At 63.5% G+C, this 57,148-nt stretch carries 49 protein-coding genes and 8 pseudogenes; 32 read left to right on the forward strand and 25 right to left on the reverse strand.

Annotated features, from left to right (window positions below; genetic code table 11):
• A partial coding sequence (locus E3T40_RS08625; protein ID WP_134543147.1) for an IS3 family transposase occupies positions 1 to 424 on the forward strand: 424 nt, incomplete at its 5' end.
• A 242-nt stretch (positions 425 to 666) separates the two neighbouring features.
• On the opposite strand, the gene E3T40_RS08630 is transcribed toward E3T40_RS08625, so the two are convergent.
• The 3 genes from E3T40_RS08630 to E3T40_RS08640 all read right to left on the reverse strand — a co-directional run bounded on the left by E3T40_RS08630 (position 667) and on the right by E3T40_RS08640 (position 2,337).
• Complete coding sequence (locus E3T40_RS08630; protein WP_104193593.1) at positions 667 to 1,488, reverse strand: cytochrome c oxidase assembly protein; 822 nt, start codon at positions 1,486 to 1,488, stop codon at positions 667 to 669.
• Positions 1,488 to 2,054, reverse strand: coding sequence for a DUF2243 domain-containing protein (locus E3T40_RS08635; RefSeq protein WP_134543148.1), 567 nt, complete (start codon positions 2,052 to 2,054; stop codon positions 1,488 to 1,490). Before E3T40_RS08635 ends, E3T40_RS08630 begins: the two co-directional genes overlap by 1 nt.
• A gap of 100 nt (positions 2,055 to 2,154) precedes the next feature.
• A complete protein-coding gene (locus tag E3T40_RS08640) occupies positions 2,155 to 2,337 on the reverse strand; it encodes a hypothetical protein (protein ID WP_134543149.1) in 183 nt (60 codons plus the stop codon).
• A gap of 112 nt (positions 2,338 to 2,449) precedes the next feature.
• Between E3T40_RS08640 and E3T40_RS08645 the strand changes: the two genes are divergently transcribed.
• The 4 genes from E3T40_RS08645 (at position 2,450) to E3T40_RS08660 (ending at position 6,453) form a co-directional block, all read left to right on the forward strand.
• A complete protein-coding gene (locus E3T40_RS08645) occupies positions 2,450 to 3,661 on the forward strand; it encodes an IS4 family transposase (protein WP_134543150.1) in 1,212 nt (403 codons plus the stop codon).
• Positions 3,662 to 4,682: 1,021 nt separating this feature from the next.
• Entirely contained in the window at positions 4,683 to 5,198 is a 516-nt protein-coding gene (locus tag E3T40_RS17565; RefSeq protein WP_370287906.1) for a multicopper oxidase family protein, read from the forward strand.
• A gap of 18 nt (positions 5,199 to 5,216) precedes the next feature.
• The gene (locus tag E3T40_RS17570) at positions 5,217 to 5,957 is read left to right on the forward strand and encodes a multicopper oxidase family protein (protein ID WP_370287903.1); all 741 of its coding nucleotides are present in this window, start codon (positions 5,217 to 5,219) and stop codon (positions 5,955 to 5,957) included.
• Positions 5,958 to 6,030: 73 nt separating this feature from the next.
• The gene (locus E3T40_RS08660) at positions 6,031 to 6,453 is read left to right on the forward strand and encodes a DUF302 domain-containing protein (RefSeq protein ID WP_104171056.1); all 423 of its coding nucleotides are present in this window, start codon (positions 6,031 to 6,033) and stop codon (positions 6,451 to 6,453) included.
• 198 nt (positions 6,454 to 6,651) lie between these two features.
• Here E3T40_RS08660 and E3T40_RS08665 read toward each other — a convergent pair.
• A pseudogene (locus E3T40_RS08665) lies at positions 6,652 to 6,798 on the reverse strand (IS256 family transposase); the annotation flags it as partial.
• Between the two features lie 639 nt (positions 6,799 to 7,437).
• Between E3T40_RS08665 and E3T40_RS08675 the strand changes: the two are divergent.
• The gene (locus E3T40_RS08675; RefSeq protein WP_134543151.1) at positions 7,438 to 8,076 is read left to right on the forward strand and encodes a hypothetical protein; all 639 of its coding nucleotides are present in this window, start codon (positions 7,438 to 7,440) and stop codon (positions 8,074 to 8,076) included.
• Between the two features lie 68 nt (positions 8,077 to 8,144).
• Here E3T40_RS08675 and E3T40_RS08680 read toward each other — a convergent pair whose 3' ends face one another.
• A complete protein-coding gene (locus tag E3T40_RS08680) occupies positions 8,145 to 8,642 on the reverse strand; it encodes a GNAT family N-acetyltransferase (RefSeq protein ID WP_255453812.1) in 498 nt (165 codons plus the stop codon).
• A 266-nt stretch (positions 8,643 to 8,908) separates the two neighbouring features.
• A complete protein-coding gene (locus E3T40_RS08685) occupies positions 8,909 to 9,139 on the reverse strand; it encodes a PLD nuclease N-terminal domain-containing protein (RefSeq protein ID WP_104171058.1) in 231 nt (76 codons plus the stop codon).
• Positions 9,140 to 9,699: 560 nt separating this feature from the next.
• On the opposite strand from E3T40_RS08685, the pseudogene E3T40_RS08690 reads away from it, so the two are divergent.
• The 5 genes and pseudogenes from E3T40_RS08690 to E3T40_RS08710 form a co-directional block, all read left to right on the forward strand.
• A pseudogene (locus E3T40_RS08690) lies at positions 9,700 to 10,095 on the forward strand (recombinase family protein); the annotation flags it as partial.
• A gap of 470 nt (positions 10,096 to 10,565) precedes the next feature.
• Positions 10,566 to 10,781, forward strand: coding sequence for a DUF2945 domain-containing protein (locus E3T40_RS08695; RefSeq protein WP_104194386.1), 216 nt, complete (start codon positions 10,566 to 10,568; stop codon positions 10,779 to 10,781).
• A gap of 20 nt (positions 10,782 to 10,801) precedes the next feature.
• A complete protein-coding gene (locus E3T40_RS08700) occupies positions 10,802 to 11,434 on the forward strand; it encodes an IS3 family transposase (RefSeq protein ID WP_134543152.1) in 633 nt (210 codons plus the stop codon).
• Between the two features lie 449 nt (positions 11,435 to 11,883).
• The gene (locus E3T40_RS08705) at positions 11,884 to 12,627 is read left to right on the forward strand and encodes a GPP34 family phosphoprotein (RefSeq protein WP_134543153.1); all 744 of its coding nucleotides are present in this window, start codon (positions 11,884 to 11,886) and stop codon (positions 12,625 to 12,627) included.
• A complete protein-coding gene (locus E3T40_RS08710; protein ID WP_134543154.1) occupies positions 12,557 to 13,210 on the forward strand; it encodes a MazG-like family protein in 654 nt (217 codons plus the stop codon). The genes E3T40_RS08705 and E3T40_RS08710 overlap by 71 nt, the downstream gene beginning before the upstream one ends.
• Positions 13,211 to 13,273: 63 nt before the next feature.
• On the opposite strand, the gene E3T40_RS08715 is transcribed toward E3T40_RS08710, so the two are convergent.
• Complete coding sequence (locus tag E3T40_RS08715; protein ID WP_134543155.1) at positions 13,274 to 13,702, reverse strand: TetR/AcrR family transcriptional regulator C-terminal domain-containing protein; 429 nt, start codon at positions 13,700 to 13,702, stop codon at positions 13,274 to 13,276.
• Between E3T40_RS08715 and E3T40_RS08720 the strand changes: the two are divergent.
• Positions 13,686 to 14,019, forward strand: a pseudogene (locus E3T40_RS08720) (transposase); the annotation flags it as partial. The gene E3T40_RS08715 and the pseudogene E3T40_RS08720 sit on opposite strands and share 17 nt — an antisense overlap.
• Before the next feature lie 117 nt (positions 14,020 to 14,136).
• On the opposite strand, the pseudogene E3T40_RS08725 reads toward E3T40_RS08720, so the two are convergent.
• The 5 genes and pseudogenes from E3T40_RS08725 to E3T40_RS08745 all read right to left on the reverse strand — a co-directional run.
• A pseudogene (locus E3T40_RS08725) lies at positions 14,137 to 14,722 on the reverse strand (transposase domain-containing protein); the annotation flags it as partial.
• An 11-nt stretch (positions 14,723 to 14,733) separates the two neighbouring features.
• Positions 14,734 to 15,912 (reverse strand): glycoside hydrolase family 1 protein, encoded by a 1,179-nt coding sequence (locus E3T40_RS08730; RefSeq protein ID WP_104171064.1) that lies wholly within the window; start codon positions 15,910 to 15,912, stop codon positions 14,734 to 14,736.
• Between the two features lie 11 nt (positions 15,913 to 15,923).
• Positions 15,924 to 16,745, reverse strand: a complete 822-nt coding sequence (locus E3T40_RS08735; RefSeq protein WP_198411515.1) for a carbohydrate ABC transporter permease — start codon at positions 16,743 to 16,745, stop codon at positions 15,924 to 15,926.
• A gap of 2 nt (positions 16,746 to 16,747) precedes the next feature.
• On the reverse strand, positions 16,748 to 17,608 hold the full coding sequence (locus E3T40_RS08740) for a carbohydrate ABC transporter permease (protein ID WP_241981720.1): 861 nt from the start codon (positions 17,606 to 17,608) through the stop codon (positions 16,748 to 16,750).
• Positions 17,609 to 17,709: 101 nt separating this feature from the next.
• Positions 17,710 to 18,978 carry a sugar ABC transporter substrate-binding protein gene (locus E3T40_RS08745; protein ID WP_233194031.1) on the reverse strand — a complete coding sequence of 423 codons (1,269 nt, stop codon included), beginning with the start codon at positions 18,976 to 18,978 and terminating at the stop codon, positions 17,710 to 17,712.
• A 131-nt stretch (positions 18,979 to 19,109) separates the two neighbouring features.
• Between E3T40_RS08745 and E3T40_RS08750 the strand changes: the two genes are divergently transcribed.
• A complete protein-coding gene (locus E3T40_RS08750; protein WP_104194392.1) occupies positions 19,110 to 19,709 on the forward strand; it encodes a TetR/AcrR family transcriptional regulator in 600 nt (199 codons plus the stop codon).
• A gap of 197 nt (positions 19,710 to 19,906) precedes the next feature.
• Here the strand turns inward: E3T40_RS08750 and E3T40_RS08755 are convergent, their stop codons facing one another.
• Both E3T40_RS08755 and E3T40_RS17575 read right to left on the reverse strand, forming a co-directional pair.
• Positions 19,907 to 20,755: a transposase gene (locus E3T40_RS08755; protein ID WP_369828351.1), complete on the reverse strand. Its 849-nt coding sequence runs from the start codon at positions 20,753 to 20,755 to the stop codon at positions 19,907 to 19,909.
• A 63-nt stretch (positions 20,756 to 20,818) separates the two neighbouring features.
• Positions 20,819 to 20,923 (reverse strand): annotated as a pseudogene (locus E3T40_RS17575) (hypothetical protein); the annotation flags it as partial.
• 43 nt (positions 20,924 to 20,966) lie between these two features.
• Here E3T40_RS17575 and E3T40_RS17580 point away from each other — a divergent pair.
• Positions 20,967 to 21,548: a hypothetical protein gene (locus E3T40_RS17580; protein WP_134543157.1), complete on the forward strand. Its 582-nt coding sequence runs from the start codon at positions 20,967 to 20,969 to the stop codon at positions 21,546 to 21,548.
• A 98-nt stretch (positions 21,549 to 21,646) separates the two neighbouring features.
• Here the strand turns inward: E3T40_RS17580 and E3T40_RS08765 are convergent, their stop codons facing one another.
• Complete coding sequence (locus E3T40_RS08765; protein ID WP_104194394.1) at positions 21,647 to 22,495, reverse strand: alpha/beta fold hydrolase; 849 nt, start codon at positions 22,493 to 22,495, stop codon at positions 21,647 to 21,649.
• A 419-nt stretch (positions 22,496 to 22,914) separates the two neighbouring features.
• Between E3T40_RS08765 and E3T40_RS08770 the strand changes: the two genes are divergently transcribed.
• The 5 genes from E3T40_RS08770 to E3T40_RS08790 are packed head-to-tail and all read left to right on the forward strand — an operon-like array spanning position 22,915 to position 31,011.
• Complete coding sequence (locus E3T40_RS08770; protein ID WP_134543158.1) at positions 22,915 to 26,643, forward strand: nitrate reductase subunit alpha; 3,729 nt, start codon at positions 22,915 to 22,917, stop codon at positions 26,641 to 26,643.
• A complete protein-coding gene (gene narH, locus E3T40_RS08775; protein WP_104171072.1) occupies positions 26,643 to 28,364 on the forward strand; it encodes a nitrate reductase subunit beta in 1,722 nt (573 codons plus the stop codon). The genes E3T40_RS08770 and narH overlap by 1 nt, the downstream gene beginning before the upstream one ends.
• Complete coding sequence (gene narJ / locus E3T40_RS08780; RefSeq protein WP_370287905.1) at positions 28,361 to 29,008, forward strand: nitrate reductase molybdenum cofactor assembly chaperone; 648 nt, start codon at positions 28,361 to 28,363, stop codon at positions 29,006 to 29,008. Before narH ends, narJ begins: the two co-directional genes overlap by 4 nt.
• Complete coding sequence (gene narI, locus E3T40_RS08785) at positions 29,008 to 29,763, forward strand: respiratory nitrate reductase subunit gamma (protein ID WP_134543191.1); 756 nt, start codon at positions 29,008 to 29,010, stop codon at positions 29,761 to 29,763. Before narJ ends, narI begins: the two co-directional genes overlap by 1 nt.
• 27 nt (positions 29,764 to 29,790) lie before the next feature.
• Positions 29,791 to 31,011, forward strand: coding sequence for an MFS transporter (locus E3T40_RS08790; RefSeq protein WP_104194421.1), 1,221 nt, complete (start codon positions 29,791 to 29,793; stop codon positions 31,009 to 31,011).
• Between the two features lie 834 nt (positions 31,012 to 31,845).
• On the opposite strand, the gene E3T40_RS08795 is transcribed toward E3T40_RS08790, so the two are convergent.
• Positions 31,846 to 32,106 (reverse strand): transposase, encoded by a 261-nt coding sequence (locus tag E3T40_RS08795; protein ID WP_134543159.1) that lies wholly within the window; start codon positions 32,104 to 32,106, stop codon positions 31,846 to 31,848.
• A 198-nt stretch (positions 32,107 to 32,304) separates the two neighbouring features.
• Between E3T40_RS08795 and E3T40_RS08800 the strand changes: the two genes are divergently transcribed.
• The 10 genes and pseudogenes from E3T40_RS08800 to E3T40_RS08845 all read left to right on the forward strand — a co-directional run bounded on the left by E3T40_RS08800 (position 32,305) and on the right by E3T40_RS08845 (position 43,768).
• The gene (locus E3T40_RS08800; protein WP_104194397.1) at positions 32,305 to 33,075 is read left to right on the forward strand and encodes a hypothetical protein; all 771 of its coding nucleotides are present in this window, start codon (positions 32,305 to 32,307) and stop codon (positions 33,073 to 33,075) included.
• Between the two features lie 260 nt (positions 33,076 to 33,335).
• Positions 33,336 to 33,806: a class F sortase gene (locus E3T40_RS08805; protein WP_198411965.1), complete on the forward strand. Its 471-nt coding sequence runs from the start codon at positions 33,336 to 33,338 to the stop codon at positions 33,804 to 33,806.
• A 208-nt stretch (positions 33,807 to 34,014) separates the two neighbouring features.
• Entirely contained in the window at positions 34,015 to 34,425 is a 411-nt protein-coding gene (locus E3T40_RS08810; protein WP_134543161.1) for a hypothetical protein, read from the forward strand.
• A gap of 344 nt (positions 34,426 to 34,769) precedes the next feature.
• Positions 34,770 to 35,639, forward strand: a pseudogene (locus E3T40_RS17045) (magnesium transporter CorA family protein).
• A 122-nt stretch (positions 35,640 to 35,761) separates the two neighbouring features.
• Positions 35,762 to 36,769: pseudogene (locus E3T40_RS08820) on the forward strand (magnesium and cobalt transport protein CorA); the annotation flags it as partial.
• Between the two features lie 188 nt (positions 36,770 to 36,957).
• Positions 36,958 to 38,919 carry an amino acid transporter gene (locus tag E3T40_RS08825; protein ID WP_369828352.1) on the forward strand — a complete coding sequence of 654 codons (1,962 nt, stop codon included), beginning with the start codon at positions 36,958 to 36,960 and terminating at the stop codon, positions 38,917 to 38,919.
• A 152-nt stretch (positions 38,920 to 39,071) separates the two neighbouring features.
• Positions 39,072 to 39,392, forward strand: a pseudogene (locus E3T40_RS08830) (hypothetical protein); the annotation flags it as partial.
• 1,188 nt (positions 39,393 to 40,580) lie between these two features.
• Positions 40,581 to 40,775 (forward strand): three-helix bundle dimerization domain-containing protein, encoded by a 195-nt coding sequence (locus tag E3T40_RS08835; protein WP_134343049.1) that lies wholly within the window; start codon positions 40,581 to 40,583, stop codon positions 40,773 to 40,775.
• 858 nt (positions 40,776 to 41,633) lie between these two features.
• Positions 41,634 to 42,035: a VOC family protein gene (locus E3T40_RS08840; RefSeq protein ID WP_104101863.1), complete on the forward strand. Its 402-nt coding sequence runs from the start codon at positions 41,634 to 41,636 to the stop codon at positions 42,033 to 42,035.
• Between the two features lie 845 nt (positions 42,036 to 42,880).
• Positions 42,881 to 43,768, forward strand: a complete 888-nt coding sequence (locus tag E3T40_RS08845; protein ID WP_134543162.1) for a hypothetical protein — start codon at positions 42,881 to 42,883, stop codon at positions 43,766 to 43,768.
• Positions 43,769 to 44,137: 369 nt separating this feature from the next.
• Here E3T40_RS08845 and E3T40_RS17585 read toward each other — a convergent pair whose 3' ends face one another.
• The gene (locus E3T40_RS17585) at positions 44,138 to 44,353 is read right to left on the reverse strand and encodes a hypothetical protein (RefSeq protein WP_134543163.1); all 216 of its coding nucleotides are present in this window, start codon (positions 44,351 to 44,353) and stop codon (positions 44,138 to 44,140) included.
• 44 nt (positions 44,354 to 44,397) lie between these two features.
• Complete coding sequence (locus E3T40_RS08855; protein WP_134543164.1) at positions 44,398 to 45,063, reverse strand: hypothetical protein; 666 nt, start codon at positions 45,061 to 45,063, stop codon at positions 44,398 to 44,400.
• A 229-nt stretch (positions 45,064 to 45,292) separates the two neighbouring features.
• Between E3T40_RS08855 and E3T40_RS08860 the strand changes: the two genes are divergently transcribed.
• Entirely contained in the window at positions 45,293 to 45,982 is a 690-nt protein-coding gene (locus tag E3T40_RS08860) for a phosphoribosyltransferase (RefSeq protein ID WP_104194403.1), read from the forward strand.
• A gap of 58 nt (positions 45,983 to 46,040) precedes the next feature.
• Positions 46,041 to 47,816, forward strand: a complete 1,776-nt coding sequence (locus tag E3T40_RS08865; protein WP_233194034.1) for a bifunctional 3'-5' exonuclease/DNA polymerase — start codon at positions 46,041 to 46,043, stop codon at positions 47,814 to 47,816.
• A gap of 51 nt (positions 47,817 to 47,867) precedes the next feature.
• Here E3T40_RS08865 and E3T40_RS08870 read toward each other — a convergent pair whose 3' ends face one another.
• Complete coding sequence (locus E3T40_RS08870) at positions 47,868 to 48,452, reverse strand: PadR family transcriptional regulator (RefSeq protein ID WP_166786609.1); 585 nt, start codon at positions 48,450 to 48,452, stop codon at positions 47,868 to 47,870.
• Between the two features lie 231 nt (positions 48,453 to 48,683).
• On the opposite strand from E3T40_RS08870, the gene E3T40_RS08875 reads away from it, so the two are divergent.
• Entirely contained in the window at positions 48,684 to 49,205 is a 522-nt protein-coding gene (locus E3T40_RS08875; protein WP_104194405.1) for a DUF3145 domain-containing protein, read from the forward strand.
• A 93-nt stretch (positions 49,206 to 49,298) separates the two neighbouring features.
• On the opposite strand, the gene E3T40_RS08880 is transcribed toward E3T40_RS08875, so the two are convergent.
• The 6 genes from E3T40_RS08880 to aceE form a co-directional block, all read right to left on the reverse strand.
• Positions 49,299 to 50,534, reverse strand: coding sequence for a beta-ketoacyl synthase (locus E3T40_RS08880; protein ID WP_104101886.1), 1,236 nt, complete (start codon positions 50,532 to 50,534; stop codon positions 49,299 to 49,301).
• A 90-nt stretch (positions 50,535 to 50,624) separates the two neighbouring features.
• Positions 50,625 to 50,873 (reverse strand): acyl carrier protein, encoded by a 249-nt coding sequence (locus E3T40_RS08885; protein WP_104171086.1) that lies wholly within the window; start codon positions 50,871 to 50,873, stop codon positions 50,625 to 50,627.
• A gap of 64 nt (positions 50,874 to 50,937) precedes the next feature.
• Positions 50,938 to 51,942 (reverse strand): beta-ketoacyl-ACP synthase III, encoded by a 1,005-nt coding sequence (locus E3T40_RS08890; RefSeq protein WP_104171087.1) that lies wholly within the window; start codon positions 51,940 to 51,942, stop codon positions 50,938 to 50,940.
• A 12-nt stretch (positions 51,943 to 51,954) separates the two neighbouring features.
• Complete coding sequence (locus E3T40_RS08895; RefSeq protein ID WP_104171088.1) at positions 51,955 to 52,881, reverse strand: ACP S-malonyltransferase; 927 nt, start codon at positions 52,879 to 52,881, stop codon at positions 51,955 to 51,957.
• Positions 52,882 to 52,986: 105 nt separating this feature from the next.
• Positions 52,987 to 54,192: a CdaR family transcriptional regulator gene (locus tag E3T40_RS08900; RefSeq protein WP_104101895.1), complete on the reverse strand. Its 1,206-nt coding sequence runs from the start codon at positions 54,190 to 54,192 to the stop codon at positions 52,987 to 52,989.
• 8 nt (positions 54,193 to 54,200) lie between these two features.
• Positions 54,201 to 56,927 (reverse strand): pyruvate dehydrogenase (acetyl-transferring), homodimeric type, encoded by a 2,727-nt coding sequence (gene aceE / locus E3T40_RS08905; RefSeq protein ID WP_104194406.1) that lies wholly within the window; start codon positions 56,925 to 56,927, stop codon positions 54,201 to 54,203.
• Positions 56,928 to 57,148 lie beyond the last annotated feature (221 nt).

Here is a 57,148-nt window from a genome sequence, read left to right on the forward strand (position 1 = left end):
CGTGATCGGCTGGGTCATCGCCGATCACATGCGCACCGACCTCATCCAGGACGCCCTGGTCATGGCCATGGCTCTCCGCGGTAAGCGGCCCGAGCAGGTAATCTTCCACTCCGATCGCGGCACCCAATACGCGTCGGAGCAGATCACCGAGTTCGCTGCCGCACATGGCATTACCCGGTCGATGGGACACACCGGAATTTGCTGGGACAACGCCATGGCCGAGAGCTTCTTCGCGACCTTGAAAACAGAGTTTTACTACCGTCGTATCTGGCCCACCCGGGCGCGCGCGATCCGCGGCGTCGCGGCGTGGATCGAGGACCGCTACAACCGCCGCCGGCGGCATTCCTCGATCGGGCATGTCACCCCGGTGGACTTCGAGATGCAATACTCGTCACAGGCCGCAGAGATCCAACTTGCCGCTTAACCCGTGTCCACTCTCCGGGGTCAAGGCCATGGTGATGGGTCCGCTGTTGCTGTCCACTGCAGCACGCCGGCCGCATCTTGCCCACCCTCTACGGGTCAAACAATCGGAAGCGTCCAACGAAAGATGGTGTCGGCCGATCGTTGCGCGGCCTGGCTCCATCCGGAAGATGTGAGCGACTACGGCCGCCGGTTGTAGGAAAGTCCCAGACCAGACAACGACGCGCAGACGACGGGGAGTTCCGTTTAACTGACAGTGCTCGGTTGCGCCTGATTGCGATGTGCGAGTTGGCGCCGGTGCTGTGGCCGCCAGGTGGAGACGAGGGCGAATGCGAGGAGAAGTTCTGCGAGGTCTCCTCCGTAGTACATGAGTTCTCCGGCCTGCCGGAACTCGGACGCGGACGCGGGGACCTGGACGAACAGCCCGGCGTAGAGGAGTTGGGAGATGATCGCGTGGCCGGCGATCGCGACGCCCAATATCACCAGCCGGGCGGGCACGGACGGTCGTCGGGGCGCGGGATCCGGGCCCGAGATGACCCAGGCGAACAGGTAGCCGGCCGCGAGGAAGTGCAGGTGCACGAGGTGGTGAAGGACAGGGGCGTTAGACGCGGCGGTGAAGAGAGGGGTGAAGTACAGCACGGCCAGACCTCCGAGATTGAGGGCCAATGCGGTGACGGGGTGGGCGATGAGGTGCATGGGCCGGGCTCGGAGAATGCGTCCAATGAGCTTGCTTTGACGTCGGGGTACGGACCGGAGCAGAAGGGTTATGGGTGCGCCAAGGACCAGCCCGATGGGCGCGTACATCCCGATGAGCAGGTGCTGGTACATGTGAGTGGGAAGCCCGCCGAGAGGAAATGGAGAGGTCTGCGGGGATAAGCCCAGGGCGAGGAGAGTGCAGCCGGTGAGGAATCTTGCGGTCCGCCAGCTGCTCCACCCGCGTGGTTCCTTACCGCGGTTATGAGCGAGAAGAACGTATCCGAGCGCTACTGCGGCGATGAGGATCAGCGGAACCGCCGTCCCCAAGGCGGTGGCGGCGTGGCCGGCGTGAGCCTCGTGCGTGTCGGACATCACCTCAAGGAGTGCGTTCGATCATTGTGGTCGGTCAGATCGATGGGGCGCCCGATGCGCTGCAACAGCCATCCGCCGATTACGAGTAACGCGCCGAGGACAAGGAAGAGGATATCGGCCAGGGTTTGGAACTCCCCGCTGATCACGTGATGGACCCCCAGGATGTGGTGGTCCACGATGCCTTCAGCCAGGTTGAATATTCCCCACCCGACCAGGATCCAGCCCCAGAGCACGCGTGAGGCCCAGACGCGGCCGCGGGATCCGGTGACGCGAGAGTAAAGCATTCCCAGCCCGATCAGTACCGCGAGCCAAGTGACCGTATGGAACAACCCGTCCCAAAGCGTGTTCATTTGCAGACCGGGGACCGTATCCGCTGGGTAGGACCCGATATCAATGTTCGCGGTCGCGGCGCTGGTGAGCATGTGGTGCCACTGCAGGATCTGATGCAGCAGGATCCCATCGACGAATCCACCCAACCCGATACCGAGGATGGTGCCAGGTAGACCGATCCCGCGGGGCTGTGCGCGGGTTTCCGCCACATTCACGCCTGAAGCGTTGACCACCATATCTCCATTCGGTTGATACAACACCAGAATGGCACCGCGCGGTGCGGTCGTCCAGTTCCCTGCTCACTTGGTAGTCGCCCTTGCGGGATTGAGGTCTCGCTCAAAGCTGACGTCCCTGAGCTTTCACGGCAGCCCGACGAGTGCTCGTCAGGAAGGAGACAGTGAGTAAGACGAGGGCGAAGAGACCTGCGGTGATGATTCCTAGGAAGTTCAGGTCAACGGTGAGAACGGAAATAAGGGGTGCCAGGATGTTGCTGTGCAGCTCGGCGAGCACGGACAACATCCCTAGCCCGCCGATGACGAAGCCTCAATCCGCCGCTCATTCAAGGCGGACCGGTGGATTGAGGCTAGGCGCAATACCGTTCAGTTAAGCGTTCTCGTGTTACGTTGTGGCTATGGCGCGTACAGGGTGGGTAAAGCCGGTCTCTGATCGCCGGTTGTCGGATTTGGTGTCGGTTGGTTTGTTGACCCGGGTGTTTCCTGCGGCTGTCATCGACGAGGTGGTTCAGGCCGCGGGCCGGACTGAGCAGCGGAACCGGGCGTTGCCGGCGCGGGTGATGGCGTATTTCTCGATCGGGATGGGTTTGTATGCCGAAGCGTCGTACGAGGATGTGTTTGCTCAGCTGACGGATGGTTTGTCGTGGTCATCGGGCTGGTCCGAGGCGTACGCGCCGCCGTCGAAGTCGGCCATTTTTCAGGCGCGTCGGCGGTTGGGGTTTGAGCCGGTGCGAGACCTGTTTGCCCGGGTGGCGCGGCCGTTGGCAGGGCCTGACACGCCGGGGTCGTGGTTGGCGGGGCGGCGTTTGATGTCTATCGACGGCACAATCTTGGATCTGGCGGACAGCGTGGTGAATGCGGAGTTCTTTGGCCGGCCGCCGGTCAGCCGGGGGGAGCAATCTGCTTTCCCGCAGGCGCGCCTGGTGGCGTTGGCGGAGTGCGGAACGCATGCCGTTCTGGACGCGGTGATGGGACCGTGCACGATGTCGGAGATTGAACTCTCCCGCGAGCTCGCAGGCCGTTTCACGCCGGGCATGCTGGTCCTGGCCGACCGGGGCGTCTACGGCTTCCGGTTGTGGGCTCAGGCAGCAGCGACGGGCGCTGACCTGCTTTGGCGGGTCAAGACGAACCTTCGTCCGAGGCATCTGGAGACCCTCGCTGACGGCTCTTGGCTGGCGACGATCATCCCGACCTCTGGCCCTGGGCGGCAATCGACACCACCGTTGACCGTGCGGGTCGTGGACTTCACGATCGACGATGGACGCGACAACCCTGACGCCTACCGGCTGCTGACCACGATCCTTGATCCGGGCGAAGCCTCAGCGGAAGAACTCGCGACCGTGTATTCCGAACGGTGGGAGATCGAGTCCGTGTTCGACGAGCTGAAAACTCACCAACGCGGGCCGCGCATGGTGATGCGGTCCAAATCCCCCGACCTGGTCAAGCAGGAAATCTGGGGGCACCTCTGTTGCCAGTACGCGATCCGCACGCTCATGGTTGAGGCCGCCCAACACGCTCGCCGTGACCCCGACCGGGTCTCTTTCGTTGCCGCACTCCGCATCGCCCGCCGCTCTGTCGCTCAGGGCGCTTTTTCCCCCTCCGCAGCCTGACCACGCCAAAGCGGTCTGGCGCCACGCCATCCTCGCCCTCGTCCGGCGCCTGAACCCCGCGCGACGACGGCGATCACACCCTCGCGTCATCAAACGCAAGTCTCGAAGTGGCCCGCCAAACGCTTCCACCACACGCACTGGCCACAACCCCTCCACGAGCCAGAAATCACCACTCAAACACTTAACTGAACGGTATTGAGGCTTAGCGCGTCCCCAAGTGGATCCTGGAAAGCAGCGACCTATCGCCAGAGCGTCATCACTTGGCAGGCGCGCGTCCCCCGATCGAGGTCAAGATAGTGACGAGCATGGCACTAGCAATGGTCTTCCGATTCCACCCGGTCGTCATAGCCTCAAGCTATATCCCGCAACCCCTGGGCCTAGTTCGAAGCCGTCAAAGCCTCGCGTTTGGGCCCTTTTTGTCGCGTGAGTTTCAGCGGGTTGCACCGGTGTGTGAGGTACGTGCCGTTCCACGTGCCAACGCCGTGTACGATCTACCAGTTAAGACTATATACCTCTAGGGGTATAACGGCATTACGGATTAGTAAACGGAAGGAACTCAGATGATGTGGGGTAACGGAAGTATGGGATGGTCCTGGGGATTCGGACTGCTAGCTATTGCAGGCGTCGCCGTGCTCATTTACGTCATTGTTCGTTTACTGTCGAACAAATCCGGAAGCGATGACACACGATCCGCTCCGAGGCAAGCTGATTCGATCAGTGCTAGGCAAATTCTTGAGGAGCGTTTCGCTCGGGGGGAGCTCACTGCGGAGCAGTTGCGTGATCAGCTACGGGTGCTCGAGGAGGACCGGTAGTGCCCGATCTCAGTCGCCGTAGCGCCCTGATCCTCGGCGGGGTGGGGATCGCAGGCACGGCTGTAGGCGGAACGGGTTTCTTCGTCAATCAACGGATCTCATCAACTACGTCACCGGCATCACCGTCCGGGAGCGACCTCGTGGAGCCCCCGGAGCTACGAAGCGTCAATGGCACTCTCACCGTTGACCTCGAGTCTTCACCCCAACAGGTGACCCTCGCTGGCCGTGACGTGCGTGCGCCCAGTTACAATGGTGGCGTGCCCGGCCCCACACTGCGCGTTCGAGCGGGAGATACCCTCAGCGTGAGCCTTCGCAATGGTCTGGCAGACCCAAGCAACCTGCACGTGCACGGCCTCCGCGTCTCGTCCGAGAACGACAGCGACAACATGTTCGTCACCGTCGCAGCCGGCGACTCCTTTGATTACCAGTACGACCTGCCCGCCAATCACCCGCCGGGCGTGTGGTATCACCCGCACCACCACGGTTTCGTGGCCGATCAGGTATTCGGCGGACTCTACGGCGCCATCATCGTCGAAGACCCCGACCCCATCCCTGCCAGCCGGGAACGCGTCCTCGTCGTCTCCGACATCACCCTCGATTCCACAGGAACAATTCCAGCGGCCACAGCGATGGAGAAAATGTCCGGACGCGAGGGAGACCTCGTCCTGGTCAACGGACAACTCACCCCCAGCATGACTGCCCGCCCTGGCGAACGGGAACGATAGCGCATCATCAATGCCTGTGTGTCCCGCTACCTGCGGCTGCGCCTCGACGGGCAGCAGATGTCCCTTCTCGGAATCGACTCCGGACGTTTCGAAGCCGCGCACGAAGTCAACGAGGTCGTGCTGGCCCCGGGGAACCGGGCCGACCTTCTCGTCACCGGCACAATCGGCACCTCCGTACTGCGTGCCCACACCTACGACCGAGGTAGATCCGGCGGAATGATGATGGGCGGCGTAGGCTCCACTGCCGCCGCCGACATCGCGCTGGCCACATTTATCGTGGCCGGTGACGTTGTCGCCACAGTCGCCGCCATACCCGGTCAGCCCGTTCCGCGTGACCTACGCACAGCTACCGGAACCGCCCGACGCGAGCTAATCTTCGCGATGGGAATGGGCGGAAATATGGGCGGCGGAATGGGCGGGGACACAGGCAGCGGCATGGGCGGAGGAATGGATGGCGGCATGATGTCAGCCACGATCAACGGCCGCGCATTCGATGCCACCCGGGTCGACACGACCGTGCAATTCGACAGCGTGGAGGACTGGTTGCTGACAAATACCAGCCCGCTCGATCACCCCGTGCACCTGCACGTGTGGCCGATGCAGATCATCGAACAGTCAGGCCAGCCCGTCAAAACCATCATGTGGCAGGACGTCGTGAACATCCCGGCACTCAGCACCGTGCGTGTACGCATCGCGTTTGACGACTTCAGCGGACGTACCGTGTACCACTGCCACATCCTCGACCACGAAGACAGTTGAATGATGGGAGTCATCACCGCAAACTGACACCAGCTGCAACCATCAGTTCAAGAAAATGGATCAGGAGAAACCAATGAACTACGCACACACCATCACCGTCTCGCTGCCCTACGAGGAATCCGTCTCCAGAGTGCGGGAAGAACTCGCCAACCAGGGATTCGGCGTTCTTACCGAAATCGACGTCCATGCGACCTTCGAAACGAAACTCGGCGCGGAAAGCGCACAGTCACTCGGCGACTACCTGATCCTGGGCGCCTGCAACCCGGCCCTCGCCGAACAAGCACTCAACGCAGAGCCCGACATGGGATTGCTGCTTCCGTGCAACGTCGTCATCCGACGCAGCCCATCAGCGAATACCACCACGGTGCAAGCCATCAACGCACAAACCATGGTCCAGTTGAGCAATTCCCCAGGGATACAGAACGTTGCTGATCAAGCCGATGAACGTCTTCTCGCCGCGCTAGCAGCTCTCCAAGAAGAAAACAGCAGCAAGTAACATGCGATCCGCTCCGCTGAAGCACGGTCAGGACTTTGTCGCTGAATCTGTGAACAGCAACGCTCAGCGGCGCTATTTTCCTGGGTTTATCTGGGAAGAGGGTCATCAAGAACCCAAGCGTGCCCATCACGTTCTTCCTGATCTGTGACAGGCTGAAAAAACTGCCGGGGACCTACTCGTTCATCTCTTGGAGCCCGTGGTCAGGACGGACATCCACAACCTGACGCCCTCACCGCTCGTGCCAGCCCACAGCCCCAGAACGTCTTTCTCCCCGGCCAGCGTCACGCCGTTGGCCGGGGAGAAAGGTCGGGTGGCAATCTGCCCGTCGCGGGTCTTCACCACGATGGGCCGGGAAACGTGGCGACGAGCACGCCGATGGCGGGATGGTGTTCACGGTGATGGCGGCATTGGCCGATACGGAACTGGTCATCAAACGTGAACGCATCGTGGAGAGTGTCAGCAAGCGCTGTCCAGCGAGGAAGGATCTCGGCGGGTGCCGACGTCGATTCGCTGAGAGTTAAATACCCGACGCCGGCGAATCTGCCACCCCGGTCGCGAGAGATCTGAGTATGTCCCGCGCCATGCCTTACAGGAGAAATATGAAGATTACCCCGGTTTCCTCGCACCAGCCAGAGCCCGCCTCATCGATCGATTCGGTCGCCGCCTTGTCCTCCTCCTGCTCAGCAGCGTTTTCGGGTTGAGCTTGGTCGCACTCGCACTGCTCACGAGCTCGGGCGCACCAGTCTGGTTATGCGTGACCGTGGCCGGCCTCCTCGGCGCGTTCGCTCCACCGCTGGGCCCGACAATGCAGGTCGCCTGGGCATCGCTGACCCCGATGCCAGGCCACCTGAAAAAGGCTTTGAGTCTGGATGCAGTCTGCTCTACCTTGTCGGCCCCGCCTTGTCCGGCTTGCTCTTAATCATCATCCAGCCAAGTACCGCCCTACTCATCCCTGCCGCACTGATTCTGGTCGGGACAGCTCTGATGATGTCTTCTCCCGCGATGGCCGCGACCCCGGTCGACGCGTCAAGCAGGAACGTAGCCAGCGCTGCGCCCCTGCTCACAGAACCTCGATTCATCGCGCTGCTCCTGCCTGTGCTGGCAGTCGGCCTTGTGGTCGGCACCATTTACGTTGCGGTCCCGACCATGATTGCCACCCTCGGTAATGTCGCAGCCGTGGGGGTTGTTCTCGCCCTGTTCGCGGCCGACAGCGCCGTCGGAGGCCTTGCCTATGGCGCTCTTCACATCACGGTGTCCTCGCAGCGCCAACTCGTGATCCTGGCGATATTGTTCATCACGGCCTCAGCCGGTGCTGGCCTCGCGACGTCGACAATCTCCCTGGGACTGGTTATCTCGGCCGCTGGCCTCTTCCTTTCCCCGATCATGATCGTGGCGTATTTTACGGCCAGCGATTTTGGTGGGACGACCCGCCAGACCGAGTCAACAACGTGGGTGAACACCGCTCACAACGTCGGTGCAGCGGCTGGGAGCGCGCTCAGCGGCTTCCTCGTCGAGAGCTGGAAAGTGAGTTCAACCTTCCTCACCACAGCCGGGGCAGCCGCAGTCTTCGTCGCTCTCAGCGCCGGCATCTCCGCGAGACCCTGGCGACGACCCTCCGCCTAATTGACTGATTGCAGGAAGGTCTTTTGGAACGACGGCAGCTCCTCGCCGTCACCGTCGTGACGGATTGTCTAGTTTCGTCGGCCAGGTGTCACACCGAAGAACGGCAGGCAGGGCGAGAGGCCAGCCATCGTCACCTTGAGACGCGGCCTCCCGTCCCACGCCTCACGTGTCAGACGCAGTCGGTCGGAGGTGACTGCTCGGCCATCGAGTACATCTCTGGAGATGCCATCGTGCTTGTAGCCAAGCTTTCGCGAGACACCTTGTGACGCTGGATTGTCTTGGACAACCTCGGACAAGGCAGCGTCGGCTTCGAGGCCGTCGAAGGCGAGGTGCAATAGGGCGGACCGTGCCTCGGTCCCCAGGCCTTTCCCGTGATGTTCGACGCCGAGCCAGGATTCTGTCTTGACTTCGCGAAGGATTGAGAACTCACGCCCTCTGAGAGCAACCATGCCGATGGGTTGCTGCTCGTGGAAAACAGCGAGTTCCAGGGTCCACGCGTCCGTGCTCCAATCGCCTCGGCGGCTCCAATGCTGCTTCATGACGTGCACTGTGCGTTCGGTGGTAATAGTCCGTCCACGGCGTCAGGTAGGGGCGCTCACCGCGCTGATGGACGCCCCCGGCGGCGACCAACGCGACTTCGGTCAACTCCTCATCGGTGGGTAGGTGAAGCTCGAGTCGATCCGTGTTCAGGTGCAAGCCGACGAAGGGCCAGTGATCAATGAGCATGACAACAGTCTGGCTACTTCGCACACCATCGCCAGCGCGGCTCGCTGGGGCTGATGCACTGTGCCACCGGGGAACCCCTTCCGCGAAGGGAAATGAAGGTCGAGGTCTATCGAACCTGGCGTGTGAGTCGAAGGCCGAATGGGTGTGGCCCGGCGAAATACCAAACGAGCGCGCCGAGTAGAGGCGCGAATACGACGGCGATCATCCAGAGGACTTTCTCCACCTCGGACAGGTCGCGGGTTCGCGCGATCTGGACGATGGCGTACGCGATCGCAGCGCCGTAGAGGACTGCGACGACGGATGCGAGAGCGATTGCAAGTGCGGCTGGATTGTCCATGACGGTTCCGTTCGTTTGGCTACTTCAAGATAGGGCCCCAGTGAAGATGCGTCTACGGAACCCTTCGCGCGGTGCTTCCCTCCCACTACCTTCCGTGGCCAGCGCCTCCCTGACCTTTTGTGGATTCGTTTGCTTCAAGAATCGCGCTCTTGCGCCGTCCCCAGCGGATGAAGAGCGCCAGAGCCACGATGATCCCAACCAAAAGGAAAACCTGAACGACCACCCAAAAGTTCCACCAAGACAAAGAACCGAATTCCATTTCGACCGCCCCTCGACTCGCGGGCATCCGATTGCGCTATCTAGCGCGAGCTTACGACTCGGTGGCTGTCCAGGGCAACGCGCTGCCGATTGCAAGCCAGGGGAAGCGTCTCGAGCAAAAGGCCAGGGTGCTACCCGCGCAAGGACCCCTTGTGGCTTGATTTCGTAAACCGATAGGTTTGCCTCAATCAGGGGAGAAAAGTGGCCGACAAGTGGGCGTTTGTGTGGTTAATCGCAGTGTCGGCCACGGTATTCACCCTGATGGGCTGTTCACCTGCCGAGGGCTTCTCCGACCTGCGTAGAACGCTGTGCTCGTGCACTCCATGGATCGCCTTGCCCGTAACCTCGACGACCTCCGCTCGATCGTGCGCCGGCTCACCGCGAAGAAGGTCCGAGCCGAGTTCGTGAAAGAGCAAATCTCCTTCACCGGTGACGACAACGCGATGGCGAACCTGCTCCATAACGTCATGGGAGCCTTTGCTGAGTTCGAGCGGTCCCTGATCCGTGAACGTCAGCGCGAGGGTATTGCCCTGGCTAAGAAGCGTGGCGTGTACCGCGGCCGCACCCCCTCATTGGACGCGGCCCGCGCCGCGGAGCTGCGTGAGAAGGCCGCCGCCGGCGTGCCGAAAGCTGCTCTCGCTCGACACTTTGGGATCAGCCGCGAAACCGTCTACGCCTATCTCCGCGCCGAGGTCTGAAAGATTCTCCGCTGAGGCAGGCGCCATGCCTGCAACTGGGGGAGTGGGACGAGTTCGCGGCACCTCGTTTCCTGGCGCGGAACAGGCGCCAGGGCCAAACGCTGCGCAGGGCGCGCTGTGGCAACGACATCGAGCGAGGGCCCTGGATAGAGGAATGGCTCAGCACTGGCCGGTTCTCCACCTACGTCGTCCTCCTCTGAAAGCATAGGAGTAGGGCCTTTCTTGAAGCTGGTGTGTGGTCGAAGACCATCAGTTTCGAGAAAGGCCCGCTTCTATGTGCGGAAGCGACCCGGAGTGGGGAATTTCAGTGAGCAGGACTGGAGAATTTCAGCGAGCGCCGTCACGAGCGCGTGGCAAATCAAGCGTGGAAAACGAATTGCGCGGGCACGATCATTCCTTAGAACAGACAGGAACATGACACTCAGCCCACCCCTCTAGCCCAGGTCCGTCTCCGTCCGTATGCTTCAAGGATGACAGACTTCAGCACAGGCGACCGGGTGAGTTGGGCGACGTCTCAGGGGCGAACTCAGGGGGAGGTAATCGAGAAGAAGACGAGCGATTTTGACTTCGCGGGCAAAACGTTCCACGCCTCGAAAGATGACCCTGCGTTTATCGTGAAATCTGAGAAAACGGATGCCGAAGCCGCGCATAAGGCCAGTGCCCTTCGCAAGCTGTCGCCACGTTAGGGGCAACTGAGCGCGCGACCGTGGCCAGCACCATGCGCCGCCTCGGGTTGGTGGGCATCAGCCCCAAACGCTGGCGCACCACCACGGTCAGCCAAACCGAGGACGCCTACCCGGTCGACGTCATCAAACGGCAGTGGGACACCGGGGCCCTGAACCAGGTCTGGCTGGGCGACATTACTTATCTGAGGACCTGGGAAGGGTGGCTCTATTTGGCCACCGTGATCGACGCGCACTCGCGCCGCGCGATCGGCTGGGCCATCGCCGACCGCACCGACCTCATCAAGACCGCCCTGGTCATGGCCATGGCGCTCCGCGGTGAGCGGCCCGAGCAGGTAATCTTCCACTCCGATCGTGTCACCCCGTCAGCGCAGATCACCGCGTTCGCGAAACAGCACCGCATCACCCGGTTGATGGGCTACACCGGGGTCTGCTGGGATAACGCGATGGCGGAAAGTTTCTTCGCCACGCTCAAGACCGAGTTTTACCATCGACGCGTCTGGCCCAGCAAAAACAAAGCATCCAAAGAGGTCGGCGCCTGGATCGAAGACCGCTACAACCGCCGCCGCCGGCACACATCCCTCAGCCAGGTCAGCCCCGTCGACTTCGAACTGCAATACTCAAACCAAAACGCGGTCTTCGCTGAAGCCGCATAACCCCGTGTCCACTAACCGGGGGCAAGGCCACAAGGCGCTCGCTCAGCGAACCGGACCGGCGATCCGCTCGTCGTGACAAAAACTCCACCGGCTCAGCCGGTCGCTGGAGAACCTCATCGATCTATCGAACTCCCTCCAGGAGTTCGGAGACACGTGCCCCACGATCCACCGGCGCCGGGCCAAACCATGAGCCTCGGCCGTCCGCTGGAGAAAGAGTCAGCAGCTCATCGACCTTGAGCAGCGACATTCCCGCTGGGGACTATTCACCGATTCGGCAAATCGGGAGATCGACAAGATCGGCGACTTCGGACAGGCGACGGCGAGGGTCGTAGCCGATGTCGCATCGGACGTCGGAAATGCCGTCTCTGATGGCGCCGAAGCAGTAGGCGACTTCGTCGAGGATGCGTGGCCATGGTGACCTTGCCCCGTCGGCCTGAAAGAATAGGACCATGACAGACGCCACCACGTCGGTGCCGAGCATCGCCGAAGACATCCAGCTGATGCTCCAGCAGAGGCCGGGACAGCTCGAACCCGACCAGATCATGCCGGGCGCCGGCGCTTTGATCGAACTCGCGCTCGAAGGACGCATCCTGACAGACCCGAAGGACGGATTTCGAACCGAGCCCGCTGACAACGCCCGCCTCGTGGTCGTCGACGACTCGCCGACCGGGTCCGCCATGTTGGATGCCCTTGCAGTGGTATCTGCTCGGCGACGACCCCCGTTCACCTACAAGGTGCTTCAGCCGGTGACTGTCGCCGTGGTGCCCCACCTCTATGTGGCACTGGTCGAGCGCGGGGTCGTACGCGAAACCGGCGGCTATCCGACCGGACGTGATCGACTCGAGATCGCCGACGAGTCTGTGTTCCTCGAGCGCAAGTCCGTTCTGGCGCGGGCGCGGACCCTGCCAGCAACGGTGTCGGATCCCCGAATCGGGCGGTCATCGACCTGCTGCGTAACAACGGCACGTACCGTGGAGAGACGGGTCTGCTGTCGATCATCGCCGGGGACTGGTACCCGCCAGCGACGAGGGACGTCATCTCGTCGATACTTCGCGGCGTCCGCCATATGTCCACATCGCAATGAGTGCGTGACCGTACGACTTTCCACGGGAGAGGATGAACATGACCGATACCGAAACGATGACCCCCGCGTCTTCGTTACCCGCGACGCCGGCGTCCCCGAATGTGGATGACATCGGTTTCTGGTGCACGAGCTGCAGTATCTGTTCAGCACCTCGCCGGGAGACAGCGCGGATCGGCAAGGGCTTCGGTGTTCTCGGGGTCGGTGTGGGCGTTCTCAACATGGCTACCGGCGTCAACGGGATGTTGGACGGCGACGTCAGCTCAGACGACAGGTGGGCTCTCGCCGATGGTGTCGCGGGAACGATCACGAGCATCGGTTCGTTCGCCCCTCCGCCCGCGGGACAGGTATTTGCAGGTGTCGGCGCGGCCTATACCGCCGGACGCTGGGGTCGGATCGCGAACGTCAATGAAGAGGGCGGCGACGTCATCAAAGCCATGATCGGGAGCATCGGCGCGAACCCACGGAAGGGTGCCACCCACACCCGCGCTGACATCGTCGACGAGCTGCTCATCGACGATGTGGCGGCCCTCGGTGCGTCCCAATATCCCGGCGGGTTCCAGTCTCTAGGACCATGCCCCATGTTGCCCCACGTCAATTCGCCCAAGCGCCCATCCATACGGGCGCACGTCTGTCTTGCAGCCGGGAGACCAGTCCGACAGACCCCCGAACAAGTGTGTGAGTCGCAAAGCTAAGCGGCGGTATCGCGTTGGCGCATTGTGGCCGGTAGTGCGTGTTCCCAGTCTTCCTCGTCAGTCTCAGCGCAGATCGTCGAGACCGGTATCGCTGGCGTAGGCGGTGAGAAATACGCGCGTGGCCTCCGCTGCATGGGCCTTCATGCCGGTGGTAGTCGGGATGGCCTCGTCGCCCAGGAGCGTGGCTTCGTTGACCGGCGCGGCGAGTACCAGCCAATTCAGGGTCGTGGCTGCTACTGCTGGGCTCGGTGCGCTCAGGAGTCCGCGCTGTACGAGCTTGGAGATGACGATGGCCAATGATTGGATCGATCGTTGGGGACCGTTTTCGAATAGGGCTTGGGCCAGTTCGGGGAAGCAGCTGACCTCTCCGATCACTAGGCGTCGTAGGCGGAGCAGCCTCGGTGTCATGACGATTCGCATCTCGTCCATGGCGTATTGCATGAAGTAGGGCGCGAGATCTGCTTCGTCGTCCGCGTCATCACCCCTGGGCATTCGGTACCCGGCAGCGGTGAAAACGTTCGAGGACGCGTGGGAACGCTTCACTCCGTTCCTCGCGTTTCCACCCGATTTGAGACGCGTGATTTACACGACTAACAGCATTGAGTCGTTGAACTACCAGCTGCGGAAGGTGACGAAGAACCGCGGTCACTTCCCCAACGATGAGGCCGCGATCAAGATGCTCTGGCTGGCGATCTGCAACATCGAAGACAAACGCGCTCGCGACCGAGCCAAGGAATGAGGAGGCAACCGCACGACCAAACGCAAGGCCGAAGGCCGCCTCGTCGAAGGCCAAAATCACCACGAATTGAAAGCTCGCCCTCAACCAGCTCGCCTTGGCCTACCCAGACCGAATCAACCCCCACCTCTAACCAATTCCGAAACACTTACACAAACCACTTGGCAAGCTCTTTCGACGTCGTGCACGGACCCATCACCTCGTCCAGACTGGCATGCGTTCCGCACTCAGCCAACGCCACCAACCGTGCCTGCGGGAAAAGATTGCTCCCCGCGACTGACGGGTGGGCGACCAAAGAACTCAGCATTTACGACGCTGTCGGCCAGATCCAGGATCGTTCCGTCGATGGACATCAAGCGCCATCCAGCCAATCAGGACCCCGGCGTGTCAGGCCCTGCCAGCGGCTGTGCGACACGGGCAAACAGGTCCCGAACCAGTTCAAACCCCAGCCGCCGACGCGCCTGAAAGATGGCGGACTTCGACGGCGGCGCATACGCCTCGGACCAACCAGACGACCACGACAGCCCATCCGTGAGCTGAGCAAACACGTCCTCGTAGGACGCTTCGGCATACAAGCCCATCCCGATTGAAAAATACGTCATCACCCGCGCCGGCAACGCCCGGTTTCGCTGCTCAGTCCGCCCCGCGGCCTGAACCACCTCGTCGATGACATCAGCCGGGAACACCCGGGTCAACAAACTAACCGACAATACATCCGACAACCGACGGTCAGAGACCGGCTTCACCCACCCTGTACGCGCATAACCACAACGCAACACGAGAACGCTTAACTGAACGGTGTTGAGGTTAAGAGCCGCCCGGCCCGGGCGACCTCTCCGAGCCACGCCAGGCTCGGCTTGGGGTGGCGCTCGAACGTCTCGGCGTCCCAGCCGATGAGCCCGAAGGTGGGCGCGTAGCTGCCCCACTCGTAGTTGTCGAGCGCGCTCCAGTGCAGGTAGCCGCGCACGTCGATGCCGTCCGCGATGGCACTCAGAATCCCCTCGAGCGCTCCCGTCGTGTAGTCGATGCGGCGCGCGTCGTCGGCGGTCGCGATGCCGTTCTCCGTCACGTAGATCGGTACGCCACCGTTGCGCTGCCAGGAGCGGCGGATGCCGAATTCGATCGCTCCGGGGTAGTACTCCCAGCCGGTGAGGGTGCGCTCCGCAGCAGCCGGAATCGCGATCGGCCCGTTTGCGCCGATTTTCGTGCGCGTATAGGCCTGGATGCCGATCCAGTCGTCACCGCGCGCTGCGTCCATGAAGACGTCTTCGCGCGAGTATCCGTAGTCGTCGGCCGCCTGCTCGGCGCCCGGCTCTGGCTGGTAGGCCTGCGTCGCGACCGACCACCCGGCGCGCTTGCCGGCGCCGCGCAGGATGTCGACCGCGCGCGTGTGTCCGGCGATGAGGTTCTCGGTGACGACGGGGTCGCCGGCCCGGAGGCCGACGTGCGGGAACGCCTCGCGCGAGTTCGCCATGATGGCGACCATGTTCGGCTCGTTGATCGTGCAGACGAGGTCGACGTCGGAGAGGATCGGCAGAGCCGACTCGACGAAACGCGCGAACCGGTCGACGACCGCGGGGTTGCGCCAGTCGCCGTCCCGCGCGAGCCACGCGGGGTTGGTGAAGTGGTGCAGTGTGACCATGGGCGTGAGTCCGAGGCCGAGCGCCGTGTCGATCATCCGGCGGTAGTGGTCGAGCTGCGCCCGGGAGACGAAGCCTTCCTCTGGCTCGATCCTGGCCCACTCGATGCCGAACCGGTAGCTCGTGAGCCCGGCGTCGGCGAGCAGGCGCATGTCCTCCGGGTAGCGGTGGTAGCTGTCCGCGGCATCGCCACTCGGCGACTCGACTGGATGCGGGCTCGGCAGCCGCCCGTGCTCGCGCAGCCACCAGTCGCTGGAAGTGTTGTTGCCCTCGACCTGGTGCGGTGCAGTGGCGGCACCCCACAGGAATCCGTTGGGAAAAGTCATTGTGTTCCTTACTATTTGATTCCGGTCAGGGCGATGCCCTGAACGAAGTAGCGCTGCAGGGCGATGAAGATCGCGAGCACGGGCACTACGACCACGACGGCGCCCGCCATCATCAGGCCGTACTGCGAGGCGTTCTGGCCGACCGAATAGAGCGCGAGGGCGACCGGAAGCGTGTACTTGTCCTCGCTCGTCGCGACGACGAGCGGCCAGAGGAAGTTGTTCCAGCTGCCTAGGAAGGTCAGGATCGCAAGGGTTGCGACGGCCGGTCCGCACAGCGGCATGATCACCCGGAGGAAGATCCGCCACTCACTGGCGCCGTCGATCCTGGCGGCCTCGATAATGTCGTCGGGAAGGCTCAGGATGAACTGCCGCATCAGGAACACGCCGAGCGGCGTGATCAGGAACGGCAGGATGAGGCCGGGGTACGAGTTCACGAGGCCGAGGTTCGAGGTGAGCACGAATAGCGGCACGAAGGTCACGACGCCCGGCACCATGAGCGTGCCGAGCACAAGACCGAACAGCACCTTCTTGCCGGCGAACTCAAGCTTCGCGAGCGCGTAGCCAAGCATTGACGAGAACACGATGTTGCCGAGCGTCACGAAAACCGCGACGACAACGCTGTTGGTGAAGTAGGTCGTGAAGTCGAGCCGCCCGAAGAGCTGCACGTAGTTCTCGAGCGTCGGGTTCTCCGGGAAGAAGTTCAGTGGGGCGCTGCGGATCTCGGCGTTTGTCTTGAACGAGCCGAGTAGCATCCAGATGAACGGGAAAATCATCGCGACGAACCCCGTGACGAGCACGATGTAGAGCCACCATCTCGGTTTGCGTCTCATCATGGTCAGTCCTTCTGTCGGAGGAATCGGAACTGCACGAGCGACAGGACAACGATGCCGAGGAACAGCACGTAACTGGCTGCGGAGGCATAGGAGTAGTTGCCGAATCCGAACTGGTTGAACGTGTACATCGCGGTCGAGAGGGTCGCGTCGAGCGGCCCTCCGCGCGTCATCACGAAGGGCTCCTCAAAGAACTGCAGGAACCCGATGCCCGTGATGACCGCCGCGAACAGCAGGGTCGGTCGCAGGGCAGGCACGACGACGTTGAAGAATCGCTGAACCGGACCGGCGCCGTCCATCATGGCTGCCTCGACCTGCTCCTGCCCCACGCCCTGGAGCCCGGCGAGGAAGATCACCATGAGGGTTCCGATGTTGCGCCAGATCGCCATGGCAATGAGCGATGGGAGGGCGAACGCGGTGTCTTCGAGCCAGTTGGGGCCGGAGACTCCGAAGATCGAGAGAAACCCGTTGAGCAACCCATCCGGCTGGAGGATGAACTTCCAGACGATCGCGATCGCCACGATGCTCGTGACGACGGGAGCGTAGTAGCCCACGCGGAACACGGTGCGGAACTTGTTGATGCCGTTGTTCAGGGCGAGGGCCACGAGCAGAGCGAGAACGATCGTGAGCGGGACGCCCACAATCACAAAGACCGCGGTGTTGGAGAGGGCCTTGAGAAACCGGGGGTCCTGAAAGAGGTTTAGGTAGTTCTCGAGGCCGATGAAGTTCACGTTGAACGGCGATCGAAGGTCGCGGGTCGTGAGGTCGGTGAAGCTCATCACGAAGGACGCGAAGATCGGGCCGGCCATGAAGACCACGAACAGGATCATGAACGGGGCGGCAAAGCCCCACGCGATCCAGGTCATCTTGCGCCGACCGGGCAAGCGCCGAAGCGCCGTCGGCGCAGGCGGCGCGGGCGGACGCGGTGAGGGCGCCCGCCCGGTCTCTGGTGCGAAGACGGCCATGGCTAGTTGCCGGTGCCGATCGTGTCCGCCTGCTGCTGGATCGTCTTGAGTGCGGCGTCGACGGTCTGGTCACCGCGCGTGACCTTCTCGAGCTCCTGGTCAATGACGGCAGACACCTGGGCCCAGGTTGGGATCGCGGGCGGCGCCTTCGAGTCGGCGAGCTGCGCGGCGAACACGCTCAGGTAGGGGTCGTCGGCGAAGATCGGATCCTCGAACGCGGACTGCACCGAGGGGAGGTCGGTGGAGATGTCATACCACTCGAGCTGCGTCTCGGGCTGGCTGAGCCAGCGCACGAACTTCCACGACGCGTCACGGTTCTCGCTGTCGCCGAAGACGGCGAGGTTGCCGCCTCCCGTGAAGCTCGTGCGGGTGTCGGCTCCGGGAACCTGGGCGACGGCGAACTTGTCGGCGAAGTCCGGGCCGCCCTGCTCACGGAGCAGTCCGACGTGGAACGGGCCGCTGAAGAACGAGCCGACCGATCCGTCGATGAACTTCTGTTCGATCTCGCCGCCCTCGAGGCGAACCGCCTCGGAGGCGCCCTCGTCGAAGAAGCTCTTGTAGAACTCGAACGCCTCGGCCCACTCTGGGGTGTCGAACGTGAACTCGGTGCCATCCTCGTTCAGGATATCGCCGCCGGCCTGCCAGGCGAGAGGGGCAACGTACTGCCAGGAGTCGAATCCGCCCGGCGGAAGGGAGACGCCTGACGTGGCGCCGCCGCCCTTGAGCGCCAGGGCAAAGGCCTTGTACTCGCTCCACGTGGTAGGCGCCTCGACGCCGGCGGCCTCGGCGAGGTCGGTGCGGTAGTAGAGAACACGCGAGTCGACATACCACGGCACACCGTAGGCGACGTCGTCGACGACCGCCGTGCTCCAAGAGCCCTCGAAGAAGGATGCCTCGTCGACGAGGCCTTCCGGGGTGGGCTCGAGAGCGCCGGTTGCAGCGAACTCGCCGACCCAGGTCGTGCCGAGCATCGAGATGTCCGGGGTCTCGCCGCCGGCGATCGACGTGGCGATGCGGTCATGCGCGGAATCCCACGGCACCGCAGTGACGTTGATCGTGACATCCGGATTCTCGTCCTCGAACTTGGTCGCGAGCTGGTCGAGCACTTCGCCCTCGTTGCCCATCGCCCAGACCGTGACTTCGCCCGTTGCCGGCCTGTCGTCGATTGCGGCGCCGCTCGTGGCGGTACTCCCGCCCTCGGCACGGCCACAGCCGGTCAGGGCGATAACCCCCACCAGGCCCATTGCCGCGATTGATCCCCATCGATTCATGTCGTGCCTCCATTGGTTCGACTCCTGCCGTATGGCAGAGTTGCGACTGCTCGTAACGGCCGCAGAGGGGTGAAGCCCCTCGTTGGATTTCGACCCTAGCCCAAAAACCTTACATACGATAGGTTTCTTCTATGACGGACACTCAGGACCGCAAGCGCGGCAGCTACCCCAAGGGCCAAGCCCGACGCCAGGAAATCTTGGATGCCGCGCTTCTCGTGTTCGGTAAGAGCGGCTTCCACAGCGGCTCCCTGCGCGAGATCGCCAAGCGCGTCCAGCTGACCCCCGCAGGGGTGCTGCACCACTTCGCCTCGAAGGAAGACCTGTTCACGGAGGTGTTGAGACAGCGCGACGAGCGCGTGCGCGCTGCCGTCGGCGACGTTAGCGAGATCACGCTTCTCGAGCAAATGCGCAAGGTCGTCGCCTACAACCAGACCACGCGCGGACTGACATCGCTATACACGGTCATCTCCGCCGAGGCCACAGACTATGAGTATCCGGTGCACGAGTACTTCGTCGAACGGTACGCGGCGACGGCCGCTGACACCGAGCGCGTGCTCTCCGAGGCACAGCGCGACGGCCTCGTGCGCACCGACCTCGACGTGCGGCATGCCTCGCGTCTCATCACTGCCGTGATGGACGGGCTCCAGCAGCAGTGGCTGCTCGACGAGAGCGTCGACATGCCCGCCGCATTCGATGAGTTCCTGCGCGGCTACCTGTTGCCGCCGTCCTGACCGCCTTTGACCCCGGCGAACGATGTTGATTGCACGAAATGGCGGTCGATATCGTCGGTTGGGTGGGACTTTGCCGGCGCGATCGTCAGGGACTGTGGCTGTGCTTTTGTTCTTGTGCCGATCGAAAACGGAGCCACGGGCGCGTTGACGGCGCAAGCCGGGGTCGCTGCCCCCGTCAGGGCGGTTCCGCCGGGTTTTTAGGTTGCTGGGCGGGCTGTCAGGGCGTTGTGCGCGGCCAGGCGGGCCTTGGTTTGCAGGGTGTGTAGCTTCATCAGGTTGTGGCAGGCAGCGATCAAGTCCCACTCGTGGGCTGCTTGATCCAACCCGCTCAGCAGCAAGAACTTACCCTGCCGGGTGTGGATTTGACCGAACACGGGCTCAACGATCGCTTTGCGTCGTGCGTAAACGGCGCGGCCCTTCTTCGTCTTCAATTTCCGGCCCATCCGCTCCCGCAACGTCGCATTGGCGGGGATCCATCCGCGGGGAACCTCCGGAACACGTTCACCGTGCTTGACCCGGCCGGTCGCGATGAAAAACTCGGTCCGGCCGCCGCTGGCCGCCTCGACGGTCTTGGCGTAGTCCAGATTCGCTGCTAAACAATACCCCGCATCTGCGAGGATCTGCTGGCGCAGGACACCTACCGTGGCATGGAGTTTCTCGATCAGTGGCACGACCTGTTCCACATCCACAGCACCCTTCTGCAGGGCAGTATCGTCATCGTGGCCCTTCTCCCGAGCTTTCTTCTCCGCGTCTTTCCGTGCCCGAGCGGCCGCGTCGGCCTCCAGCGCGGCGCGCGTTTCCGCCAGTTTCACCAGACGCGACTCCCGCCTGGCGAGCTCGGGCGGCAGTTCGTCGCCGCGTTTGTCTTTCCCGAATCGGGCATCCTCGGCGTCGTTGATCGCATCGGCATCAGCCAGTAGGGGGGAGACGTCGTCGGCGAGGACTTTCTGCTTCTCTGTCAACCGGGCGTAACTCATGGCCTTGCGTCTGGACGCGTTCGCGCGCACTTTCGTGCCGTCCAGCTCGACCTGCCCGAGCGACACCATCCCAGCCGCACGGCACAGTTCCAACGCTTGCAAGACCACGTTTCCCAGGCTGGAGAGGTGCCGTTTCCTAAACCGGGCGATCAAACGAAAATCTGGTGCCTGCTGCGCGGCCAACCACCGAAACGCGACCACGTCCACGAAGACCCGTTTCAACTCCCGCGACGATCGAACCCCGACGCGATACCCCTAGAGCAGGACACGCACCATCAACTTGGGGTCACACGGCGGCTGCCCCTTCGACTTCGCATACGACGCAAGCCGGCTCGAACGCCCGGAACCTCTTGTTCACGCCAGCGCCAGCCTCAACACCGTCATCAACGACCGGATCAACGTGTTCCAGTTCAGCCGCAGGAAACAGACCACCCAAATCGCTCATAAGCAATTTTCCCAGACCACGACCCCAAGCCCGGGAAATCAACCGGCGTTCGTGTTCTTGCAGGCGTTGGAACTCTGCCGCGCTGCCGGGATGGTGTCGTTGGGGCAGGTCGCGTTGGACGGCACGAAGGTGCGCGCGAACGCGTCTCTGCGCAAGGCGATGAGTTACGGCCGGTTGACAGAGAAGCAGAAGGTCCTCGCCGATGAAGTCCCCGCGCTGCTGGCTGACGCGACCGCGATCGACGATGCCGAAAATGCACGGTTCGGGAAAGACAAACGCGGCGATGAGTTGCCGCCGGAGCTCGCGCGGCGGGAGTCACGCCTGGTGAAACTTGCCGAGGCGCGCGCTGCATTGGAGGCCGACGCGGCCGCTCTGGCTCGGAAGGACGCGGAGAAGAAAGCCCGGGATAAGGCCTGAGTGTCGGGCTATTCATGCATGGCTACGACCTATCACAAGGCGAAATAATCCTGCCTAAAGGGTACGTAACCCCGTCGGCGATGGCCTTACGCGGTTGGCTATTTCGCGAGGAATGCGAGTACGTGCTGGTTCCATTCGTCCTTGTGCGAAACGGTGACCCCGTGCGGGGCGTTTGTGATCACGACGAGTTCGCTGCCGGTAATGGCCTCGTGAGTACGTTTGCCACTCACCTCGAATGGCACGATGGTGTCGGAATCACCGTGGATGACCAAAGTCGGCACCGTGATTTTCGTAAGGTCGTCGCGGAAGTCGGTAGTGGAGAATGCGGTTACGCAGTCGAGCGTCCCCTTCGGCGATGCCAGTTGAGCGATGTCGAGATTATAGGCAATCTGCTCGGAGCTAACCTTTGGAGTGTTGACCGGGGACGGCTTGCCGGCGGTGAAGAACATCTGCAAAAATTCGTGCAGGAACGCCGGCCGGTCTCCGGACAATCCGTCGTGGAACCACTGAGCCAAATCGGCGTCGACGCCTCCGTCAGGGTTATCATCCGATTTCCAGAGGTAAGGCGGCACGGCGCTTGCGAAGACGAGTTTGGCGATGCGGGCGGTGCCATAGGTACTGACGTATCGAGCGAGCTCTCCACCGCCCATCGAGAATCCGACGAGGGTGACCTCCCGCAGATCGAGGGTATCGATCACGGCCTTCAGGTCGGCGGCGAACGTGTTGTAGTCGTACCCATCCCAAGGCTGTGACGACTGGCCGAACCCGCGACGGTCAAAAGTGATGACCCGGTAGCCGGCCTCGACCAGTGCGGGTACCTGCCCCTCCCAGGACCTACTACTCAGGGGCCAACCGTGGATCAGTACGACGGGCTTACCGGCTCCGACGTCTTCGTAGTGCAGTTCGACGTCGGGACCGTTGTGATCCGGGGCGGTGATGAAGGGCATGGTCTCTCCTCGTAATCGGGGCGGTTCGTTGGAGGCAATCGAAATTGTGCACCCAAGACAATAGAGATTCGCTGGGAGAACGCTGACCTGATGGGCACAGAGCAAACCGTGTCACCATCACCGCTCCGCGGAAGAGGCAGTTTAAAACCGTCAGACGCCGAAACGAATTGCCTGGCGAGCTGCAGCCCTCCACGCACGGCGCACTTCCGTGCGGACGCTGCTGAAGTACGTCTTCTCAACCGGCGTCAGTGCGAACACTTAGCGCTACTATCCATGACGTCCTGGATTAAGAAGTGAGGTGTTTTTGAGAAACCCGGTTCAACCCTGTTTCCCAGGATGACAGTCTCGTGTTAGGTGTCGACCATCCGCGTTCACGGGCACCACTAGCGGACTGCAAGGGCGATATATAGAATCTCCCCATGGCAGCTGCTCCAGTGCCTGCCGGTTTGGACGGAAAAGCGTCGGACACCATGTTGGCGCTAGGCCGTTTTTTCACTCGGTGGGACCAAACAGATGATGGGCGCGCAGTGTTCCGTGAAGGCGGGCGCAAGGGCGATGTGTTCTACCGCGACCGGTGGAGCCATGACAAGGTGGTGCGTTCCACCCACGGGGTGAACTGCACGGGGTCGTGTTCGTGGAAGGTTTACGTTCGGGACGGCATTATCACTTGGGAGTCGCAGCAGACGGATTACCCGTCGGTGGGCCCTGACAGTCCGGAGTACGAGCCGCGGGGGTGCCCCCGTGGTGCGGCGTTCAGTTGGTACACCTACTCACCCACGCGGGTGCGGTATCCGTACGCCCGTGGAGTTCTCGTCGAAATGTACCGTGAGGCGAAGGTGCGTCTCCAGGACCCCGTGCTCGCTTGGGCCGACGTTGTGGACGACCCTGAACGACGTCGTTGCTACCAGCAAGCGCGAGGGAAGGGCGGGCTCGTCCGGATTCCGTGGCAGGAGGCGATCGAAATCGCCGCCGCCGCCCACGTCCACACGATCAAGAAGTACGGTCCGGATCGGTGCTCCGGGTTCTCCCCGATCCCGGCCATGTCTATGGTGTCGCACGCGGCGGGTAACCGGTTCATCCAGCTCATCGGCGGGGTGATGACGTCTTTTTACGACTGGTATGCCGACCTTCCCGTGGCCTCTCCGCAGGTGTTCGGCGACCAGACTGACGTGCCTGAATCAGGTGACTGGTGGGATTCCACCTATCTGATGATGTGGGGATCAAACGTTCCCGTGACGCGCACGCCTGACGCGCACTTTATGGCGGAGGTGCGGTATCGCGGCACAAAGGTGGTCGCGATCAGCCCCGACTATGCCGACAACACGAAGTTCGCCGACGAGTGGCTGCCCGCGCAGGCCGGCACTGACGCGGCGCTTGCGATGGCGATGGGGCACGTGATGCTCAAGGAATTCTTCGTCGACCGGCAGGTGCCCTATTTCAGCGGCTATGTGCGCCGCTACACAGATCTGCCCTTCCTTGTCCGGCTCGAGGAGCACGCCGGCGGTGGGCTGGTGCCCACGAAATTTTTGATGGCGGCTGACTTGCCCGAAAAGGCGCATCTTCCGGATGCTGCGTTCAAAACGGTTTTGCTTGACTCAGCCACTGGCGCTCCCGTGGTGCCCAATGGTTCCATCGGCTACCGGTACGGTGAAGCGGGTAAGGGCAAGTGGAACCTCGACCTCGAGGGTGTCGACCCGGCGTTGAGCCTTCTCGAAGAGTCCGTCTCAGGCCAGCCCTCGGAAACCGCTGAGATCCGGATGCCCTGCTTCGAGGCACCCTCCGGGGAGGGGTCGATAGTGACTCGCGGCGTTCCCGTCCGGCGAGTGGCCGGGCACCTGGTAACCACGGTGTTCGACCTGATGCTCGCTCAATACGGGGTTGGGCGTCCAGGACTGCCGGGCGACTGGGCGACCGACTACGACGACGCGTCGACGCCGTACACGCCGGCCTGGCAGGAGGAGATCACGAGCGTGCCGGCCGCCGCGTGCATCCGGGTGGCGCGAGAATTTGCCCGCAACGCTGAGGAATCGAAGGGGCGGTCCATGATCATTATGGGGGCCGGTATCTGCCAGTGGTTCCACGGTGACGCCACCTACCGGGCGGTGCTCTCGCTCGTGATGCTCACCGGATGCATGGGGCGAAACGGCGGCGGCTGGGCGCATTACGTCGGCCAAGAGAAAACCCGTCCGATCACGGGATGGATTTCTCTCGCTAACGCTCTGGATTGGAGTCGACCGCCGCGCACCATGATCGGTACCGGGTATTGGTACATGCACACCGATCAATGGCGCTCAGATGGGTACTCGGCCGACTCGCTCAAGTCCCCTCTCGCTGATGGGCACTTCGACGGTATGCACACCGCGGACACGATCGCGCAGTCGAACAGGCTCGGTTGGATGCCGTTCTACCCTCAGTTCGACCGCAACCCGCTAGACCTCGCCGATGAGGCGCAAGCGGCGGTGGATGCGGGGGAGGCGCCCGACGCCCCCACCTGGATCGCCGATGCCCTCAAAAGCAGGCGGCTGACCCCCGCCATCGACGATGTCGACGCTCCCGAAAATTGGCCGCGCACCCTGGTGCTCTGGCGCTCCAACCTTTTCGGCTCATCTGCCAAGGGCAATGAGTACTTTTTGCGCAACCTTCTCGGCACTCACAACAACGTGATGGGCGCCGACCACGTGAACGCTGCCCGACCGCGCGATGTGAAATGGCACGACGAGGCTCCGGAAGGAAAACTGGACCTGCTCGTCTCAGCTGATTTCCGGATGACGTCAACCACACTGTTGTCGGACATCGTCTTTCCGGCTGCAACTTGGTACGAAAAACACGACCTTTCCTCTACCGACATGCACCCCTTCGTGCACGCCTTCAGCCCCGCAATCGACCCACCGTGGGAGGCGAAAACCGACTTTGACACGTTTCGACTGCTCGCCGAGGAGTTTTCCCGGCAGGCGGTGACGCACCTCGGCACCCGACGGGACCTGGTCAGTGTGCCGCTGCAACACGATACGCCGGGGGAGATAGCGCAGCCGGGTGGAGTGGTGCGCGACTGGCGGAACACCGATATACCGGCGGTCCCCGGTCAGAATATGCCTGTCTTCTCGATCGTCGAACGGGACTACACCGCTATCGCGGAGAAGCTAGCCACGGTTGGACCCCTCGCGGAGGAACGCGGTTTCACCGTGAAGAACATCACCTATCGGATGGGGCACGAGATCGAGCGGCTCGCCCGAAGCAACGGGGTGATGCTCGGTGGCGCGGGGAACGGCCGCCCGGCCATCGATACCGATGCGAAGTTCGCCCAGGCCATCCTGAGCTTTTCCGGCACCACCAATGGCGAACTGGCCGTGCAGGGGTTTCGCGAACTGGAAGAGCAGACCGGCATGAAGCTCGTCGACCTTGCCGAGGGATCCGAAGAGAAGCGGGTGACCTTTGCGCAGACGCAAGCGGGGCCCGTCCCTGTCATCACTTCGCCTGAGTGGTCCGGGTCGGAGACTGGTGGGCGTCGGTATTCCCCGTTCACGATCAACGTCGAGCGGCTGAAACCCTGGCACACCCTCACCGGCCGGATGCACTTCTTCCTCGACCACGACTGGATGCGCGACCTCGGGGAGGCCCTCCCGATTTACCGACCACCGCTGGATATGCAGCGCCTGTTTGGCGAACCTCGGTTTGGCCCGAACGGAACCACCGAGATCACAGTGCGCTATCTGACTCCGCACTCGAAGTGGTCGATCCACTCAGAATATCAGGACAACCTTTTTATGCTGTCTCTATCGAGGGGAGGACCGACGGCTTGGATTAGCCCCATGGATGCGGCGGCCATCTCGGTCTCTGACAATGACTGGATCGAGTGTGTCAACTTCAACGGCGTGTACGTGTGCCGCGCCGTGGTCAGCCATCGGATGCCCGCGGGAGTCGTTTACGTTTACCACGCGCAAGAGCGCACAATCGATGTACCCAAGTCGGAGGCGACGGGCCGCCGGGGCGGAATTCACAACTCGCCCACCCGCCTGCTCGTCAAACCCACCCACCTCATTGGCGGGTATGCGCAGCTGTCGTACGCCTTCAACTATCTGGGCCCTACCGGCAACCAGCGTGACATGGTCACCACAATCCGAAAGCGTTCCCAGGAGGTGCGGTACTGATGCGCGTGATGGCTCAAATGGGCATGGTGATGAACCTCGACAAATGCATCGGGTGCCACACCTGCTCGGTGACCTGCAAACAGGCGTGGACGAATCGCGCCGGAACCGAATATGTCTGGTTCAACAACGTGGAAACCCGGCCGGGGCAGGGGTACCCGCGTCGCTACGAGGACCAGGAACAGTGGAAGGGCGGTTGGCAGCTAAACAAAAAGGGCCGACTTGTGCTGAAGGGGGGCGGACGCCTGAAGAAGCTTTTCGGAATCTTCGCAAGCCCCGTGCAGCCCGAGTTGAAGGATTATTACGAGCCCTGGACCTATGACTATAAAACACTGATCGACGCACCGCTGGGAGACGACTTCCCAGTGGCCCGCCCGAAATCCTTGATCACGGGCGAGGACACCAAAATCAGTTGGTCGGCGAACTGGGACGACGACCTCGGCGGCGCCCCTGAGATGGGTCACCTTGACCCCATCGTGGAGAAGGTGCGGAGGGAGTCGGAGGACAAGATTAAGTTCGCCTTTGAACAAACTTTTATGTTCTACCTTCCGCGGATCTGTGAGCACTGCCTCAACCCTTCCTGCATGGCATCGTGTCCGTCCGGTGCCATTTACAAGCGCGTGGAAGACGGCATTGTGCTCGTCGATCAGGACAAGTGCCGCGGCTGGCGCCAGTGTATCACCGGCTGCCCGTACAAGAAGATCTATTTCAACCACAAAACCGGCAAAGCCGAGAAGTGCACCTTCTGTTATCCGCGGGTGGAAATTGGCCTCCCCACAGTCTGCTCCGAAACGTGTGTCGGGCGCCTCCGCTATCTCGGCTTGTTCCTCTATGACGCCGACCGCGTCACCGACGCCGCAGCGGTGACGGATGTCACCGACCTGTACGAATCGCAGATGGACGTGCTCCTCGACCCGAACGACCCCGAAGTGGCCGCTGCCGCCCTCGACCAAGGCATTCCCAGCGATTGGCTGGACGCCGCACGGAAATCGCCCGTGTACGCTCTCGCGAAGGTGTACAAGGTGGCGTTACCGCTGCACCCGGAGTATCGCACGATGCCCATGGTCTGGTACGTGCCCCCGCTGTCTCCCATTGTCGATCTCCTGAGCGAACAGGGCCACGATGCCGAAGACAACGGCAACCTCTTTGGCGCCATCGACGCGCTGCGCATTCCCGTCGAGTACCTCGCCGAACTTTTTACCGCTGGCGACACCGACAAGATCACCGAGGTTTTACGCAAACTCGCGGCGATGCGCGCCTACATGCGCGGCATCACGATGGGACAAGAACCTGACCCGTCGATCCCCGCGGCTGTGGGGATGACGCCAGGCAACATGTATGAAATGTACAGGCTGATGGCGATCGCAAAGTACGACGAGCGCTACGTTATCCCCAAGGCGCACGTCGAGCAGGCGCATGACCTGGAGGAGATGGGCTGCTCGGTCGATTTCGAGGGCGGACCGGGCATGTACGAAGACTCGCCGTTCGGGGAGGCGAGTGGTCGACCGACGCCCGTCGCCGTGGAGAACTTCTACGCGCTCAAAGATCGGCAGACTTCCGACACTCCCGCCGGCGAGCAGTCGCTCCGTGGCCGCGTAAACCTCCTCAACTGGGACGGCAACGGAAGCCCCGTGGGTTCTTTCTCCGAGAAACGCGACCAGCCGCGCGCTGCACCGCCGTCACCGGCTGATTTGCGCCCACCGACGGATGGCGGTGCGCTGTGAGGCGCGACCGGGCTGCAGCTCATAGCCTGGCGCAGCGGGTCTTCTACCAGGCTGCCTCGTGGTGCCTGTCGTATCCGGACGCTCAACTCGTGGGAAGGTGCGAGTTGATGCGGTCCGCACTGGCCGAACAGGGCCCGGCAGCACCTGATCTCACCGCGGTCATCGCGTACCTTGAGAACACCGCGATCGGCATTCTCCAGCGCTCCTACGTTGAGACGTTCGACCTCAGTAAGCATCATCCGCTCTACCTGTCCTATTGGACGGATGGCGACACCCGGCGCAGGGGCGACGTGCTGGCTGCGTTCAAGCAGGTGTACCGGGGGAGCGACTATCTGACCAATACGCACGGTGAGTTGCCCGACTTCTTGCCGCTGGTGCTCGAGTTCGCGGCTGTGGCCAGCCCAGTAGCAGGCCGGGACCTGCTCATCCAGTACCGGCCCAGCGTCGAAATGCTCCGGCTTTCACTCACGGAGCACGGGTCACCGTACGCCACCGTGATGGACGGCATTTGCGCCACACTTCCAGGCCCCTCGCCCGCCGACCGGCAGGCCGTGCAAGCCATGGCCGGCGTCGGCCCCCCCGCCGAAAGTGTCGGACTTGAACCGTACGACCCGCGCCTGCTTCCTTTGAACGCGAGCTCGTGATGTGGGACGTGCTGCTCTGGGGAATTCTCCCCTATGTGATGGTGGCGATCCTGATCAGTGGAACTATCTGGCGCTACCGTTACGACCAATTCGGTTGGACCACCCGCTCGTCCCAGCTCTACGAATCCCGGCTCCTGCGCATTGGATCGCCAATATTTCATTTCGGGTTCCTCGCCGTCATCGCCGGGCATTTCTTCGGCCTGGTGATCCCGATGTCCTGGACACTCTTTTTTGGGATGAGCCAGGACTTCTATCACCTCAACGCTCTGCTGGTCGGCGGCGTTGCGGGGGTCTGCACTCTCGGTGGCATTGTGATCCTGATCTATCGGCGCCGCAAAACCGGGCCGGTCTTCATGGCCACGACCACCAACGACAAGATGATGTACATCGTGTTGACCGCCGCGATCGTCCTGGGGCTCTGGACCACCCTCGCTAGCGTTTTCAGCGGCGAGCATGGCCACAACTATCGTGAAACCGTGTCGCCCTGGTTTCGTTCGCTTTTCATTCTGCAACCAGATATCGCGGCCATGGCCGCAGCTCCGTTCTCCTTCCACATTCACACCCTCGTGGGCATGATTTTGTTCGTCGTGTGGCCCTTCACCCGGCTGGTGCACGCCTTCACCGCACCTCTGCACTACCTGTTCCGGCCCTACATCGTCTACCGGTCCAGAGATCAAGAGCCCGGGCAGATTCGGCCGGTGCGCCGCGGGTGGGCGCCCATCGGAACCCAGGATCGCATCCGGGACAAACGCTGATCGGAGGTGCGGGTGATGGGCACACCGATGGGCTCGAAAATGACTGCACGGCAGAAGGCACACCACAGCAAGGGTGTGAACCTCACCCTCGCGACTCTCACCTCCGTCGTGTGCTTCTGGGCGTGGACGAGTGTCTCGCCGCTCGGCATCCGCTATACCGAGTCGATGAATCTCTCGTCGGCCCAGACGTCTGTACTCGTGGCGATGCCCATACTCGTCGGATCGATCGGCCGCATTCCAGTGGGCGTGCTCACCGACCGATTCGGCGGACGCCTCCTATTCACACTGGTACTGCTTGCATCCGTCCCCGCCCTCTTGCTCGTCGCGCTTGCCGGAACCCTCAACGCATTTGCCTTCCTGGTCGTGACAGCGCTGCTGCTCGGCGTAGCCGGAACCGTGTTCGCCGTGGGAATTCCATTCGTGAGCCAGTGGTACCAACCATCCCGCCGAGGCTTTGCAACCGGCGTCTTCGGGGCAGGGATGGGCGGCACCGCAGTGTCGGCATTCTTCACTCCACGTTTGGTGGAATGGCTCGGATACGTTCCAACTCACCTCATCATAGCGACGCTCCTCCTCGTCACTGCAATATGCGTATGGACACTTATGGCAGAGGCCCCCGGATTCACGGCCAGCACTGATCCATTCCTTCCCAAGCTCACCGCGGCGGCGCGGCTCAGCGTGACGTGGCAGATGAGTTTTCTCTATGCGCTGGTCTTCGGCGGATTCGTCGCCTTTTCCACCTACCTGCCCACGTACCTCCGCCAGATATACGATTTCGACCTCACTGCCGCGGGAACACGAACGGCTGGGTTTGCGGTTGCCGCCGTTATTCTCCGCCCCATCGGCGGAATTCTTGCCGACCGTATCGGTCCGAAGCCAGTGGTAATCGGGTCGCTGGCGGCGGTGGCCGTTCTCGCTTGGGTGGTGAACCTCCGTCCCGATGGCGAGATCCCCGCCGGCCTCACCTTTGTCGCGATGGCGTCTGCACTCGGTCTCGGTGCTGGGGGAGTGTTCGCCTGGATCGGGAGGAGCGCACCGCCCGCCAGAGTGGGGGCGGTGAGCGGCATCGTCAGCGCTGCCGGTGGGTTAGGCGGATACTTCCCGCCACTGGTGATGGGGGCCACCTACAACGTTGCGGAAAACAGCTACGCGATCGGACTAATTCTCCTCGCCGGTACCGCTCTGGCCGCTCTAATTTTCACGATCCTTTTTGTGAAAAACCGACCGTCTGCCACCACGACTCAGTGACATTTCCAAAGACCTACGCCCGCTCGTTGGTGTCGCCCGTCGCGGTGTTTGACGGTGCCGGGGTCACCGTCGGCGACGTCGACCGGGTTTGTTAAAGCCCTGTCGGAAGTTTCCGGTGCGAGGTAGATGGCGTGACGGCGTGGATGGTGTCGTTGGCGAAGTGTGGGTTGGACTGGCCGGCAGCTTCGAGGTGCTGCGGATGTAATCGGTCGTATCGGCTGCGTTCATCCCGATCATTGTCCCGGGTGGAGATGTTTCGGTCTGGCGCTGGGAGCACCGCGAGTTTGAGCTCACCGACGCCGAAGTGTGTGCTGCCCGATAAGGCGTATCGCGATGTGCGATCCGGTGTCCATGTCGACGTTTGTGAGCATGCGGAGCATTTTGAGGTGGGTGTTGGCGAGCAGGTGTGCCTCACCGATGACGAAGGGTATGAGCTAAGTAGGGCATCCGCTCCGCGAGCGATGTTGTGATGCAGCGACGTAAGTGGCGCTTGCAGACTGGCTTCATGACGCTCTGCCAGCGAGCGCCCGGGTCGACCTTTGAACGTCCGAGTAGCTCTGGCAACTCGAAGTCAACTGGTGTGACAGGCCCGATCGAGGAGTGGCGCCGGCGGCGGTGTCGCGACGGAAGTCTCGGCCAGGGGTGGTGGCGGTGGTGGAGGTCTTCTATTTCTTCGGACAGATCTCGCCATCCTTAGGCGTTTCCTGGTCGTGGCGACAGTTCTTCGGGAAATGATTTCCACCCCCAATCGACGCCGGCGATGGCGGACGGCCGATGTCGACGAGGCGGACCATGCGGGTGATGGTGAAATTGATCTCTATTACGCCAATCGATTCATACGCCTGGCCGTCGTATCCGATGCTTCCTGGTGGAAGAAGCTCGACGATTTTTCAAGCACGCCCTGTCCATCTTCAGATCCGCGGTTTCTTGCCGTAGCCGCTGTAGCTCGGCCCCTTCAGACTCCATCACTTCGGCCCGTCGGGTTTCGTTGAGCGCCTTGAACGCGGTCACCATGCGGCCCAGGGTTGCCTCGTTGACTCCGCTCTCTCGGGTGACGGTCGCGACCGCTTTGCCGGTGGTGATGATCAGCTTCACGGCCTCGTCTGCTTACTCAAAAGTGAACTCCCGACGTGATCTTTCCAGAGTAAACAGTGTGTCTTGTGAGTTGTCGGCCACCAAGGCCAGGGCCACTCTTGACATGTAAGGCCTGTACGCACAAACTCAACTGAAGAATACTCTTTTATGTTTTCACTCCGATATGTTTTCGAAACTACCTCCTAGTAAGGGACTTTGATGAATAAGAAAACAGCAGTGTTTTTTGTGCCCGCGTTTGCTTTAGGTGTCGCCGTATTGACGAGTGGTCCAGCCTTTGCAGCCACTGGTGACGCGTCCTACCAGGGGACGCTCGATTCGATCAACGGCAGCAACGGCAGCGGCACCATCTCCGTTGAGGTTTCCGGTGACCAGGCCACAGTCACCCAGACCGTCAAGGGTCTGGCCGAGACCTTCGACGGTAAGCCGTACCCGCACGTACAGCACATCCACATCGGTGCGAAGGGGGAATGTCCCACCACGGCAGCTGACACCAATGGAGATGGTGTGATCAGCACGACCGAAGGTCAGCCGTCCTACGGAGAGATTGGCACAACGTTGTCCACGAGCGGCGACACGAGTCCGGCGGCCGGAACTGATCTAACGCTTGCCGGGATGGGTGCAAACTACGACTACAACCGAACCTTCACTCTGGATGCCGCCACCGCGGCCTCGCTGGAGGCAGGCACGGCAGTTGTGGTGGTCCACGGGCTAGACCCGGCCACGTTGACGAAAGCAGCACAGGACGCAAAGAGTGACTTGGTGCCGAGTCTGCCCTTGGCAGCAACGTCGCCGGCTCTGTGTGGCGCCCTGAGCGCGTCGCAAGCGAACATGCCTGACGGTGGCGTGGAAACCGGCGGTGGCAGCACTTCAAGCGGTGCTGACATAGGCCTTCTCGCCCTCGGTGCCGGGGCCCTGACCGCGGCAGGTGGCGCGGTGATGATTCGTCGGCGTCTTGCCGCACGAGGCTGAGATCGGTTTGATCCCCGGTGATTATCCCGGCTGAAAAGCGTCGTCGCGGTAGCCGTCTGGCTACCGCGGCGGCGGTTCTGCTCTTCACCGTCGGCTGTACGGCGATCGGTTTCGCCCTGTGGGGCAACCCTCCTCCTCCACGGCCGCCTGCCTCGGCTGCCGTATCAGCCCCATCGCAGGAGTCCGTCTCCGTTACACCCTCACCGGAGCCCATCTCAGTTCCGCCGACTCCGCGGGTTGACCAGGTTGTCGGCCCGACCTTGACCGACTCCGAGCCCACCCAGATCAACGTCCCCGCGATTGAAGTGGACTCTGTCCTGATGCAATTGGGACAGAATCCTGATGGCACGGTGCAGACGCCGTCGTTGGACGAGGCCTCTCCGGCCGGCTGGTACACCGGTTCGCCCACCCCTGGCGCGATCGGACCTTCCGTCATCCTGGGTCACGTCGACTCCAGGGTGCAGGGGCGCGCGGTGTTTTACCGACTTGGCGAGATGCGTCCCGGCGACGAGATTTTGGTTACCCGAGCCGATGCGACAGTGGCGGTATTCGTGGTCGACGGAGTGGAGGAATACCCGAAAGATGACTTTCCGCAGTTCGCCGTCTACGGCAACACCGATCATGCGGGACTACGGCTGATCACCTGCGGTGGAGAGTTCGACGAAACCACTCGTACGTACCCAGATAATGTTGTTGTCTACGCCAGCTTGGTGTCCAGCCATGCGGCGTAGCAGGACTAAGACGCGTATCAAGAGGCCCGACTGGCTGCTTGCGATCGCGGTGGCTTCCACGGCTTTGCTGGTTGGATGCGCCACCACCTCCTCCGGCGCCGTGAACACAACGGCCCCCGGAATGTCCATGCCAGGCACGTCGGCCTCTCCGATTCCGCAGTCGAGCTCGGCAGGCAGCGCGGAGGCAGGACCGTCCGCAGCATCACAGATGATTTGTGGCACCGAAACACGCGACAACATCACACGTGCGCTGGCTCTCGCCGCCCCGCCACACTCCGTCGAGAGCTGGATCAATCGCCAATACACCTGCACATACCATCTGACTGGTGGAGAATTCGTGATCTCGGTGCAGGAATCCTCGGACGCAGCGTCTGCCCGCAGCTACTTCGACATAATGCAAGGAAACCTTGCCCCAGTCCAACCCATTGAAGGACTCGCGAATCTCGGATTGCCTGCTTACGAAACCACAGGCGGCGTGGTCGTCTTCCTCAAAGACAACATGACGTTACAAGTTGACGCCAGAAAGTTGACGGATATGATCGGGCCGCATGGCGTCACCCGCACCGCGTTTTCCTATCAAGTAGCTACTGCCATCCTGGGCTGCTGGACCGAACACTAGTCCGGCCGCGCGTCGAATTAGCCAAGCCCGGGCCGCCTTTAGCGGGACTCGCGTCCTATGATTCAGCCGGGGGTTGGTGGGGATCTGTATGGCCACCAAGGACTGGGTCCTTGAGCATGCCAGAGGTGTAACAGTGCGAAGACCATGCCGTTTGGAGAAGGATTGTCGCCCAATGCACCTTCGTGAATCGCGAAAGGGGGTCCCAGAAGATCACGGGTGTACATGATGGACTATGCCGTTCCCACTCCTCGTACCCGCTGTTACCGTGATGATGTCCTCATCGACGAGAACTTTGCGCTGGCCGATGTGTCCGAACATCTTGAGTTGCCAACTCCGTGGTTTGGGTGGACCTCTGTACCCCGGATGGTGCCGACCTCGCACTACTCACCGAGGAGCTGGGTTTGCACGAGTTGGCCGTCGAAGACGCCACGAAACTGCGTCAGCGGCCGAAGCTCGATCACTATCCCGATCACTCGTTCTTGTCTGCTTACGCTGTCGGCTTCGATCCGGCCTCGAAAGCGGTTACCACCGACGAGATTGCCGCCTTCATCACGGCCCGTGCACTGGTTACCGTGCACAAGGAGGAGAGCATCGATTTGGACGCTGTGGTTGCCAGATGGGACTCTTTCCCGGACTTGGCGAAGCATGGTGTCGCCTTCCTGTTGCACGGGCTGTTGGACTAACTCGTCGACGGGTACTTCGAGGCGGTAGAGGCCCTCGACGAGGAGATCGAAGAGCTCCAGAACCAGCTGTTCATGCCCTCGGCCGACCAGGAAGCCCTGCAACGGAGTTCTTTCGCGCTCCGGAAGAGCCTGGTAACGCTTCGGCGGGTGATCCTGCCGATGCGCGAAGTGGTGAACACGCTCCTCAGCCGCGACCTTCACCTTGTGGCCGACGAGATGGGTCCTTACTTTCAGGATGTCTACGACCATGTACTGCGCGCTATGAAATGGACGGAGAGCCTGCGCGACCTCGCCACGAGTATCCTCGAAGCGAATCGGGCCCTCCAGGGAAACCGGCTCAACGTGATCACCAAGAAGGTGACCGGTTATGCCGCCATCATCGCCGTACCGACGGCCGTCACCGGCTTCTACGGCCAAAACGTGCCCTACCCCGGGTTCAGCGAGATCGGAGGCTTCTTCAGTTCGGTAGCGTTGATCGTGGGCTTCTCCACGCTGTTGTTTTTCCTCTTCAAACGCAACGACTGGATCTAGGATCCCGGCCCGCACTCACGTGCGGTGCTCTCCCGCCCCATCCTGATCGACGCCCTGATGGCACGCCGTCTTTGGGCTCTGCTCACACACTTTCTCGGACGACTGAACGGTGGGTCACGACCATGGCCTTGATTGACAACGGCATCTACGTAGCCGGACACCGCGCGGAGAGCCCCCGCAGCCTTGAGGAAACGTACCAAGCCCTCCGCGAGAACGCTGGCATGGCGTGGATCGGACTCTACAGACCGGACGCCACCGAGATACGGTCGGTTGCCAGCGAATTCGATCTCCGCCCGCCGGCCGTCGAAGACGCCCTGACCGGCCATCAACGAGCCAAGCTCGAGCAGTACGGATCCACGTTGTTCCTCGTCTTGCGCCCCGCACGATACATCGACGAGAAGCTAGAGGTGGAATTCGGCGAGCTTCACCTCTTCATCGGCGAGGACTTTGTTGTCACCGTTCGCCACGCCGAATCGACGGCCCTCAGCCGGGTCAGGCATCGCCTCGAGGCGAATCTCCCGCTGCTCGCGAAGGGTCCACAAGCCGTGCTGTACTCCATCCTCGACGAGGTAGTCGATGAGTATGCACCCGTCATCGCCGGACTCGAGAACGATATCGACGAAATCGAAAACCAACTCTTTGACGGCGACCCCAGCGTCTCCCGACGCATCTATGACCTCTCCCGGGAAGTCATCGAGTTCTAGCGCGCGGTGCACCCCCTCCTTATCGGGATGCTCCAAGCGCTCCTCCGCGGCTCGGAAAAATACCAGGTCGAACTGGAGCTCCAACGTTCCTTCCGCGACTTCTTGGACCACGCCATCCGCGTCGTCGATCGAGCGGACTCATTCCGCGCCATCCTACAAAACGCACTGACCGTGCACTCCACCCTGGTGAATCAACGGCAGAATGACGAAGTGCGCCACATGTCTGAGACGAGCCTCGCTCAGAACGAAGAGGTCAAGAAGATTTCCTCCTGGGCGGCCATCCTCTTCGCCCCAGCCCTCGTCGGCACGGTCTACGGCATGAACTTCGACTTCATGCCCGAACTGCACTGGATCTTCGGATACCCGATCGCACTCGGAGAGATGGTCTTCCTTGGCGTCGCCCTGTACGTGGTCTTCAAGAAAAAAAGTGGCTGTGACCCGCGCTCGAGGCCGACAGCACTTCGAGCTCAGATCTTTGCCCTGAGCGTGCGGCGCTCGCTCGTGTGTGGCTCACAATAGAGGTGTTGTTCGCATTCGATAGATCTGCTCTCACGGTCTTGTGACCGGCGCGGGCGGGATGGAAGATCACAGTGGATTCATTGGACGTTCCGGTCATCCCGGCGAGCGTTGCCAGCCCCGTCCGTTCGGGAGCGCCAGCGGGCAGCCTTGCTCGGTGGCTGCTTCGGAACCGTGTGCAGCCCGTCGGACCGGAGAGCCACGAAGACACGGTGACGAAGCGTCCCTGGTGGATGGTCATGTGTTTAACGGGCGTCGACTACTTCTCGACGTTGTCGTACCTGCCGAGCATCGCCGTGCTGGCTGCCGGAGCACTGGCGCCGTTGGCGACCCTGCTGATCGTTGCACTGACCCTGCTGGGGATGTTGCCGATGTACCGGCGGGTGGCGAAGGAGAGCCCGCACGGCCAGGGTTCGGTGGCGATGCTCGAGCGGCTCCTCCCGTTCTGGAAGGGCAAGTTCTTCGTGCTGGTACTTCTGGGCTTCGTCGCAACGTCCTGGATCATCACGATCACCCTGTCGTCGGCGGATGCCACGGTCCACCTTCTTGAGAACCCATATGCGCCCAGCTTCCTCGAGGGGCATGCCGTGACGATCACGATCGTCCTGCTCCTCACCCTCGGCGGCGTCTTCCTCCTCGGTTTCAGCGAAGCCGTGGCGGTTGCCATCCCGCTGGTGGCGGTGTATCTCACCCTAAACGCCGTCGTCATCGGCGTTGGCCTCTACGACGTCCTCACGGAACCAGCCGCTCTCGCCGGATGGACAGACGCCCTCACCTCCCGCGGCGGGGGGTTCGGTGATCTTCTCGGTCCCGCCATCATCGCTTTCCCGCTGCTCGTGTTGGGTCTGTCCGGATTCGAGACCGGGGTGAGCATGATGCCCCTGGTTGCCTCGGCAGGGAAAACCACCGAGGAGCGCCTGGCTTCACGCATCCGCAACACCCGCAAGCTCCTGACCGCGGCGGCCCTCATCATGAGCGCCTACCTCCTCTCGAGCACCTTCGTCACCACCCTCCTCATCCCCGAGGAAGCTTTCGAAGACGGTGGCGAAGCGAGCGGCCGCGCACTGGCCTACCTGGCCCACGAACTCGTCGGAAACACCTTCGGCACCGTCTACGACGTGAGCAGCATCCTCATCCTGTGGTTTGCGGGGGCGTCCGCGATGGCCGGCCTGATCAACATCGTCCCGCGCTACCTGCCGTCATATGGCATGGCCCCCGAGTGGAGCCGCGCCGTGCGCCCCGTGGTTCTCGTCTACACCGGCATCAGCATCCTGATCACGATCGGCTTCAACGCGGACGTCAACGCGCAGGCCGGCGCCTACGCCACCGGCATCCTGGCGATGATGGTGTCCGGAGCCGTCGCCGTCACGATCTCGGCGATCCGACGCCACCAGCGCCGGGCCAGTGTCGCATTCACCATTCTGACCTTGATCCTCCTGTACGCCTTGGGCGAGAACATCTTGGAGAAGCCCGATGGCATAGCCATTTCTGCGTTCTTCATCCTGGGGATCATCGTCGTGTCACTCGTATCCCGAGTTTCACGCACCACCGAACTGCGGGTGGAAACGGTCGAACTGGACGAACAGGCGCGACGCTTCATCACCGAATCGCTCGTATTCGATGGCGCTTTGAACCTGATTGCGAACAAACCCAAGCCGGGCAAACAGACCGACTATGCCGGAAAGGAGACGGCGCAGCGGGGGATGAATCCCGTGCCGGGTCGCGCGGACGTGCTGTTTCTTGAGATCGAGGTGGTGGATCCGTCTAGTTTCAGCGAAACGCTCCATGTTCGCGGTGAGGAAGTCAACGGGCTTCGGGTGCTTCGAGCCCAGAGTCCTGCGGCTCCGAACGCCATCGCTGCCATTCTCTTGGCATTGCGGGACGCATCCGGAGTGCGACCTCACGCTTACTTCGAATGGTCAGAGGGCAACCCCCTCGGGCACCTCCTGCGCTACCTTCTACTCGGCCAAGGCGATACCGCACCCGTCGTGCGCGAAATCCTTCGCCAGAGCGAAGCTGATCCGACACGCCGCCCCGGCATCCATGTAGGCGGCGGCTGACGGCACCCCGTACGGCGACGGTTCAGAGAAATCTGCACGGTCGGGAAATCGTGACTCACGCAGGGCGGTTCGTCTCCCCGTCGAGCCAGAGCTTTCGGATGCGTCGTTGTGGACGGTGCCGGTGCCCACCTGCCTGGTGTCGATTTTGTCGCGGCGCATCGGGCGTGGCCTTCAATGACGGCAGAGGGTTCACCTACTCGGCCTTCGGCTACCCGGCGGCGGCACCGTTCACCGGCAACACCCTGCAGTCCTGCTCCGGCACCGCCACGGACGACCCATACGCCCAGTCCGAATCCCAGGGTATCCCCTGCGGCATGACCGGTGGATCATCCGGCGGCACGCGGTTCATCGGCAGTGGTTCGGCCGGCTATCAGAACTCGGTCAACAGTTTCGGCTACAACAACGTCGCGAACACCATGTTCGGGCCGTACTGGGGATCGGTCATCGAGAGCGCCTATGCCGCCGCCGCCTGAACCTGACCCGAATGACGAACCCGGCCCCGCAGCCGTCGCGCACGAGAATCTGACCGCGGACCCGTCCGGCGCCGAATGGGACGAAGACCGGATGCGCGCGGCGCGACCACGAGCGATCCGTCTCAACCCGGAGGGCACTCGCGTTTCGGATGAAGTACCGGGGCAACCGGAACCGACGGACGTACAGTAGAACCATCTGCGGGACAGCACCGGCAAGTCGGGGGTCCGCCGCGTACCGCGGTATGCGGCGGACCCGTGCTGTCATCCGGGGTCGAGGCCACGGGGACAGCCAGGGAGCCGATCGCAACCTCTCACCCCGTTCCGCAGCGGTGACAGGGATCGGGAACCGTCCAGGATCACTGACTGCTGAGGGTCTGGGAATGGCTCGAAGACCCCCTGCTCGATGAGGCGGTGCGCATCGAGGGTCGCAAGGAGCACCCACGAGAGTGGCATCGGCACGAGGGTATCGACAACCGCTTGAGCATAGATGCGGCCAGGACCCACGCGGAGCTGTCGGCGAGGGCTGTCAGAGCGTTCGTCTGCGACGTGGTGAGGGGTGCCTGGGTGTAGGGAGCGTGATTCGTGTCGGACCGGAACAGGGATGAATAGTCCTCGATGGCCACGGATGCGTGCTTCGCCAGGGTGACCCGCGCGACCGGCTTGTGGCACATCGACGTCTTCAGGTCCGTCTCGTCATAGCTCCCGCCCGGGAATAAATCGAACGACGCCGAGTACCCGAGATGTTGACCATTGCTGGGATGATGCCGAGGAGTGCGAGCACGGCGATGATCTTGCATGAAGAGTGTGATCAGAATCGGCGGGCACGTCAGGAGACGAAAAACGAGGAAGGCCGCAGTGATCGGGTTGGCGAGATCAGGCTGTCGTCTATCCCGTCAACTGAGCGCCCAATCACGCTGCCAACGAAGGCCGGGGCAGCAGAGGCAACCGTCGGACCCCACCAGGTCTCGGCCCGGTATTCGCTCGTCCCGGCTCGATCGCGATGGACGCAAGGCCCGCACTCAAGGTTCATCTTGTGAAGATCCCATGACTTCATCGTGCACCCTCGACCGGGAGATGCGTAATTTCCGTTCCGTGCTGGTCGCTGACGAAAGCGATGGGCAGAGTGCGCAACTTTCGCTGACAGCAACGCCTTGATAGGCAGCTCCCGACGGTGGGACACTGGAAGTTGTGAACCTCAACGATGAATTGCAGGCCGTGGAAAAAGTGGTGGATCGACTCACGAAACGATTCCCAAATGTGCCACGGTCGAGCGTTGAAAGAGCTGTCCGCGAGGAGCATCAGAACTTCTCCGGCCGCCCGATACGTGACTTTGTTCCCGTTCTCGTCGAACACGGTGTCAAGGAACGCTTACGCAAACAGTGAGCCACGGTTCAGCGGGTTAGTGCGCGACCACCAGTGGTGCCCGTTGCGCCTTAGTGGACATCCCGGATCATGAACACCGGGAAGTCAGCTGCTATGTTTTCGAATGAGACCGGCTCCGACTGATCGACCGGAATAAGCGGTCGGGCGCCGGGTGCTTGCGCCAGGTATGACTTGATAATTGGTGCGCTGGCATCCGCGCGAACCTCTTCGAGTAAGCACCGGTCGCCTGCGCTCCGCGTGGATGACGGCTCTCCCATTCGCGGCCCGCACATTGCGCACCCACCGCGAGCCCTGGCCCAGCATCGAAACCACGTACTCACAACCTTCGTAGCGGGCCACCACGAGCGGCAGGGTGAGCAGGGTGTGCGACTTCGGATTGACGGTCTCGAGGCTTACCGCGCCGTGGCCAACGATACCGAGCGAGAACACCATCGCGCTGATTCGGTTCAGGAAACGCGCCCACCGGTTCGGGCGCCCGCCGGCGTACATGCGCCGTAACGAGTCTCCACGGATCATGTCGGGTCGCCGCTGATCTTGAAGTGGGTGTTGTGCACGAATTTTGGCCTGAGTGGTGTGCCTCTCTCGTTTTCCGACTGACACCATCGTTGCGGCTGTGTCGCTCGGGCGAGCTGACAGTACCATCGCATCATGGCGCGACCATTGCCAGTGAATAGCCAATACCGTAACTGTAGGGGACGGTACACCGTCGCCGATCTTGATGACGTGCACCAATGCCAGGGCGCGACCGCGGGCAACGGATGTCCTACTTCAGCGAATCGACGATCACCAGCTCGATCAGACAACGAACCCTCACAGCGTTCTAGCGATCGGTGGTAGGTCGATCTGTATGCTTTGCATATGATGGCGCCGCAGATCTATGTCACTTTCCCCGGTACAGCGCGCGAAGCGCTCCGCTTCTACGCGGATGTTTTCAGTGGAGAGCTCACCCTGCATACCTACGAGGATTTCGGTCGCAGCGACGGCCCGCCCCACAACATAGCTCACGGAGTGCTCGAGGGCGTAGTTGTATTGATGGGATCCGATGCAGCCGCAGGTGAAAAAAGTGTTCGGCTTGATGGCGTCAAGCTCTCATTGCTGGGCGCCGCTGAACCGGAAATTCTCCACGAGTGGTTTGACAAACTCGCGATGGGCGGCCAGATCGTTGACTACCTTGCCCCAAAGCCTTGGGGTGCTTCGGATGGCCAAGTCATCGACCGTCATGGACTGCACTGGCTCATCGGATACGAACTCGGGCAATGAGCGGCACACAACGCTCGATCGTGGAGAGCGACAAGGTCCTCGTGAGGATCGATCTGGATGTCCCTCCCTGTTGAACCCCTCCAACAAGTGTTCTTGATCGCTGCTGATCTCCACCGAGCTTGCCCCCTGTCGCCCTTTTGGAGAGCCTCGAAGCGGATGCCGTGCCCGGCCCGTCCGCGGCGGCCCGACCGGTCCAGACCGGACGTGCTCGCGGTCAGAGACCTGATCACCAACGGCGGCCAACAGAAAGTCGTGATCAACGCACCGGCTGTCCGCGAGTGCTCACCCGCATGTGGGCATCGAAGTCGGGCAACTTATTGCATCGGGTGCACCCCGTATTTCGCTTCGAGCGTGGCATCCGTCACAATCTCCAGCCTGGACATGCCGCGACCGGTCTGGCAGCGCATCACGCCGGGTCAGCGAAGTACCGACGACCACGGTGAGAGGCACCCAAAGCCTGAGCGAGGCTGTGACGTCGCGAAGCCGAGCGGCGCCTGACGGAAGGCTGAGAGCTTAGGGCTGCGAACTCCACACCTAAAGTTCCCTCAAAACAAAGCTGCCGGAGTTCACCTGTACCACCCCCGTTACGCGGACAACGAGTTGTCCTGACTCGAGCCTACCGACGTGCACCGGCATCGGTGGCGGCCAAGTACGGATGACTTTGCCAGCTACAACGGAGCATCTGTCCAGAAAATGAGTGCAAGCCGGGGGATTCGTCAACGCGGCTACATCTGGCCGCGAGTCCACCGATCAAGGTGCGCCGAGAATCGTGTAGCCCGGCCGCATCACATTTGGAAGTCATGCGCTCTGCTTCACCCCGTTCACCCCTGACCGCCCGGCGAGAAATGAACGCCAAACGTAAACGTTCGCGCACCAGATCCGTCGCTGTCGGCACCGGAGCAGCTCTCGGTCTCCTCGGCCTGATCATGGGAATCGGTGCGGTGTCACAGGCATCCGCGGTTAGTCCTGCCGGCATCGCCGCGACGACGGAGCTCTCCGAAAGCACCGGTTTGCATCACGAGCAGCTCAGCGTCTACTCCGCCATAGCCACAAAAACCGCCCATGACCGAGCGGAGAGCACCCTCAGTGACGCCGGAACGGTGATCACGGCCATGGCGAACAAGGTGGATCCGACCCCACTAGCGTCATCCGTTGCCGCGCTCGGGGACTACAAGTCGTTGGAGACGGACACCGTCATCGAGCTCACCGAACAGACTCAGGAGGCGGTCGACACGGCCCGTTCGGCTGTGGCCGAGGTAGACCGAGCCGCCGCGGAGGCCGCAGCAGCGGCCGCCGCCGAGGCCGCTCGCGCCCAGGCCGAGGCTGCCGCTCAGGCTCAGGGTCAGGCGGACGCCCAGGCCGCGGCCGCGGATGCGGCGCGCGATTCTGCTCCAGCTGCTGAGTCCCAGCCCGTCGCCGGCAACAACACGCCCGCCGAGGCAAAGGCGACGGCCCGGGCGATGGCAGCCTCGAAGTACGGCTGGGGTGAGTCCGAGTTCTTTTGCCTCGTACAGCTCTGGAACAAGGAATCCGGCTGGTCGTACACGGCCAACAACCCCAGCGGCGCCACCGGAATCCCTCAGGCCCTGCCCGGGAGCAAGATGGCCACGGCCGGATCCGACTGGGCCACAAACGCGACGACGCAGATCTCCTGGGGTCTCGGCTACATCAAGGCCGGGTACGGCACCCCGTGCGGAGCCTGGGCGCATTCCGTGACCAACAACTGGTATTGACCGCACCTGACCTGACCTGACCTGACCCGACCGGGCAACGGATTCGGGGGGTGAGCCACAGGTCGAGGTGGACGGTCATGCTCCTTGCTGCTCCACAGTCGAACGGGTGGAAGGCTCAGTGTGCGTTGAGGAGGGCCCCCGCGTCGATCGTCGTGCGCGGTGCGCGAGCCGGGGCCCCCGCACGCCGCTGACTCTGGCGAGCGACCTCACGCAGGTCCCACAGATTCTCCCGGGTGACGGAGACAGTCGGGCATCACCTCCCCATGCCGGACCCCTGCACCGGGGTGCCATCCAGCAGTGACGCATCGGCGAGGATGACCCTGCCGGGGTTCACGGAGAAATACCGGGGGAGCCGGTCGAGTTTGGCGGTCAGGTCGACCAGCAGGTCACACTGATCCGACCGCCGCACGTCGGCGGCCAGCTCGGCCTCTCGTCGACGGCGCGGCGGAAGTCGCGCGCGACGATGCGCCATGGCTGCTTGGCGATCGCGTCGATCATCTCGCCCGACAGGCTCAGGGCCAGGGCCAGGGCCAGGGCCAGGCCGGCGTACCGCACAGCGCCCCGGCCGCGGTAGGCGTTCGTCATCGACATCAGGCTGACCCGGTCGGCGCCAAAAAAACCTGTGCGAGTCAGCCGAGTGCTCCCGGCCGTCTGCGTGCGATGAAGAACGGTCGCACCGACACCAGGTAGAAGGCGACGAGCGCGGCCAGCAACCCCGATGCGGATGCCCCGACGGCGACGCCCCAGAGCAGCCTGGGCCCGTTGCCGCGCACGATCACGCCGGTGATGTTGCCGTTCGCGGGCGGCTCCGTGGGCATCATCGCCGGAGTCGGCGTGCTGGTGTTCTCCGGTTCGTTGGTCGTTCCTGCGCGCTCGCCTGGAGCGGGAGCAGAGGTCGGGGCTGGATCCACGTTCTCGGCAGGTGGGGCTTCCGACGGTGCCGCCGCCGTCGCCGACGGTGGAACGACAGCCGGCGTGGACTGTGGCCCGGCCGAGGGGGCCGGCTCTGCCGGGGGAGTGGTGGCGGGTTCCTCAGGTGGTGGCGAGGGGAGCTTGGTCGGAGTGGGGGTGGGAGGGGGCGGCGGAGTCGGTGTCGGTCCGGGGGTGGTTTCACCCTCGGTCAGGGCCACACACTGTGTCTCCCCGTCGACATCGACGATCGGCACGGTTCCGCCCGGGCACTCGTCGGCGGAGACGCGGGTCACACTCGGCATCACGGTGCCGAGCGTCAGCAGGAGAGCGATCCCGGCCGTGAGCCCGGTCGCGGCAATCAGGGTGGTGAGTCGTCGATACACAGCTGATCCAGGTTCCGTTCGATGGTGCCGTGAGTGTTCTGGTTGACCCGAGTCTGCCCTCGGTCTTCGGACGCGTCCAGTGCCCGGGACCACCGAAGTGGCATGTGTGCAAGTCAGCTCGAATCGGGTCGCCGCGCCTGAGCCCCGGGCGGCCCTCGACAAAGCCGAGGGTCGGCGGCAGAATCGGTCTAGGCGGACCCGCAAAAGGTATTCGCCGGGTGGGAGCCTCATGTTCACGAATCGGAGCGAGGCCGGCCGACTGCTGGCCGAACCACTGATCGAACGACTGACCGAGCTTGAGGCGCACGACCCGGTGGTCTACGCCCTCCCGCGGGGCGGTGTGCCTGTGGCGATCGAGGTCGCTCGGCGCCTGCAAGCCCCGCTGGACCTCATCCTGGTGCGCAAGATCGGGGCCCCGGGCTATCCGGAGGTCGCGATGGGGGCGGTCGTCGACGGTGCTAGTCCGCAGGCGATCGTCAATGAGGACGTGTTCGCCGCCACCGGGGGCGACTCGGTGGGTTTGGCCCAAGCCCGCCGTCGCGAGCTGGCCGAAATCGCACGACGTCGCACCCTCTACCTCGATGACCGCCCGCAGATCAGTCCGCGGGGCCGTGTCGCCGTCGTCGTGGACGACGGCCTCGCGACGGGAGCCACGGCCAAGGCAGCCCTCGCGGCCCTGAAACGGCAGGGCGCCGCACTCACGGTGCTCGCGGTCCCGGTCGCACCCGCCGAGCTGCTCGGGGAGATGCGGCAGTATGCGGATGTCATCGTCGTGCTGCACGCCCCGCAGGAGTTGTGGGCAATCGGGCCCTTCTACACCGACTTCCACCAACTCTCAGACAACGAGACCGTCGCCCTGCTGCAGGAGGCGTGGGCTGAGGCCGACGCCACTCCACCGACAGACGGCCGGACGAACTGACGGTCATATGACGGATGCTTTTCCCGCCGGCACGGTCCCGAACCGGCAGAATGGGCAGGTGCACCTTCTGGCGAGTCGAACGGGAAACGGGGAGATCCTCGTGCTGTCGCTCGACGCCGAGGGCAACGTCGCGGGGCCCGCACTCCGTTTGCCTTCACACGAATTCCCCGGCTATGTGCTCGGTCAGGAGCGAGACCGGCCCCGTTGGGTGTGGGAGGACACGGCCCGCATCTACCCGCTGCTCCTGGCGGCCGGAATCAGGGTGCACCGCGCCCACGACTTGCGCCTGTGCCACGCGATCCTGCGCCAGTCGTCGCTGACCCAGGCAAGCGCGCTGGCCCGGGCGGAGCCGAGCCGCTGGGATCGGGCGGTGGCCTTCGAACCGGCCGCGTCCGCATCCGGGGTTACACTCTTCGACCTGTTCGACAGCGACGGTGACAGCGCCGCCGGCAGCGACACCGAGACCGCCGCCGACGGCGTGACCGGCCGCGACGCCGGCAGCGCGGCCGCCGGGTTCGGTACGCAGGCGGAATACCGGCGCCAGCTCGACGCGGTCCGCGCATCTGCGGAGCCCGGCCGCCTCCGCCTGCTGCTCGCCGCGGAATCGGCCGGGGCGCTGATCGCCGCCGAGATGCAGTTCGCCGGCCTGCCGTGGCGCACCGACGTGCACGACGCTCTGCTGACCCGCGAACTCGGCCCCCGCGTCGCCCCGGGCATCCGGCCCGAACGCCTCGAAAACCTCGCTCGGCGCATCCGTGACGCCGTTGGCGAACCCGGTCTCAACCCCGACTCGCAGCCCGACCTGATGCGGGCACTGCAGAAGGTCGGCCTGAAGGTGACGTCCACCCGCGCCTGGGAGCTCAAGGAGCTCACCCACCCTGTGATCGATCCGCTGCTCGAATACAAGAAGCTGGCCCGGCTGCTCAGCGCGAACGGCTGGTATTGGATGGACACCTGGATCGTCGACGGCCGGTTCCATCCCGAGTACATCCCCGGCGGGGTGGTGACGGGCCGCTGGGCCACTCGGGGCGGGGGAGCCCTGCAGCTGCCCAAACAGGTGCGCGGCGCAGTCGTCGCCGATGCGGGCTGGAAGCTCGTGGTCGCGGACGCCGCGCAGCTCGAGCCGCGCGTCCTCGCCGCCCTGTCGGCCGACACGGCCATGGCCCAGGCCGGCCGGGGAACGGACCTGTACGCCGGGATCGTCGCCGGGGGCGTCGTGGAGACCCGCGACCACGCCAAGGTGGCCATGCTCGGGGCCATGTACGGCGCCACCAGCGGGGAGAGCGGGCGCCTCCTGCCCCGGCTCGCGAAGGCCTTTCCGAGGGCACTGGCCCTCACCGAAACGGCCGCACGCGCCGGGGAACGCGGCGAGAGCGTGACGACACGGCTTGGGCGTTCCTCCCCGCGGCCCGGGGAACGCTGGCTGGCCACCCAGGCCAAGGCCTACGACCCCGGGGCGACGGATGCCGACGAGCGCCGGGCCCGCAGTCAGGCGCGAGACTGGGGCCGCTTCACCCGCAATTTCATCGTTCAGGGCAGCGCCGCGGAATGGGCGCTGTGCTGGATGGCGGAGGTGCGCCGGGAACTGCGAATGCTGCCCCAGGGTGCCCAGGGGGCCCAGGGTGCCTCCGGGTCGGAATTCGACCGGGCCCCGCACCTGGTTTTCTTCCTGCACGACGAGGTCATGGTGCACACGCCCGCCGCGCTGGCAGATACCGTCGAGGAGATCATCCGGCGCGCGGCGGATACCGCCGGCCGGCACTTGTTCGGCGATTTCCCGGTCGATTTCCTGCTCACCGTTGCGACGGTCGACAGCTACGCGCAGGCGAAGTAGGTGCGACCCCTGCAGAGGCGACGGCAGCTCCGACGGTGCGTGTCGTCCAGGTCAGGGGACGGATGCCGGTCGTCGTCCGCGCTTCGGCCGCACGTCGTTCAGACCGTGCCGAAAACCCGCGGCGTGGCCGTCCTCGAGCAGCGCGTCGACGTCCCGAAGCCAGTCCAGCGCAGCGGCGGACAGCGCGGCCCGGGCGGCGCCCGCCAAGCGCTCCGCGCCCGTGGCCGCGGCGTCCATGGTCGCAGTCTCGGTGCTTGACTGCCACCGCTGGCGGTACCGGGCAACGATGCCGCGCGCATCGATGCCCAGCACCTGAGGATCAGGGAGGGAGACGGCGATCAGGACCCGGTCGACCAGGTCGCTCCACTCGTTGCCGGGAGCGCTCTCGGTATCGGCCAGCCAGTGGAGCGCCTCGGCCTGGCCGAGCGCGGTGATTCGGTACAGCGGTAGGCCGTCTGCGGTGCTGCCGGCCGATTCAACGGCCTCCTGTTTCACCAGCCGCTCAAGAGTGCCGTAGATCTGCCCGACGTTGACCGCCCGCCGACCGGCCGTTCGAGACTCCAGCTCGCCATGAATCTGGAAGCCATAGGCCGGACCGATCGTGAGGATCGCCAGCAGGCAGCTGCGAACAGACATGGGACCTCCGGTGGCCAAGGTATGACCATACTGAGTATAGCGAACGGAGATCCGGTCCCGGCTCGAGTCTTGTGATCGCAGGGGTCGCTGAGGCATAATTCATGGATGCAGCGCCTGCGCGGTGCGTCGACCGTTGGTCATAGGTTCAAGTTCTCGATAAGTTCACAGCACGCCGCATTGTTTCGTTCAGAGGTCGTTGGGGAAGACGCACCTCACAGAACGGGAGAAACGATGGTGGCTACACACGCTCGGCAGGAAGCGACTGCGCGCGGCTACATTTACGTGCATTCTTCGCCTCGCGCTCTGAGTCCCCATGTGGAGTGGGCGGTGGGTCGCGCCCTGGGCGTGCCCGTCAGTTTCGACTGGTCTGAGCAGCCCGTGCTCCGCGGAGCGCAGCGGGCCGAGTACCAGTGGGAGGGCGCCTGCGGTACGGGGGCGCGGCTCGCGTCGGCGCTCCGCGGGTGGGACCACCTTCGCTTTGAGATCACCGAGGACGCCGGTTTCGGCGCCGATGGGGCGCGCTGGCTGCACACCCCCGACCTGGGCATCTTCTTCGCCCAGACCGACACGGCCGGTAACGTCGTTATCCCGGAGGACCGGCTGCGCCACGCCATGGACCTGGCCGGGGCAAACGCGCTGGAGCTCCACCGGCAGCTCCGCATTACGCTCGGGCAGGCCTGGGACGACGAGCTCGAACCGTTCCGGCACGCCGGCGATTTCAACTCGGTCGTGTGGTTGCACCAGGTGGGCTGACGTGCAGCGCAAGGTCGCTCCCGAACACGGGAAGGCCCCGACCGGTGCCGGTCGGGGCCATCCCGGTGCAGGCGGGTTTTCCGCCGGGTGGAGCTAGACCGACCGGAACGCCACGACGGCGTTGTGACCGCCGAAACCGAACGAGTTACTGATGGCCAGCAGATCGCCGGAAGGCAACGTGCGCGGCATGGTCACCACGTCGAGCGGGATGCTCGGATCCTGGTTCAGCAGGTTGATGGTCGGCGGGGCCATGCGCTTGGCCAGAGCGAGAACCGTGAACAGGGCCTCAATCGCCCCGGCACCACCGAGGAGGTGACCGGTGGAAGCCTTGGTCGCCGACACCGGGATTCCGTCGAGCAGGTCGCCGAACACGCGGCGCAGTGCGTTGTACTCGGCGATGTCCCCGACCGGAGTGCTGGTCGCGTGCGCGTTGATGTGCGAGACATCCGCCAGGCTCGCGTCGGCATTCCTGATCGCGGTGATCATCGCGCGGGCCGCAGCCGTGCCATCGGGGTCTGGAGCGGTGATGTGGTACGCGTCACTGGTCACGGCACCACCAAGGAGCTCGGCGTAGATGCGCGCGCCGCGGGCCTTGGCGTGTTCTTCCGTCTCGACGACGAGCGCCGCGGCACCCTCACCGAGAACGAAGCCGTCCCGGGTGATGTCGTAGGGGCGCGACGCCGTGGCCGGGTCGTCGTTTCGCTTGGACAAGGCCTGCATGGCAGCGAAGGATGCGATCGGAAGCGGGTGAATTGCGGCCTCGGAGCCACCGGCGATGACGATGTCGGCGAGCCCGGCCTGCAGGCGGTTGTAGGCGTTCACGAGAGACTCGGTGCTCGAGGCGCACGCGGACACAACCGTGGTGATTCCGGCCCGGGCGTGAAGGTCCATTCCGATGGCCGCTCCCGGGCCGTTCGGCATGAGCATGGGCACGGTCATCGGCAGCACGCGGCGCGGACCGCGTTCGCGGAGGGTGTCCCACGCGTCGAGAAGGGTCCAGACTCCACCGATTCCGGTGGCCCAGTCGACGGCCAGCCGTTCGGGGTCTGCTTCGGGGGAGCCGGCATCCGCCCAGGCTTCACGCCCGGCAATCAACGCGAACTGGCTGGAGGGGTCGAGACGCTTCGTCTCGTGGCGGGCCAGAACGTCGACGGATGGAACCCTGGCCTGGGCGGCGAAGGTCACGGGGAGCTGAGTCCGGGCCACCCATTCGTGGTCTAGCGTGCTCGTCCCCGATTCGCCGGCGAGCAGGGCCGACCAGCTGTCGGCGGCCGTGCCGCCGAGAGGGGAGGTCGCACCGATGCCGGTGATAACGATTTTTTTGGTCATAACGTTAACTCTCCGTGAGGCGTGCAAACGTGGGCATCACCCACAGATCAGGCCGGTCGGCAGATGCCGACCGGCCTGTTCATTTGTGGACTAGACCTGAGCCTTGACGATGAAGTCGACAGCGTTGCCGACGGACTTGAGGTTCTTGACCTCTTCGTCGGGGATCTTGACGTCGAACTTTTCTTCGGCGTTGACGACGATGGTCATCATCGAGATGGAATCGATGTCCAGATCATCGGTGAATGACTTCCCCATCTCAACTGTGTCGGTCGCGATGCCAGTCTCGTCGTTGATGAGTTCGGCCAGGCCGGCAAGAACTTCTTCGGTGGACAATGCCATGTTATTTCTCCTTGGGGGTGTCTCGTATGACCGAGATTCAGTTTAGAGGGGAGTTGAGTGAAATCTAGGGAAGCACGACGACCTGCGCGCCGAACACCAGTCCTGCTCCAAAGCCGATCTGGAGGGCGAGGCCACCGCTGAGCTCGGGGTGCTCTTCCAGGAGACGGTGGGTGGCCAGCGGGATCGACGCCGACGAGGTGTTCCCGGTGGTGGCGACATCGCGGGCGATGACGACCGAGTCGGGAAGCTTCAGTTGCTTGGCGAACTCGTCGATGATGCGCATATTGGCCTGGTGCGGGATGAAAGCGGCGAGCTGGTCGCTCTCGATTCCCGCGACCTGGAGAGCCTCCTTAGCCACCTTCGCCATGTTCCAGACGGCCCAGCGGAAAACCGTCTGGCCTTCCTGGCGCAGGGTGGGCCATTCGGATTCTCCGCGTCGGTATTCCTGCAGGGTGTGATTCATGGTGATGGCATCGGCCTTGGACCCGTCGGATCCCCACACGGTGGGTGCGATCCCCGGGAAGTCGCTCGGGCCGATGACGACGGCGCCGGCGCCGTCGCCGAGGAGGAACGAGATGCTGCGGTCCGTGGGGTCGACGAGGTCGGACAGCTTCTCGGCGCCGATGACGAGCGCGTAGTGGGCGGTGCCCGTGCGGATCAGGGAATCGGCTTGCGCCACGGCGTAGGTGTATCCGGCGCAGGCGGCGTTGACGTCGTAGGCGGCGGCGGGGTTGGCGCCGACCCGATCGGCGACCACGGCGGCAATGGACGGTGTCTGCCGGCCGTTGCTGATCGTGGCCACGATGACGGCGTCGATCAGGTGCGGCTGGATGCCGGACCTCTCTATGGCTTCGCGGGCGGCATCCGTCGCGAGGTCGACGGCCTGGATGTCCTGGCTCGCTCGGGTGCGGGTGATGATGCCGGTGCGCTGCTGGATCCATTCATCGGACGAATCGATCGGACCGACCAGGTCGTCGTTGGGCACGACTAGGTCCCCGCGGGCGGCGCCGATCGAGAGAATCCGGGTGTACTGGGGACCGTGCGATTGCTGGAGTGTTGGCTTGGACATATTCTCTTTCGGTCAGACTAGGTTCTGCTGGTCGATCAGGTCGAACGCAGCGGGCAGGTCGTCCGGCGTCCTGATCGCTATGCTGGGCACGCCCTTGAGGGCACGTTTGGCGAGGCCGACAAGAGCCCCGGCCGGTGCGACCTCAATGATTCCGGTCACGCCGGCATCCGCGAACGAACGCATGCACATATCCCACCGTACCGGCGAGGACACCTGATCAACCAGTAACTCCACGAACCGGGCACCGTTGGACACCGCGCTGCCGTCCCGGTTCGTCCAGATCGAAAGCGTGGGATCGGCGGGCGCGAGCAGCGCGGAGACACGGGTGAGGTGCTTCACCGCCGGGTGCATATACCGCGTGTGGAATGCACCAGCCACCTGCAGCGGAATCACCCGGGTGCGCGGATTGGGGTTCTTGCCGAGAGCGGCCAGAGCCGCGAGGGAGCCGGCGACGACGATCTGTCCGCCACCGTTGAAGTTGGCCGGCGCGAGGTCGAGTTCGTCGAGGCGGGCCAGGAGTTCGGTCTCATCGCCGCCCAGCACGGCGCTCATGCCGGAGGGCTCCAGCGCCGCGGCCTCGGCCATGGCGGTGCCGCGCTCGCGCACGAAACGCACGGCGTCCGCCGCGCTGAGGATGCCTGCGCCGGCTGCGGCGGTGATCTCGCCCACCGAGTGACCGGCGATACCGGTGATGCGCTCCCGCCGTCCGTCGGCGAGGAGTGCGTTCAACGTGAGGAGTCCGGCGGCTACGATCAGCGGCTGGGCGATTCGGGTGTCCCGAATGGTGTCGGCGTCGCTCACGGTGCCGTGGCGCATCAGATCAATTCCGCAGGCCGCGGAGATCTCGTCCAGGCCGGCGGCGAAAGTGGGGTTCCGAAGCCAGGGCTCGAGGAAACCGGGAGTTTGTGAGCCCTGACCGGGGCAGACGACAACAATCATTGATCCAGTCTCCCAACCTCGTTTGTTGCGGACGTGTCGGAGATCCACCAACTATTTGCGGAGTGTTTGTCGAATCTCGTTAGTTCGGCACCTCTGACGCCGCGATTAACGCCGGCGTGTTGAGCCGTCGTGGTCGCTGATCGACCCGATGATCAGGGCGGCCTGCAGGATGAGGGCCTCACGGGCGCCCGTGGCGTCGTAGCCGATGACCTCTGACACCCGCTTCAGGCGGTAGCGCACGGTGTTCGGGTGTACGAACAGTTCCCGGGCGGTGGCTTCCAGGGAGCGACCGTTGTCCAGGTAGCACCAGAGTGTGGTGAGCAGCTCGGTCGAATGCGCCTGCAGCGGGCGGTAGATCCGGTGGATCAGCGTGGCGCGGGCAAGCGGATCACCGGCCAGCGCCCGCTCGGGGAGCAGATCGTCCGCCTGTACAGGGCGTGGGGCGTTGCGCCAGGAGCGCGCCACGGCGAAGCCGGCCAAGGCGGCCTTAGCGCTCTTGGACGCGTCGACGAGATTCGGCACCTCGTGGCCGAGCACCAGGTGGCCGGCGCCGAAGCTCGGCTCGAGCTGCACCGCGATCTCCATGAAGCTGAGGGCGGAGGCCGTGCCGATCGCGTCATCCGTCTCGGTCGGCGACGGGTGGGCCCGGCCGATGACCAGGACGAGCCGGTTGCCCTGCACCCCGATCAGAACGTCGGCGGCCATGTGGCGGGCCGAGCGACGCAGCTGGTCGACGTCGAGCATCTTGGGTGTCGTGCCCACGAGCACGCAGACCTCGCCGTGCCCGTGCCAGCCGAGGGCCGCGATCCGGCTGGGCAGTTCGTCGTCGTACTCGCCGCTCAGGATCGAGTCGACGACCAGGGCCTCGAGGCGTACATCCCAGAGGCCGCGTGCCTCGGCTGCCCGGGCATAGACATCCGCCGCGCCGAAGGCGATTTCGCGGGAGTACAGCAGGATGGCCTCCCGCAGGATTTCCCCGCCGTCTTTGACCCGCTCCTCCACCACCTCGACGGTGACGCGAATTAGCTGCAGGGTCTGCTGCAGGCTGATTGAGCGCAGCAGTTCACGCGGAGCGGCACCGAAGACGTCGGCCGCGATCCAGGGGGTGGACCGCGGGTCGTCAAACCACGAGATGAACGACGTGATCCCGGCCTGGGCGACCAGGCCCACGGCGGAACGCCGCCCGGGCGGCATATCGCCGTACCAGGGCAGCGTGTCCTCGAGACGCTTCAGCGTCGCCGTGGAAAGCTCCCCGGATATCGTTCGCAGCCAGCTGAGCGTCTGTTCCTTCGTCTTCGGTGTGGGTGCCACGGGGGCTGTTAGCTCTCGCCCCCGGCGGAACCGGTAGTTCCCGCCGTTACGTCGTGCAACCGGTACTTCGCGATCGCCTGGCCGACGACGCTGCGGTCGACCTCGCCACGGCGAGCGAGAAGTTCGAGTGCGCGCACCACCATCGACGGTCCGTCGATCTTGAAGTAGCGGCGGGCCGCCGGGCGGGTGTCGGAGAAACCGAACCCGTCGGCGCCGAGGGTCGCGAAGTCGCCGGGCACGAACTGCCGGATCTGATCGGGCACCGCATGCATGAAGTCGGTGACGGCGATGAACGGTCCGGCGGTGCCGGCCAGCTTCTCCGTCACATAGGGGATCTGCGGCGCGTCGTCCGGGTAGAGGAAGTTGTGTTCCTCGACCGCGATGCCATCGCGACGCAGTTCGGCCCAGGAGGTGACCGACCAGACGTCGGCGGACACTCCCCAGTCCTCGGCCAAAAGGGCCTGGGCCTCGAGTGCCCAGGGCACGGAGACGCCGGAGGCCAACAGCTGCGCCTTCGGACCCGACACATCGGACGCGCTGACGCGGTGGATGCCGCGCACGATGCCGTCCACGTCCACGTCGTCGGGCTCGCGCGGCTGTACCTGCGGCTCGTTGTAGACCGTGATGTAGTACATGACGTTGGGGTCGGCGTGCGTTCCTCCGTACATCCGCTCGAGTCCCGACCGCACGATGTGCCCGATCTCGTAGCCGTAGGCCGGGTCGTACGAGACCACGGCGGGGTTCGTCGAGGCCAGCAGCGGCGAGTGGCCGTCGGCGTGCTGCAGGCCTTCACCGGTGAGGGTGGTGCGTCCGGCGGTGGCGCCGATCATGAACCCGCGGGTCATCTGATCGCCCGCGGCCCACATGGCGTCGCCCGTGCGCTGGAAGCCGAACATCGAGTAGAAGACGTAGATCGGGATGAGCGGCTCACCCTGCGTTGCGTACGACGTGCCCACGTTGGTGAAGGCAGCCATCGCGCCGGCTTCGTTGATCCCCACGTGCAGGATCTGGCCCTGCGGGCTCTCCTTGTACGCCAAAAGCTGCGCGTGGTCAACCGAGGTGTACTGCTGGCCGCTGGGGTTGTAGATCTTGGCGTTCGGGAAGAACGCGTCGATGCCGAAGGTGCGAGCCTCGTCCGGGATGATCGGCACGATGCGGTGTCCGAAGTCCTTGGCGCGCAGCAGTTCCTTGAGCAGCCGCACGAAGGCCATCGTGGTCGCGATCTCCTGCGTGCCGGAACCCTTCTTGGTGGGAGCGTAGGTCGCGTCGCCCGGCAGGGTGATCTGCGTGTACTTGCTGCGACGCTCCGGCACGTACCCGCCGAGCGCGCGGCGGCGCTCATGCAGGTACTGGATCGCCTCATCGTCCTCGTCCGGCTTGAAGTACGGCGGGAGGTAGGGGTTCTCCTCGAGCTGGGCATCCGTGATCGGCATGTGAGTGCTGTCGCGGAACGTCTTGAGGTTGTCGAGGGTGAACTTCTTCATCTGGTGGGTCGCGTTGCGGCCCTCGAAGCTCGGGCCGAGGGCGTAACCCTTGACCGTCTTGGCCAGGATGACGGTCGGCTGGCCCTTGTGCTCGGATGCGGCCTTGAATGCCGCGTAGACCTTGCGGTAGTCGTGGCCACCGCGCTTGAGGTTCCAGATGTCGTCGTCGGTGTAACCCTCGACGAGCTTGAGCGCGCGGGGGTCGCGGCCGAAGAAGTGCTCGCGCACGTACGCACCGCTCTCGGCCTTGTACGTCTGGTAGTCGCCGTCGGGGGTGGCGTTCATCAGGTCGCGCAGGGCGCCATCGGTGTCGCGGGAGAGCAGCTCGTCCCACTCGCGACCCCAGACGACCTTGATGACGTTCCAGCCGGCGCCGCGGAAGAAGCTTTCTAGTTCCTGGATGATCTTGCCGTTGCCGCGTACCGGGCCGTCGAGGCGCTGGAGGTTGCAGTTGACGATGAAATTGAGGTTGTCGAGACCCTCGTTGGCGGCAACCTGCAGCTGCCCGCGGCTCTCGACCTCGTCCATCTCGCCGTCGCCGAGAAACGCCCAGACCTGCTGGTCGCTGGCGTCCTTGATCCCGCGGTTGGTGAGGTACCGGTTGGTTTGCGCCTGGTAGATGGCGTTGATCGGGCCGAGTCCCATGGAGACCGTCGGGAACTGCCAAAATTCCGGCATCAGTCGCGGGTGCGGGTAGGAGGACAGCCCGTTGGGGCCGTGGGACTTCTCCTGGCGGAATCCGTCGAGTTGGTCGGTGCTCAGGCGGCCCTCGAGGAAGGCCCGCGCGTAGGTTCCGGGGGAGGCATGGCCCTGGATGAAGATCTGGTCTCCGCCGCCCGGGTGGTCCTGGCCGCGGAAGAAGTGGTTGAAGCCGACCTCGTAGAGGGCAGCGGAGGATGCATAGGTCGAGATGTGGCCGCCGACGGAGATGCCGGGGCGCTGAGCACGGTGCACGAGAACGGCGGCGTTCCAGCGTATCCAGGCGCGGTAGCGGCGCTCGATGTCTTCGTCGCCGGGGAAGTCGGGTTCATTGCCGGCCGCGATGGTATTGATGTAGTCCGTGGTCGGCACCATGGGCACGCCGAGGTGCAGTTCCTTGGAGCGTTTCAGGAGCGTCAGCATGATCTCCCGACCACGCTGGTGACCGTGGGCCGATACGAGCGCGTCCAGCGATTCCGACCATTCGGCGGTTTCCTCCGGGTCCGCATCCGTGCTGTTAACCGAATACGGGTCCTGGTCGTTGACAGTCACACTCGACCTCTCTCTGTTGGGCAGACCATCGAAGCGAACCTGCCAAGTTAGCGGTGCCGGATGACGGTCGGATCACGACCGATGGCACCACGCAAGCCTACAGATTTTGCCTTCGGTTTGTGCGCGGTCGGTGAGCGCCGTTCGGGCCGGGAATCGAGGGTCCCTCGGGACGCTCATCTTGGTTCCGGCAGGAGGCGGGGCTAGGCTGTGGCGTCGCCTTG

This window comes from Cryobacterium sp. TMT1-19, assembly GCF_004403055.1.
Lineage (GTDB): Bacteria > Actinomycetota > Actinomycetes > Actinomycetales > Microbacteriaceae > Cryobacterium > Cryobacterium sandaracinum.

Excerpts from the sequence above, each read along its gene's own strand:
- narI (WP_134543191.1), top strand. The coding sequence starts at position 29,008 with ATGTGGGACGTGCTGCTCTGGGGAATTCTCCCCTATGTGATGGTGGCG.
- E3T40_RS08870 (WP_166786609.1), bottom strand. The coding sequence starts at position 48,452 with ATGTCTGTTCGCAGCTGCCTGCTGGCGATCCTCACGATCGGTCCGGCC.
- E3T40_RS08710 (WP_134543154.1), top strand. The coding sequence starts at position 12,557 with ATGACCGATACCGAAACGATGACCCCCGCGTCTTCGTTACCCGCGACG.
- E3T40_RS08880 (WP_104101886.1), bottom strand. The coding sequence starts at position 50,534 with ATGACCAAAAAAATCGTTATCACCGGCATCGGTGCGACCTCCCCTCTC.
- E3T40_RS08840 (WP_104101863.1), top strand. The coding sequence starts at position 41,634 with ATGATGGCGCCGCAGATCTATGTCACTTTCCCCGGTACAGCGCGCGAA.
- E3T40_RS08635 (WP_134543148.1), bottom strand. The coding sequence starts at position 2,054 with ATGGTGGTCAACGCTTCAGGCGTGAATGTGGCGGAAACCCGCGCACAG.
- E3T40_RS17585 (WP_134543163.1), bottom strand. The coding sequence starts at position 44,353 with ATGACGAACGCCTACCGCGGCCGGGGCGCTGTGCGGTACGCCGGCCTG.
- E3T40_RS08890 (WP_104171087.1), bottom strand. The coding sequence starts at position 51,942 with ATGTCCAAGCCAACACTCCAGCAATCGCACGGTCCCCAGTACACCCGG.
- E3T40_RS08875 (WP_104194405.1), top strand. The coding sequence starts at position 48,684 with ATGGTGGCTACACACGCTCGGCAGGAAGCGACTGCGCGCGGCTACATT.
- E3T40_RS08770 (WP_134543158.1), top strand. The coding sequence starts at position 22,915 with ATGGCAGCTGCTCCAGTGCCTGCCGGTTTGGACGGAAAAGCGTCGGAC.
- E3T40_RS08660 (WP_104171056.1), top strand. The coding sequence starts at position 6,031 with ATGAACTACGCACACACCATCACCGTCTCGCTGCCCTACGAGGAATCC.
- E3T40_RS08730 (WP_104171064.1), bottom strand. The coding sequence starts at position 15,912 with ATGACTTTTCCCAACGGATTCCTGTGGGGTGCCGCCACTGCACCGCAC.
- E3T40_RS08790 (WP_104194421.1), top strand. The coding sequence starts at position 29,791 with ATGGGCTCGAAAATGACTGCACGGCAGAAGGCACACCACAGCAAGGGT.
- E3T40_RS08645 (WP_134543150.1), top strand. The coding sequence starts at position 2,450 with ATGGCGCGTACAGGGTGGGTAAAGCCGGTCTCTGATCGCCGGTTGTCG.
- E3T40_RS08695 (WP_104194386.1), top strand. The coding sequence starts at position 10,566 with ATGACAGACTTCAGCACAGGCGACCGGGTGAGTTGGGCGACGTCTCAG.
- E3T40_RS08895 (WP_104171088.1), bottom strand. The coding sequence starts at position 52,881 with ATGATTGTTGTCGTCTGCCCCGGTCAGGGCTCACAAACTCCCGGTTTC.
- narH (WP_104171072.1), top strand. The coding sequence starts at position 26,643 with ATGCGCGTGATGGCTCAAATGGGCATGGTGATGAACCTCGACAAATGC.
- E3T40_RS08810 (WP_134543161.1), top strand. The coding sequence starts at position 34,015 with ATGATTTGTGGCACCGAAACACGCGACAACATCACACGTGCGCTGGCT.
- E3T40_RS08715 (WP_134543155.1), bottom strand. The coding sequence starts at position 13,702 with ATGCCCAGGGGTGATGACGCGGACGACGAAGCAGATCTCGCGCCCTAC.
- E3T40_RS08675 (WP_134543151.1), top strand. The coding sequence starts at position 7,438 with ATGATGTCTTCTCCCGCGATGGCCGCGACCCCGGTCGACGCGTCAAGC.
- E3T40_RS08885 (WP_104171086.1), bottom strand. The coding sequence starts at position 50,873 with ATGGCATTGTCCACCGAAGAAGTTCTTGCCGGCCTGGCCGAACTCATC.
- E3T40_RS08705 (WP_134543153.1), top strand. The coding sequence starts at position 11,884 with ATGACAGACGCCACCACGTCGGTGCCGAGCATCGCCGAAGACATCCAG.
- E3T40_RS08860 (WP_104194403.1), top strand. The coding sequence starts at position 45,293 with ATGTTCACGAATCGGAGCGAGGCCGGCCGACTGCTGGCCGAACCACTG.
- E3T40_RS08630 (WP_104193593.1), bottom strand. The coding sequence starts at position 1,488 with ATGTCCGACACGCACGAGGCTCACGCCGGCCACGCCGCCACCGCCTTG.
- E3T40_RS08800 (WP_104194397.1), top strand. The coding sequence starts at position 32,305 with ATGAATAAGAAAACAGCAGTGTTTTTTGTGCCCGCGTTTGCTTTAGGT.
- E3T40_RS08755 (WP_369828351.1), bottom strand. The coding sequence starts at position 20,755 with ATGGTGTCGCTCGGGCAGGTCGAGCTGGACGGCACGAAAGTGCGCGCG.
- E3T40_RS08765 (WP_104194394.1), bottom strand. The coding sequence starts at position 22,495 with ATGCCCTTCATCACCGCCCCGGATCACAACGGTCCCGACGTCGAACTG.
- E3T40_RS08685 (WP_104171058.1), bottom strand. The coding sequence starts at position 9,139 with ATGGACAATCCAGCCGCACTTGCAATCGCTCTCGCATCCGTCGTCGCA.
- E3T40_RS08740 (WP_241981720.1), bottom strand. The coding sequence starts at position 17,608 with ATGACCTGGATCGCGTGGGGCTTTGCCGCCCCGTTCATGATCCTGTTC.
- E3T40_RS08640 (WP_134543149.1), bottom strand. The coding sequence starts at position 2,337 with ATGTTGTCCGTGCTCGCCGAGCTGCACAGCAACATCCTGGCACCCCTT.
- E3T40_RS08845 (WP_134543162.1), top strand. The coding sequence starts at position 42,881 with ATGAACGCCAAACGTAAACGTTCGCGCACCAGATCCGTCGCTGTCGGC.
- E3T40_RS08750 (WP_104194392.1), top strand. The coding sequence starts at position 19,110 with ATGACGGACACTCAGGACCGCAAGCGCGGCAGCTACCCCAAGGGCCAA.
- E3T40_RS08745 (WP_233194031.1), bottom strand. The coding sequence starts at position 18,978 with ATGAATCGATGGGGATCAATCGCGGCAATGGGCCTGGTGGGGGTTATC.
- E3T40_RS08735 (WP_198411515.1), bottom strand. The coding sequence starts at position 16,745 with ATGATGAGACGCAAACCGAGATGGTGGCTCTACATCGTGCTCGTCACG.